Raw genomic sequence first — 56,729 nt, 5'->3', positions numbered from 1 at the left:
CAAGCATTTCCTCGACGAGTTGGCGGCCGAGTGGCTGGCCAGCCGCCCGGTGCAGACCTTCGCCTACCAGAACCGCATCGTCCACGACCTGCCGGTGGTGTTCGACTCGGCCCTCAAGCAAACCATCTGCAACCTGCTGGACAATGCGCTGGAGGCCTCGCCGCAATGGCTGAGCCTGGAGGCGACGCGCGACGGCGACACCCTCAACGTGCTGGTCAGCGACGCCGGCCCCGGCTTCGCGCCCGGCATGCTGGCCCAGCTGGGCAAGCCCTACCAGTCGACCAAGGGGCGGCCCGGCGGCGGCCTCGGCCTGTTCCTGGTGGTCAACGTGGCGCGCACCCTGGGCGGTTCGGTGACGGCGCGCAACCGCGCCGAGGGCGGCGCCGCCGTGCAGCTGAGTCTGCCGCTGGCCGCCATCGCCCTGCCGCCGCAGGAGGAGCGCGTCGATGAGTGAGCTGTACGAGAACGCCGAACCGCGCATGCTGTTGCTGGTCGAGGACGACGAGGCCTTCGCCCGCACGCTGGGCCGCTCGTTCGAGCGGCGCGGCTACCGCGTGCTGCTGGCGGCCAACGTCGACGAGGCCAGCGCCATGCTGGTCGACCACGCGCCGGGCTACGCCGTGGTCGACCTGAAGCTGAAGGGCACCTCGTCCGGCCTGGCCTGCGTGCAGATGTTGCACCAGCACGACGCGGCGATGCTGATCGTGGTGCTGACCGGCTTCGCCAGCATCAACACGGCGGTCGAGGCGATCAAGCTGGGCGCCTGCCAATACCTGGCCAAGCCGTCCAACACCGACGACATCGAAGCCGCCTTCGGCCACGTCGCCGGCGCCGTCGAGCTGGAGATGACCAACCGCTCGACCTCGATCAAGACGCTGGAGTGGGAGCGCATCCACGCCGTGCTGGCCGAGACCGACTTCAACATCTCGGAGGCGGCGCGCCGGCTCGGCCTGCACCGCCGCACCTTGGCGCGCAAGCTGGAGAAGCAGCGCGTCAAGTAGCGGCCGGCGGACCCGGCCTGGCCGTCGTTGCCGACCGGCTCATCGCTCCCGATTCGATAGTGATTGCGGCGCTGTTGCGCCGTTTTTTGTTATGGGAAGATTATTCTTCGCTGGTGACATTCGGTGAGAATCTGCATGGAAAACTGAAGCACAATACGACTCATAGAGTTTTCATTACTGCAATTGTTTGGCGATGCTGTTTTGTCAGTCCGTTACCAGGCCAGCCCCCATGCACCCTGTTTCGCTGTCATCCTTCAGTCTTCCCATCTTGCCGCGCGGCCAACGCCCGCGCCTAGTCGCGCCTGCGTTGCTCCACCTGTCGCTCCTGCTTCTCCCCCTGTCCCTGGTCGGCTGCGGCGTGCTGTCGCCCGGCGCCCCCAAGCTCAAGCTGGGCGAGGTGCGCGTGCTGGCCGCGCCAGACGCCAACCGCAACAGCGCGGTGGTGTTCGAGCTGGCCCTGGTGTCCGACCCGGCGCTCGAGCAGCGCCTGATGAACCCGGCCGAAAAATGGTTCGGCGCCGGCGCCGACCTGGCCGCCAGCTATCCGCAAACCCTGCGCGTCTACCACTGCGAGGTGACGCCCGGCCAGGAGCTGGGCCTGCCGTCGCGCTTGTTCGAGGGCCAGCGCGCCTACGCCGTGTTCGTCTTCGCCGACCTGGCCGACGGCGAGCGGCGCGGCCGCATCGAGGGCTGGGGCGAGGGCGGTGCGATCAGCTTCGCCCGCACCGGCTGGAGCCTGACGCCGCGCGACAAGAAGACGCCGGCGCCGCAGCCGCCGCCGCCCATGCGCTGCGACAGCTGAGCGGCTGCGCCGGACGGCGCCGGCCGCAACGAGCAGCACACCGCAACGTCACCCAGGCTTACTTCGGCAGGACGGGAATCCATGAAATTGAGCACCAACGAGGCTGTGTCGATTCCGATTGACGCCATCAAATGGCACGACGGGCTGCTGCTGGCGCCGGTGCATTTCGAGAAGCTGGCGCAGCGCCACGAGGAGCTGGTGGCCTACCACGTGCGCGCCGCCGCGCCCTACGCCTGGGGCGTGCGCAGCCTCAAGTTCAAACGCGACCGCATCGCCGAGGGCGCGCTGTCGGTGCTCGAGCTGGAGGCGATCATGCCGGACGGCCGCCTGGTCAGCTACCGCGGCAAGCCGGCCGAGGGCGGACGCGGCGCGGCGGCCGGCGGCCAGACCGCGCTGACCCTGAACGTCGGCGCCGAGCAGTTGCGCGCGCTGCGCGAGGGCGGCGTGGCGCGCCACGTGGTCTGCGTGGTGCTGGGCGCCGCCGTCGACCAGCCGGCGCCCGGCAGCGGGCGCGACGAACCGGCCGCGCAGTTCGTCGCGCCCTTCGTCCAGCTGGCCCTGGAGAGCGAGCTGCGGCCGGGCCAGGAGATCTATCTGCCGCTGGCCCACCTGGTCAGCGAGAGCCAACAACTGAAGGTGGCGCCGTTCATCCCGCCGCTGCTCGACATCGCGGTGGCGGCGCCGGACGGCCACGCCTCGCTGCGCGCCCGCGCCGAGGCGCTGCGCGAGCGCCTGGCCGGCACCGAGAGCCGGCTGGTGGCCATGGTGCGCGAGGCGGCCGGCCAGAGCGACGAGCGCGTCGAGCGGCGCGAGCGGCTGCGCAACGTCAGCAGCGCGCTGGCGCAGCTGCGCGCCCTGCTGGGGCTGGGCGTGGTGGCGCCGGCCCAGCTGTATCTGACGCTGGGCGGCATGCTCGGCCCGCTGGGCATGCTGCGCGAACTGGAGGAGCTCGACGAGGCGGGCGAGTTGAACCAGGCCTCGCAGGAATTGGCCGACTACCGCCACGACGATCCCGAGAGCACCTTCGTCGAGCTGCTGCGGCAGATCGGCGGCCTGCTCGACCTGCTGGCGCAGCGCTACAGCACGCTGTTGTTCGAGCACGACGGCGTATCCTTCCGCCGTCCGCTGGGCGTGGCCGAGTTGGAGGGCTGGCCCAGCACGCCGCTGAGCGGCGGCGAGGCCAGCGCGCCGGTGTTGCTGCTGCGCCTGCGCGGCCTGAGCGGCGCCCAGGCGCAGCGCTGGCTGGCCTCGGCGGTGATCGCCTCGGCCCAGCCGCTGCGCGGCGTGCGCGAGCGGCGCGGCCTGGGCACGCGGCGCTACCGCGTCGCCGACGACGGCCTGCTGCACGCGCTGGTGGAGGAGGGCGGCATCGTGCCGCCGCCGCAGGCCAGCATCGAGGCGCAGGGGCTGCGCTCGTCCAACAGCTGCCTGCTGGCCTTGCAGATCGATCCCGAGCTGGTGCAGGCCGGCCAGGCGCTGGTGTTGCAGGGGCCGGTCGAGTCGGGGCCGAGCGAGATCATGCTGCTGGTGGCGCGCGAGGATGGCGCCGCCACCGCCGCTTCCCATTCGGGCCGGACGTGATGGCTGCCGACAGCCCGATGCCGCCCAGCGACAGCCTGCTCAGCGAGCAGCTGCTGGCCTTCCACACCGAGCTGGTGGCGCTGCGCCGGCAGTTGTCGGAGCAGCTCGAACCGGGCGATCAGGGCCTGGCGCTGGCCAAGCTGAGCGAGCTTCTGCGCGGCCAGCTGGACTGGCAGAGCGCGCAGGCGCTCGGCCAGGGCGGCCGCTTCGTCCACGAGTACGAACTGGAGGCGCGCTATTTGAAGGTGGCGCTGGCCGACGAGATGCTGATCGGCCTGACCGACTGGCCGCTGCGCGACGAGTGGGTCGCCTGTCCGCTCGAGCAGCAGCTGTTCGGCACGCGCAGCGCCGGCGAGCGCGTCTTCGACCGCATCGAGCGCTTGCTGCGCGAGGCCCAGCCGGCGCGGCGCGACATGGCGCAGCAGTACCTGCTGGCCCTGTCGATGGGCTTCCAGGGCCGCTACCGGGGCGGCGGCCGGCCGCAGGAGGTGCTGCAAAAGTGGCGCCTCGACCTGTACCGCTTCATCGCCGGCGGCCCGCCGGACGAGGCCATGCTGCCCGGCCGCGAGGAGGACTTCCACGACCTGGGCCGGCGCCTGATGCCGCAGGCCTACGCCCACACCGCCAGCGACGCGCCCTTGCAGCGCCTGCCCAGTCCGCGCCGCTGGATGATCGTGTTCGTGCTGCTGGCGTTGGCGCTGCTGCTGGCCTCGCAGTGGATCTGGCATGCCGGCACGGCGCCGCTGAGCGAGCATTTCGAGCGCTCGACGGCGCTGCGGAGCGCGCCATGACGCCGGCCGCCGCCAGGGACGGCAGCGCGCTGCTGGTGGCCGGCGTGCTGCTGGTGCTGCTGCTGGCGCTGTGCCTGGGGCTGTTCTTTTACGTGCTGCGGACGGCGCGCCGGCGCGCCGCCGCCGCGCCCGCCGACACCGCTGCCGGCGCGGCGGCCGGCGCGGCCGCAACGGCCGCAATGGCCGCCCCGGCGGCCGCGGCCGACACGCTGGCGGCGCGGCTCGACCAGGCGCTCGACGCCGCCTTCGCCTCGGCGCGCGAATGGGTCAGCAGCGGCCGCTCGAACGAGGAGGTGCCGCTGGTCTGGCTGGCCGGCGAAGCCGGCTCCGGCAAGTCCTCGTTGCTGCGCATGGCCGACGGCGGCGACGACGCCGGCCAGGGCGTGCTCAGCTGGCACCGCCTGCCGCAGGGCTGGGTGCTGGAGACCGACGCCAGCTTCCTGGGCCTGGACGACAGGGCCGGCGCGCCCGGCTGGCGCGCGCTGGCCGAGAAGCTGCGGCGCAACCGGCCGCGCCGGCCGCTCGACGCCGTGCTGCTGACCCTGCCGGCCGACTCCCTGCTGGGCCAGGACGCCTGGCCGTTGGCCGAGGTGGAGCGGCGCGCCGCGCTGGTGCAGCAAAGCCTGGCCGAGATGCAAAGCCTGCTCGGCCTGCGCCTGCCGGTTTACCTGCTGATCACCCGCGCCGACGCGCTGACCGGCTTCGGCGCCTTCGCCGAGTCGCTGCCGCCGGGCCTGCGCCAGGCCATGCTGGGCTGGTCCAACCCGCAGCAGCTGGAGGCCGCCTTCAGCCCCGACTGGGGCCGCGACGCCTTCGTCGCGCTGCGCCGGCAGGTCTGCGCGCTGCAGGCCGAGCTGCTGGCGGCGGGCCGGCCGCCGGCCGACAGCGACAGCTTCTTCCAACTGCCCGGCCAGGTCGACCGGCTGGGCGCGCCGGTCGGCGCCTACCTGGCGCGGCTGATGGGCGTCTCGGCGCACGGCGAGGCGCCGCTGCTGCGCGGCGTCTACCTGTGCGGCGACCCGGCCGCCGCGCCCGGCCGCGCCGAGCCGCTGTTCATCCGCGACCTGCTGGCCTTCAAGGTCTTCCCCGAACGCGCGCTGGCGCGGCCGCTGCGCGGCCAGCACCTGTCGCGCGACAAGCGGGTGCGCCGCTGGGTCGCCGCCAGCGCCGCCCTGGCCCTGCTGTGGGGCGGCGCGCTGCTGTGGGCGGCGCTCGACCTGCGCGGCCGCGCCGACGCGCTGCTGGCCACGCTGGGCCGCATCGAGCACGAGCAGCGCATCCGCAGCGACGGCGTGGCCAAGTACGGCGCGCTGCCGTTCACCTGGTACCAGTCGGCGGCGCAGGGCCTGATGGACTCGATGCTGGGCCACGACGACAGCCTGGTCTACCTGGCCATCCCGGCCTCCTGGCACTGGCCCGGCCGGCAGGGGCTGGACCAGCGCATCGACCAGCGCTTCACCGAGGGCTTGGAAAACATCGTGCTGCGCACGCTGGCCAAGGGGCTGAACCTGCAGGCGGTGGCGCTGAGCGGGGTCGGCCACGACGCCGTCTCCACCGAGCTGACCGGCACGCCGTCCTGCGAGCTGGCGCCGTTGGCGTCCGGCGGCGCCGCCACCGTGCTGCTCAGCGACAGCCCGTCCTTCGCCGCGCTGCACCGCCTCGTCGACGGCACGGTGACGTTCGAGCAGTGGCAGGCCCGCTTCGACCGCCTGCAGAACAAGGACGAGGGCACCATCGAGGACCTGGGCAAACTTGGCGCCTACACCAAGGCCTACACGCTGCGGCCGGAGCAGCGTCCCGAGCACCACCGCTACCTGCGCGAGGCGCTGCGCGGCGCCGGCATGGAGCAGAAGCTGGCGCCGCGCGGCGCCTACGAGGCCAGCATGGTGTGCGCCTTCCGCCTCAACAGCGAGCGCTTCCTGGCGCAGACGCTGGACGAGCACCGCGCGTTGCAGCTGGCCGTGGCGGTCGACCAGGAGCTGCGCAGCGGCATCGGCCAGGCCGACGGCCACCGCTTCGACCAGCTGCAACGCCAACTGCACGAGCTGGGCCGCTGGCTGGGCGCGCCCGGCACGCGCTGGCTGTCCGGCCAGGAGGGCGACTTCGGCAAACCCTACGCCGCGCTGCTCGAGCAGGTCGGCAAGTCGGCCATGCTGGGGCCGCAGGCGGCGCACGCGCTGCGCGAGGAGACGCAGAAGCGGGTGCTGGCGCTCCAGCAGCGCCTGCTGGCGGCCGGCGGCGACAGTCCGGTGCTGCAGCGCGGCAGCGACGGCGGCAAGTTGGTGCTGGTGCCCGAGGTGGCGCACATGGAGGCCGGCCTGGGCGCGCTGCTCAAGCAACCCTTCATGCAGCTGTCGCCCGGCGCGGTGGCGGGCGCGGCGGCCGAGGGCGCGGCCGGCGACGGCGGCGCGGGCCTGGTGACCTGGGACATGAACGTGCTCAACCGCACCCTGCTGATGGTCGGCGAGCAGCGCGCCTACATGGGCCGGGTGCTGGCCAGCTTCCCCTTCCAGTTCCAGGCCGAGCTGCAAAGCGTGGCCGACCAGCGCCTGGCCGCCAACCTGCTGGCCGGCGTGGCGCTGGCGCGTTCGCGCACCAGCGACCCGCAGGAGGCTTGGCAGCGCCTGGGCCAGTCGCAAAAACTGCTCACCGCGCTGCTCGACGCGGTGCGCAGCCAGGGCAGCCCGGCGCAATACCGCGGCATGGCCGACAAGCTGGCGCAGCAGGCCGCCGCCGGCCTGCGCTGGCTGCAGGGCGACTTCCAGGCCGGCGCGCCGTACCGGCCGCGCGAGGGCGGCTTCAACTGGTGGCAGGGCAGCCCGAACCCGGCCGCCCAGGGCTTCGCCGGCGGCCAGGCCGCCGCGCTGGAGGAGTACTTCATCAACCAGCACGCCCAGCTGGAGAACAGCGTCAAGCTGGCGCAACCGCTGCTGCGCCTGCTCGAATCGGCCGACGCCGGCGCCGCCGAGGCGGCCGCCACCGCCAGCGGCCACGGCGGCATCGCCGACTACTGGCGCGGCCTGGCGGCCGAACTGGCGCGCTTCCAGTCGAAGCATCCGAACTCGCGCATCACCCAGCTCGACAACTACATCCGTGGCGAGCTGGCCGAGACCGACCTGCAGAACTGCAGCGGCCGCAGCGGCGCGGTGTTCGCCAGCGGCGCCAACGACTTCTTCGCGCTGCGCGGGCGCATGCTGGCCAGCCAGATGGCGGTGCGCTGCCAGGAGCTGGTGCGCGGCGGCGCCATCACCGCCTACCAGAGCCTGAGCGCGGCGTTCCGCCAGAACCTGGCCGGCCGCTTCCCCTTCGCCGACGTCGGCCACGAGGGCGAGACGGCCGACATCGACGACGTCGCCACCTTCTTGCGCAGCGTCGACCGCTACGCCGCCGCCGCCGCGCGCCAGCCGCCCGACGCGCGGGCGCGCGACTTCGTCGGCGCCGCCGAGCGGGCGCGCACCCTGCTGGCGCCGCTGCTGGCGCCGGCCGACGGCGGCGACGCCCCCGGCTACGAGCTGAGCGTGCGCTTCCGTGTCAACGAGCGCGGCGAAAGCGACGGCAACAACCAGCTGCGCGGCGAGTTGGAGGGCAACCGCATCGTCGACTGGACGCTGCAGAGCGGCGAGCGCAGCGTGGCCTGGCACAGCGGCACGGCCGGCGCGGCGCAAACGCTGCCCTGGCGTCTGGGCATGCCGTTGGTGCTGACCCTGCGCTGGGCCGAGAACACGCCGACCTTGCCCTACCGCGACGGCCGCGACCTGCGCATGAACGTGCAGGGGCGCGACGTGGTGTACCGCTTCAACGAGCCGTGGTCGCTGCTGCGCCTGCTGGCGGGCTATCGCGTGGCGCCGCCGGCCGGCACCGCGCCGCGCTACGAGACGCTGCGCTTCGAGATCCCGACCGCGCCGCAGGCGGCCGGCGCCACCGTGGCGGCGGCGCGGGCGCGCGTCTTCATGCGCCTGGCGCTGAGCCCGGCGGGCAAGAAGGAGACCCTGGCGTATTCCCAGTTGCCGGTCGACGCGCCGGCGTCCGACAACCCTGAACAGGTTCGCAGTGTGCAGATTCGCGAGGCCATGATGAACACTCTCCCCACCGGCGGTGCGCGATGAGCGCCGCCCTGATGCCCGACGGCCTGGCCGCGCTGCTGCTGCCCATTTCGCCGCAGGCGCCCTGCGGCGTGCCCAAGCCCGGCGACGGCATCTTCCAAAAGATCGCCGAGGCGGCCCGCGAGGACGACGCCAACCTGCCGCAGGGCATCTGGGAGCAGCCGCACAAGCGGGCCGACTGGAGCCTGGTCGAGCAGCTGTGCGCCGACACGCTGGCGCACAACGTCAAGGACCTGCGCATCGTCGCCTGGCTGGCCGAGGCCTGGCTGCGCCAGCGCGGCCTGGAGGGCCTGGTCGACGGCGCCCGCCTGCTGCAGGCGACGCTGGAGCAGTACTGGGACGGCCTGTACCCGCTGGCGGAGGACGGCGACCTCGACGCCCGGCTGGCCGCGCTCGAATGGTTCGACCGCCACATGGCGCAGGCGCTGGGCGGCGTGCAGATCGCCGCCGGCGCCTCGCCGGCCGGGCGCCTGTTCACGTTGGCCGAGTGGGCGCTGGTGCTGCGCCACGAACGCCAGGGCGCCCAGGCGGCCGGCGCGCGGCGCGGCGCCACGCCGGCGCCGGGCGACGGCAAGGAGTTGACCCGGCAGCACTTCAACACGGCGGTGGCGATGACGCCGGCGCACTTCTACCAGGTGCTGCAACAGCAGCTGCTGGCCACGGCGGCGGCCTTGGAGGCGCTGACCCAGGCGCTGGCGGCGCGGCTGGACCAGCAGGCGCCACGGCTGGCCGCCATCGAGGGCCGCCTGGCGGAGTGCTGCCAAGCCTTGCAGGAGCTGGCCGGCCTGTCCTGGGAGACGGCGCCGGAGCCGGACGAGGACGACGCCGCCTGGCCCGGCGAGGACGGCGGCCAGGGCATGGAGCGCAGGTTGGCGCACGAGGCCGACCGGCGCCAGGCGCGCGGCCGCGCCAACGCCGGCGCGCCGCGCAGCCGCGACGAGGCCTACCAGCGGCTGGAGGAAGCGGCCGACTATCTGCTGCGCACCGAGCCGCACAGTCCGGTGCCCTACCTGGTCAAGCGCGCGGTGGGCTGGGGCGGCATGCCGCTGGCCGAGCTGTTGCAGGAGCTGATGGACAACGAGAGCGATTTGAAGCAGATCTACCGGCTGCTGGGCACCCATGGTCGCTAGAGCGCCGAGCATATTCGCGCCGGCGGCGGCGCTGCTGCAACGCCGCGAGGCGACCGCGGCGCCGACACAAGGGCAGGGGCCGGGCGGTGGTGGTGCCGGCGCCGCCGCCGCCCGGCCGGCGCGGCCGCTGCAGCAGCGCCTGTATCCGAACCTGCGGCCGGTCGGGCTGGACCCGGGCGCGCGGGAGCAGGCTTTTTCGCTGCACGAGTGGTATGGCAGCTACGGCATGCGCGGCGGCGGCGGCCGCGGCCTGTATGTGCCCAACGCGCGCTACGTGTTCGTGCGCACGCAGGGCGGCGAGACCTTGCTGCATCCGCGCCTGCGCCATCCGGCCTTGGCGCAGGGCGAGCCGGTGCGCTATGCCGGCGAGGCGTATTTCGAGAGCGGCGCGCTGCGTTGGTGGAGCAACGCCTCGGGCCACTACCGGCCCGACCCGCAGCACGCGCCGCAGGCCGGCTTGCCGATGGCGCTGTTCCGCAGCTGGGACGACGTGGTGCGGCGCGGCGCCCGGCCGGCGCCGGCGCGGGGCAAGTGAGGGCGGCGCCGCCGGCGGCCGTTTGTGGTTGGTGCTGTTGTCGTACTGGTTTGGTTTGCGTACCTGTTGTGCCTTCGTATCCGGCGCCGGCGCCTGTTCCGACGCTCCTGTCCACCTGTCTAAAAGGAGTTTGCGATGTCTAGCGAAAGCAGTCAAAAGTGGTTAGAACGGAACCGCCCGCCGCGCGTGCAGATCTGCTACGAGGTCGAGACCGGCGGCGCGCTGAAGAAGCGCGAATTGCCGCTGGTGGTCGGCATATTGGCCAACCTGGAGGGGCGCGACGACAGCCTGGTGCGCAAGCTGGCCGATCAGCGCTTCATCGAAATCGACCGCGACAACTTCGACGGCGTGATGGAGAAGGTGCAGCCGGAGCTGGTCTTTGGCGAGTTCAAGACCCGCCCCGGCATCGCCACCGGCAAGATCGCCTTCACCAAACTCGACCACTTCGAGCCCGGTTACCTGGTCGAGCACGTCGACGGCCTCAAGGAGCTGTACGGCCAACGCCAGCGCCTGCGCGACCTGATGGCCAAGATCGACGGCAACCGCGACCTGCACGACGCCCTGACCTCCGAACTGGACAAGACGTCCGGCCAGTTCGGCGGCTGGGTCGAGGCGGCCAAGCCGGGCGACAAGGATGCCGCGGGCGGCGCGACAGATCCCGCCGGCCTGACGCCGGAGGCGCTGGCCGCGCTGGCGCCGGAGGCCCTGAAGGCCGCCAGCGACGAGCAGCTCAAGGCGCTCAGCACGGAGCAGAAGGCCGCCCTGACCGAGGCGCAGAAGGCCGCCTTGAGCGATGAACAACGGACGCTGCTCGGCTAGGCCGGCAGCCCCCACCGCACATACAGGACGCCGTGGCGTCCGCGAGGAGAATTGAGATGGCAGACGAAGTGGTAGACAACAAGACCGGCACCATCAGCGCGGCCAGCAAGGCCGTGCTGGACAAGATCATCAAGGACAGCAAGATGGTGCTGGACCCGAACAACAGCGAGGCGATGGACGCCGCCGCCCACATGCTGCGCGAATTCGCCCAGCAGGCGGCGGCCAACAAGATCAAGGCCGACGAGAAGAAGGGCATCCTGAAGGCGCTGGGCGACGCCGTCGCCAGGCTCGACGAGGAGCTCACCCGCGGCCTCAACGAGTTGATGCACGCGCCCGAGTTCCAACGGCTGGAGAGCACCTGGCGCGGCCTGCACGGCCTGGTCAAGAACAGCGAGACGGGCGAGCGGCTCAAGCTGCGCCTGCTCAACACCAACAAGGGCGACCTGTTCGACGACCTGACCAAGGCGGTCGACGTCGACCAGAGCCAGTTGTTCAAGAAGATCTACGAGGAGGAGTACGGCACCTACGGCGGCGCGCCCTACAGCATGCTGGTGGCCGACCTGAGCATCGGCCGCAACCCGTCCGACATGATCCTGGTGAAGGAGCTGGCGCGGGTGGCGGCGATGGCCCACGCGCCGCTGATCGCGGCGGCCGACCCGGCGCTGTTCGACCTGGCCAGCTTCACCGACCTGGGCAAGCCGCGCGACCTGTCGAAGACCTTCGAGGCGGTCGACGCGGCCGAATGGCGCGCCTTCCGCAACAGCGAGGACTCGCGCTACGTCGCGCTGACCCTGCCGCGCTACCTGCTGCGCCTGCCCTATGGCGAAAAAACCCGCAAGGTGACCCAGTTCACCTTCGAGGAGTTCGGCGCCTTCAACTGGCGCGTCGACGACGACGGCGAGGCGGTGGCGCCGAGCGACCCGGACCAGACCAAGCGGCACGACGCCTACCTGTGGGGCAATTCGGCCTACCTGCTGGCGCAGCGCGTCACCGCCGCCTTCGCCCGCTACGGCTGGTCGGCGGCGATCCGCGGCGTCGAGGGCGGCGGCGCGGTGGAGGACCTGCCGGTGCACACCTTCAACACCGGCGAGGGCGACCTGGTGATGAAATGTCCGACCGAGGTGACCATCACCGACCGCCGCGAGAAGGAGCTCAACGACCTGGGCTTCATCGCCGTGGTGCACAAGAAGAACGAGAACGTCGCCGCCTTCTTCGGCGGCCAGACCGTCAACAAGCCGATCAGCTACAACCTGGCGCTGGCCAACGCCAACGCCGCGTTGTCGTCCAAGCTGCCGTGCATGCTGGCCGCCTCGCGCTTCGCCCACTACATCAAGGTGATCATGCGCGACAAGATCGGCAGCTTCGCCTCGCGCGACAACGTCGAGACCTTCCTCAACAACTGGATCGCCGACTACGTGCTGGTCAACGACAACGCCTCGCAGTCGCTGAAGGCGCAGTTCCCGCTGCGCGAGGCGCGCATCGACGTCACCGAGGACCCGGCCAAGCCCGGCGTGTACAAGGCGACGGTGTTCCTGCGGCCGCACTTCCAGCTCGAGGAGCTGACCGCCTCGATCCGCATGGTGGCCTCGCTGCCGGCGCCGGTGGGCGGCTAGCGCGGTCGTCGATTGACCAGGCCGGGCGCGGCGCCGCCGCGTCCGACATTCAAACTTGGGGAGAACTGACGTGGATGTGATTATTTTGGAAATGCCGGGCGTCGATGGCGAATGCCTGTTGAAAGACTATGTGAGCAAGATCGAGTGCCTGTCCTTCAGTCACGCGGTGGCGATGCAGATGACCAGCGACGTCAGCAACAAGGAGCGCACCTCGGGCAAGCCGAACGTGCAGGACTTCACGCTGTCGAAGTACATGGACAAGTCCTCGCCGGTGCTCAACCAGGCCTGCTGCGAGGGCCGCAAGATCGGCGACTGCAAGGTCACCATCGGCCGCAACGAGAGCGGGCTGGTGATGCCGATGATGGTCTACACGCTGAAGGACGCGATGATCTCCAGCGTCAGCGCGGCCTCGTCCGGCGGCGACAAGCCGGCCGAGACCTTGACCCTGAACTTCACCGCCATCCAGTGGGACTACACGGCGCAAAAGCCCGACTCGACGAAAGAGGGCAACGCCGGCGGCAAGTGGGACATGAAGACCAACAACGCGGGCTAGCGCATGGCCCACCTGGACCTGATGCACGGCGCCCGCGCGCCGCTGTTCGAACGCTTCGGCGGCAGCGCCGCCGAGGCGGGCTTCCTGCCGTGGCGCGCGGCGCGCCGCGACGGCCAGGAGCTGGCGCTGTCGGCGCTGGAGCGCTCCATCGGCGCCGAGCTGGCGCGCCTGCTCAACACCCGCTGCGCCGCCTCGCTGGCGCAGCTGGCCGGGCGCCAGCGCACGGTGCTCGACTACGGCCTGCCCGACTATTCGGCCTACTACACCGGCAGCCTGGACGACCGGCGCAAGCTGACCGCGCTGGTGCAGTCCACCGTGCAGGCCTTCGAGCCGCGCCTGCGCGAGGTGGAGGTGGAGCTGGCGCTGCCGGGCCACAGCCGGCACGCGCTCGACGTGGCGATCCGCGCCAAGGTGCTGCTGGAGGGCCGGCTCGAACCGGTCGCCTTCCAGGTGGCGGCGCTGGCCGAGGGCGGGGGGGCGCCATGAGCGGCGGCGGCCGGGGCGGCGACGAACTGCTCGACTACTACCAGCGCGAGCTGGACTACCTGCGCCACGCCGGCGCCGAATTCGCGCGGCGCCATCCGCACGCGGCGGCGCGGCTGGAGCTGGGCGGCCACGAGTCGCCCGACCCGCACGTCGAACGCCTGCTGGAGGGCTTCGCCTTCCTCAGCGGACGGGTGCGGCGCGAGCTCGACAGCGAGTTCCCCGAGATCGCCAACGCCCTGCTCGAGGCCCTGCTGCCCAACGTGACGGCGCCGCTGCCGTCGATGACCATCGTCCAGCTGGCGCCGGACCACAAGCAGGGCCTGGCCGCCGCCGGCCGCCTGATCGAGGCCGGCACGCCGCTGCACGCGGCGGCGCGGCGCGCCCAGGGCGGCGGCGAGGAGGTCAGCTGCCAGTTCCGCACCTGCTATCCGCTGACGGTGTGGCCGCTGCAGGTGGAGTACGCCGGGCTGGAGGCGCCGCACCTGCACCGCGGCCTGGCCGACCGGCCCGGGGTGGCCAGCGTGCTGCGCCTGCGCTTGCGCTGCGGCGCCGGCACCAGCTTCGGCGCGGGCGAGGGCGCCATCGCGCCGGAGCGCCTGCGCTTCCATTTGCACGGCGACTGGGACCGCGCCGGTCCCTTGTACGAGCTGCTGTTGTGCCAGGTGGCCGAGCTGCTGATGGTGGCGCCGGACGGCGACTGCGCCGACGGCCTGGCCGCCGGCGCGCCCCTGGCCTGGCGCGAGGTCGGCTTCGACGCCGCCGACGCCGTGCTGCCGGCCGCCGGCCAGGCCCACCCGGCCTACCGCCTGCTGCAGGAGTTCTTCGCCTTCCCGCGCAAGTTCCTGTTCTTCGAGGCGGACGGGATGGCGGCGCGGCTGAAGGCGCTCAGCGCCAGCATCGCGCCGCTGGCCTGCACCAGCGTCGACCTGCTGTTTCTGTTGGAGGGCCTGGCGCCGTCCGGTCTGCGCGTGGCGGCAGGCGACTTCCTGCTCGGCTGCACGCCGGCCATCAACCTGTTCCCGCGCACCAGCGAGACGCTGCGGCTGGACCGGCGCAGCGTCGAATACCGCCTCAGCCCGGACGCGCGGCGCGAGACCAGCACCGAGATCCACACCATCCTGGCCGTCGAGGCCAGCTACGCCGACGGCCAGCCGGCCATGGCGCTGGCGCCGTACTACGGCTTCGGCCAGGCCCGCCCCGACGAGCTCGCCGTGGCGGGGGCGGCCGGCGTGGCCGCCAACACCGCGCTGTGGATGGCGCGCCGCGTGCCGGCCGGCGCGCCCGGCATGGGCGGCACCGACATCCAGCTGTCCTTCGCCGAGCTGGACCACCGGCCCGGCCTGCCCGCCGCGCCGCTGGTGGCGGCGCGCACGCTGTGCACCAACCGCGACCTGGCGGCGCAGATCCGCCCCGATCCGCCCGGCGGCGCCACCTTCCTCGCCGCGCCGGCGGCCGGCGTGCTGCCGGTGCGCTGCCTGTACCAGCCGAGCCGGCAGCAAAGCCCGCCGCTCGACGGCGGCCAGCTGTGGCGCCTGGTCTCGCTGCTCAACCTGAACCAGCTGACCCTGGAGCGGCTGTCGGTCGAGCCGGAGGCGGCCAGCCTGGCCACCCTGCGCCAACTGCTCGAGCTGTGCGCCAGCGTCGGCGCGCCCGGCGGCGCGCGGCATATCCGCGCGCTCAAGCGGGTGCAGTGCCGGCCGGCGGTGCGGCCGGTGCGCGGCGGGCCGGCGCCGGGCTTCCGCCGTGGCTTCGAGATCGTCCTCGATCTGGCCGACGGCAACCACGGCGACGGCACGCCGCTGATGCTGGCGGCGGTGCTGCAACGCTTCTTCTGCCTGTACACCCCGATCAACTCCTTCGCCTGCGTCACCGCCATGCACGGCGAACAGAAAGTCAAAGAATGGCCCCCCGCGACCGCCGCCTGCTGAGCGGCCCGGCGGCGCAGCTGCTGCGCCAGCCGGCCGACTTCGACTTCTTCCAAGCGGTGCACCTGCTGGAGGAGGCGCGCCCGGAGACGGTGGCGCTGGGCAGCGGCAGCGAGCCGCTGCGCGAGGCGGTGGCCTTCCGCTCCAGCATCGGCTTCGAGTTCCCGGTGGCCGACCTGGTGCGCGCGCACGGCCCGGACGCCTACGAGCGCACCGTGCTGGAGGTGGCCTTCATGGGCCTGGCCGGCGCCGACGGCCCGCTGCCGGCGCCCTACACGGAGCTGGTGCAGCAGTGCGCCCGCGCCGACGGCGGCGTGGCCGGCATCGACGCGCCGCCGCGCTACGGCCCGAACGACGATGCCCGCGACTTCCTCGACATCTTCAACCACCGCCTGTTGTCGTTCTTCTACCGGGCGCGCAAGAAGCACCGGCTGGCGCTGGGCGCCTCCGGCGAGGCGCCGCTCGAGCGCATGCTGTTCCGCCTGATCGGCTTCGGCGAGGGACTGAACCGGCCGTGGCTGCGCCGGCCCGGCCTGGCGCCGCTGGCGGCAGGCGCCTCGGCGAGCGTCATCACGGGCGCGGCGGCATCGCTCTCAAGCGGCGCGGCAGGCGGCTCGGCAGGCGCCATGGAAAACGGCTCGGCAAGTGGCACGGAAAACAGCATGGAAAGCGGCCCGGCGGCCAACGCCGCCGCCAACCCCGCTGCCAACGCCGCTGCCAAGGCCGCCGCCAACGCCGCCGCCAACGCCGAGCCGGTGTCGAGCCGGATTCTGCTGCGCTACGCCGGCCTGCTGGCCTGCCAAAGCCGCTCGATGGCCGGTCTGCTGGCCATGCTGTCGGACGCCTTCGCCGTGCCGGTCGAGGGCAGCGAGCACCGTGGCCGCTGGCTCGCCATCGAACCTCGCTTCCAGAGCGCCCTCGGGCCGCACCACGGCCGCAACCGCGCGCTGGGCATGGACACGGTGCTCGGCGCCCGCGCCTGGGAGCCGGACGGCGCCATCGGCCTGGCCCTCGGCCCGATGCCGCTGGACCGCTTCCGCTCCTTCCTGCCGGGCGGCGCGGCGCACGACGTGCTGACCTTCCTGGTGCGCTTCTACCTGCGCCAAGACCTCGACGTCGAGATCACGCTGGTGCTGGCGGCCAGCGACGCCGAGCTCGACCGCGCCGCGAAACTGAACAGCGGCCAGCTGGGCTGGACCACCTGGCTGCGCGAGCGCCGGGCCGCAGCGCCGGTGTCGCCGCCGCTGCACCGCGCCAGCTTCGCGCTGCCGCGCTGGGCCGCCGAGCGGGGCGCGCCGTGAGCGCCGAAGGCCTGGCCCTCGGCTTCAGCGGTCCCGGCGGCACGCTGAATCTGCAAAGCCTGCACGGCGAGGAGGCCATGGGCGAGCTGTTCGTCTACCACCTGGAGCTGTCCTCGGCCGACGCGGCGATCGACTTCTCCAGCGTGGTCGGCCAGAACGCCACCGCCAGCGTGACGTTGGCCGACGGCGCGCTGCGCTACTTCAGCGGCGTGGTCACCCGTTTCGTGCAGGCCGGCGGCACGCCCGGCGGCGCCAGCTACCGCGCCGAGCTGCGGCCCTGGCTGTGGTGGCTGACGCTGGAGTTCGACGCCCGCATCTTCCAGCAGCAGAGCGCCGTGGAGATCATCCTGGCGCTGTTCGGCGAACTCGGTTTCACCGACTACCGCGACGGCACCACCGGCAGCCACAGCAAGCGCGACTACTGCGTGCAGTACAACGAAAGCGCCTTCGACTTCGTCTCGCGGCTGATGGAGGAGGAGGGCATCTACTACTACTTCGAGCACGCCGCCGGCAGCCACACGCTGGTGCTGCTCGACGGCGGCCAGGAGTACCCGGCCTGCGCCGGCCTGGACAGCGTGCGCTACCAGGACACCGGCATCAGCCGCGACGCCTTCGACCTGGTGTTCCGCTGCGAGGCCGAGCAGCGCGCCGTGCCGGCCAAGTTCGCCAGCGGCGACTTCAACTTCGAAACGCCGGCCGCCTCGGTCAGCGCCGACGCCGAGGGCAAGGGCGGCCGCATGCGCGTCTACGACTACCCCGGCGGTTACACCGTGGCGGCCGACGGCGCGGCGCTGGCCAAGCTGCGCATGCAGGCGCTGGCGCAGGGCCGCCAGGCGATCCGTGGCGACAGCAGCTGCCGCGCCTTCACCGCCGGCCACGCCTTCACGCTGGCCGGCCACTACCGCGCCGACCTGAACACCGACTACGTGCTGCAGCGCGTGCTGCACAACCTGAACCACGACAGCTACAGCAACAGCTTCGACGCCTTCCCGAAGACCCTGCCGTTCCGCTCGCCGCTGCGCACGCCGCGCGCGCGCATCCTCGGCACGCAGACCGCCACCGTGGTCGGCAAGGCCGGCGAGGAGATCTGGACCGACAGCTACGGCCGCATCAAGGTGCAGTTCCACTGGGACCAGCGCGGCAAGAAGGACGAGAACAGCTCCTGCTGGATCCGCGTGGCGCAGAGCTGGGCCGGCAAGGGCTGGGGCAGCTTCTTCCTGCCGCGCATGGGCCAGGAGGTGATCGTCAGCTTCCTCGACGGCGACCCGGACCGGCCGCTGGTCACCGGCGCCGTCTACAACGCCGAGCAGACCGTGCCCGAGCCGCTGCCGGCCAACCAGACGCGCAGCACCATGCGCAGCCGCTCCAGCAAGGACGGCTCGGCCGGCAACGAGCTGCGCTTCGAGGACAAGCTCGACGCCGAGGAGTTGTTCCTGCACGCGCAGAAGGACATGAACACGGTGGTCGAGAACGACCGCAGCACCCGCGTGGTGGAGGGCAAGGACAGCCTGGCGGTGGAGAAGGGCGAGCGCAGCGTCAACGTCAAGGGCGACGAGAACCACGTCAACCAGGCCAACTACACGCACAAGGTGACCGGCAACTACGAGTTGAAGGTCGACGGCAATTTGACCATCACGGTTGCCGGGAACATCAGCATCAAGGCCGACGGCAGCTTCAGCTGCGAGGCCGGCACTTCGCTCAGCAACAAGGCCGGCAGCACCTTCGCCAACGAGGCCGGCAGCGGCTTCACCAACAAGGCCGGGACCAGCTTCGCCAACGAGGCCGGCACCAGCTTCGCCAACAAGGCCGGCACCTCGCTGGAGAACAAGGCCGGCACGACGATGCTCAACGAGGCCGGCGTGTCGCTGACCAACAAGGGCTCCGCCTCGCAGACGGTGGACGGCGGCGGCATGCTGACCTTGAAGGGAGGGATCGTCAAGATCAACTGACATGAGCACCGCGCCACCGCCATCGAGCCCGGCCGGCATCGCGCCGTTCGCTCCCGCCCCCGTCTCCGGTCCGCTCAACGGCCAGGTGGACAGCCACACGCCGCAGGGCGCGCTGAGCTGCCGCGCCCATTTTGCCGGTGGCCTGCTGGACGGCGTGCTGCTGCTGTATGACGAGTCGCAGCGGCCCAGCCAGCGGGCGCTGTACCGGCGCGGCCTGCAGCACGGCAGGACGCAGTTGTTCGGCGACGGCCGCCTGCTGGCCGAGATCCAGTATTGCGACGGCCTGCGCGAGGGCCTGAGCTGCACCTACGACGAGGCCGAACAACTCAGCAGCAAGGTGCAGTATGTCGCCGGCCGCCAGCACGGCGCCGCCAGCTACTACTATCCCGACGGCGCCCTGGCGCGCAGCGCGCAGTTCGCCAACGGCCTGGCGCACGGCGAGCAGCGCGACTACAGCCCGGCCGGCCAGCTGCTGATGTCGACGCTGTTCGTCAACGGCAAGCGCCACGGCGCGCAGACGCGCTTCCACCTGAACGGCGCGCGCCAGGAGGTGGTCCATTTCAAGGACGGCAAGCCGGACGGCGAGCCGGTCCTCTACAACGAACAGGGCGAGCCTGTCGGCGCGGCGGCGGGCGGCGATGCGCCGCGCCGTTCGCTGCTGGCGCGCTTGATCGAAGGCTAGGAGCGGAAAAATGGAATATCGATTTTCATTCAACCAGCGCATGCTGGTCTGGCTGGGCGTGGCCCAGTTGCTGCTGTTGGCGCTGTGCTTCGCCATCGGACTGGTGCTGGGGCAATATCGCGGCCAGCAGGCAACGGCGCGGCCACACGCCTTGCCGGCGTCGGCCGCTACCTCGCCGGCGCCGGCGCCGCAGGCCCAGGCGTCGGGCAAGATCAAGGGCGCCGGCATCGCGCTCAACGAAGGAGAGTGACATGGCCAGTTCCAGTGGTATGTTGATTCAAGCGCATTTCGTCCACGGCATCGTGCCTGTGCCTGTGCCCGAGCCCGGTCGCGGCGGGCTGCCCGGCGCCGTGCAGCGCCGCGCCGACGCCAACATCATCCCGCTCGCCGCCGGCCAGTTGCAGCTGGCCGGCGCCGTCGGCCGCGCCCTGCCGGAATCGGTGCAGCGCAAGATGGAGGCCTTCTTCAAGGCCGACTTTTCCGACGTGCGCATCTACCAGGGGCCGCAGGCCCAGTCGATCGGTGCGCACGCCTTCACCATGGGGTCGAGCATCTACTTCGCGCCAGGCCAATATTCGCCGGACACGGCGCGCGGCCAGCAGCTGCTCGGCCACGAGCTGACCCACGTGCTGCAGCAGCGCGCCGGCCGGGTGCGCGCGCCGCAGGGCGGCGGCACGGTGGTGGTCAACGACCACGCGCTGGAGGCCGAGGCCGACCGCATGGGCAGCCGCGCGGCGGCGTTCCGGCCGGCCCACGTGCAGGCCAAGCTGGCGCCGCCCGGCCTGCCGCAGCGCGCCCAGCAGGCGGTGGCGCTGCAGGCGCGCCAGGCCGGGCATCGGCTGGTGGTCGGCGCCTATATGCACCAGGGCGCGGCCGGCGCCGGCGCGCCGCCCGACCTGGCGGGTCACGCCTTCGTCTCCTTGCAGGGGCCGGCCGGCGGCCGCCAGACATGGGGCTTCTCGCCCGAGAACTACAGCCGCTACGACCCGCGCAAGGATTTGGGCAAGCTGCGCGCCGGCGTGCCCGGCGTGGTGCACCGCGACGACCAGGCCTTTGCCAAGCCGGGCGTGAAGACGCGCAGCTACGCGCTCAGCCCGGCCCAGGCCAAGGCCGCGCTGGCCAAGATCGACGAGTACCGCACGCGCCACTACAGCTTCAGCGCGCAATCGCGCCAGTGCACCACCTTCGCCAGCGACGTGCTGCGCGCCGCCAACGTACCCGGCGCGCCGGCCGGCCGGCAGGCGCCGGGCGACTTCTACCGCAAGATCTGACGCCGCCATTTGCCCCAGCGCACCACCGGGGTCAGTGCCGACATTCGGACACAGACTCAGCCGTACTGGGCTAAGCGGCAGGGGCAATGGTTGAGGTCGTGTCTGAATGTCGGCACTGACCCCGGCTGCTGACCCCGGCTGCTGACCCCGGCTGGAGGCCACGATCTGACGCCGCTACTTGCGCTTGGCGAGTTCGGCGACGCGGCGCTGTAGTTCGCCGATCGGCGCCATGTCGGCGCTGAGCTTCGTTTGCACGGCGGCCAGCTGCTTGCCGAGCGCGGCCAGCGACTTGTTCAGGTTGTCGCTCATCTCCCTTTGCAGCGCGCTGTTCTGCACGGCGCGGGCGCCGCTTTGGTCGAGCGCGCGCTTGCCCTGCGCCAACAACTGGGCCTCGAAGTCGCCCAGTTGTTGGCGCAGCGCCGCCAGCGCCTCGGCGGACTGCTGCAAGGCCAGCTCCTGCCGCTGCGCCGCCGTCTCCAGCCCCTCTTGGCGCGGCGTGATCATCTCCAAACCCTGCCGCAGTTGTTCGCCGATACCGGCCAGCGCCGCGCTGTCGGCCAGCAGCTCGCGGAAGGACTGGGTGCCGCGCTCGACCTGCTCGGCCAGGCGGCGGGTGTGGTGCATGGTCTCCATCTGCTCGTTGCGCTGCTTGTCGTGCAGGTCCAGGTTGACGGCCACCATGTCGGACAAGGTGCGCAGCTGGAGATTGAACTGCTCGACGATGCGTTGGTTGAAGTCGGCGATGACGTCGCCGAGCGCGGCGGCCAACTTGTCTAGGCTTTGTTGGCGCAGCTGCTGGCCGAGGGCGATGAAGTCGGCGCGCAGCGCGTCGTCGGCGGCCAGTTGCGCCGCGTTGAAGTCGCTCTGACGGGCTGTGTGCTGCACGAATTGTTCGCTCAGCTGCGCGAATTGTTGGGCAAGTTGCGTATGCAGCGTGTGCAGGGCGGCAGCCTGTTGGGCCGACAGCGTCAGGCACTGGCGCTGGAAGCGCCACAGCGCCAGGCCAAGGCCGATCAGCACGATCACGGTCAGGACGGCGATAGCATCGGCCAAGCTCATTGTCGATCCTTCTGCAAGTCGGGGCGGCGGCTTACTGTCTGCGGCGCGGCGTTGCTGTGGCGGGTGCTGGGGGAGCTGTCCATTTTAAGGCGCTCTTGTCAATTTTGCCAGCCTTGCCGCCAGCTTGTGGGCGGCAATCGCACACGTCGCGCCCGCGCGCCGCGCCATGCGACGGCAAACCGCGCGGGAGCTTGCGGACCGGCGCCGGCACCAGCACCAGCGCCACTCTACATGTTAGCCCTGGCCCAGCGTGGCGAACATGGCCAGCACGGCGAGCGCCATGGCGCCGGTGGTCAGCCAGCCCAGCCACTTCAGCCGGCGGGTGATGACGAAGCGGCCCATGACGGCGACGCGCGCGCTCATCAACATCATCACGGCCATGATCGGCACCGAGATCACGCCGTTGACCACGGCGCTCCAGTACAGCGCCTTGATCGGGTCGATCGGCATGAAGCCGAGCGCCACGCCGGCCAGGGTGGAGAAGGCGATGATGGCGTAGAAGCGCTTGGCCACGTGCGGCTTGTGTTCCAGGCCCTTTTTCCAGTCGAAGGCGCCGGCCATGGCGTAGGCGGCCGAGCCGGCCAGCACCGGCACGGCCAGCAGGCCGGTGCCGATGATGCCGGCGGCGAACAGCAGGAAGGCGAACTCGCCGGCGATCGGGCGCAGCGCCATGGCGGCGTCGGCCGAGGTCTGGATGGTGTCGACGCCGTGGGCGTGCAAGGTCACGGCGGTGGTCAGGATGATGAAGAAGGCCACCAGGTTGGAGAAGCCCATGCCGAGCGCGGTGTCGATGCGGATGCGGCGGAAGCCGGCCCGCGCCTGCTCGGGCGCGACGATCAGCGGCAGCCGGCCGGGCGCGGCCTCGAGCTCCTCGACCTCCTGCGAGGCCTGCCAGAAGAACAGGTAGGGGCTGATGGTGGTGCCGAACACGGCCACCACGGTGGTGATGGTGGCGGCGTTCCACTCCAGCTTGGGCGCGAGGATGGCCAGGCCCACCTGCGGCCAGGAGATCTGCACGGCGAACACCACGCCGACATAGGCCAGCAGGCCGAGGGTCAGCCATTTGAGCAGGCGCACGTAGCGGCTGTAGGGCACGAACACCTGCAGCAGCAGCGAGACGAGGCCGAAGCCGGCGGCGTACAAATGGGCCGGGCCGCCGGCCAGCAGGGCCAGCGCGTCGCCCATGGCGGCGACGTCGGCGGCGATGTTGATGGTGTTGGCCACCAACAGCAGGCCGACGATGGCGTACAGCAGCGCGCGCGGGTAGTGCAGGCGGATGTTGCCCGCCAGTCCCTTGCCGGTGACGCGGCCGATGCGCGCGCTGATGATCTGGATGCCGACCATCAGCGGGTAGGTGAAGAACATGGTCCACAACAGGTTCAGGCCGAACTGGGCGCCGGCCTGCGAATAGGTGGCGATGCCGCTCGGGTCGTCGTCGGCGGCGCCGGTGATCAGGCCGGGGCCGAGTTTTTTCGCCCAGCTGCGCAGGGGGAGGGCGGCGACGAAGCCGGCGAAGGGGAAGAACGATTTTTGCATACAAATTCTCGCTACAAGGGATGGCCGAGGCGCATCCGGTCGTGATCAAGCGCCCGCCGGTGGGGGCGGGCACGACGTGTTTGACTTGTGGCGTAGTGATACTGACGAACGACGCTAGGCCTCGCATCCCGACAGCCCGCCGCGACGCCTTGGTGACAAGGCGTGCGTCCACATGGCGTAGGCGCACGGGAAAGCCGGCGCGCCAGGCACGTGGGGCGAAACTAGGACTGAGAAGCTTGCAGCATCGGCGGGGCGGAGGTGCTCCGGCCCGGGGGGACGCCATCATCCGCGTGGAGCAAGATGACGGCAGAAGAAGGGTTCTGCGTTTATCTTGTTCCGGCGGTGCCAGCTAGGCGCTGGCCACTACAATCACCTGAACAACTGCCCATGACGGGGCTCCATAAAATGAAAACACCGTGAATGTATGTGTTTGACCGCACAAAGTCAATCCGAAACGGCCGCATCCGCACGCAAATTGCGCGGCCGTTAACATACATGTGAAATACATGTTAAGATGTGTGCCTCCCCACATGAAAGGAAACACACCATGCTGTCGACCGAACACCGCGCCATCGTCACCGCCACCGTTCCCATCCTGGAGCAGGGCGGCGAGGCGCTGACCCGCCACTTCTACCTGAAACTGTTCGCCGACTTCCCCCAGGTGGCGCCGCTGTTCAACCAGGCCCACCAGCAGAACGGCGCCCAGCAGCGCGCGCTGGCCAACGGCATCCTGATGTACGCCAAGAACATCGACCGCCTGGAGGAACTCGGACCGCTGGCCTCGGCCATCGTCAACAAGCACGTCGCGCTGCAGATCCTGCCGGAGCACTATCCGATGGTCGGCGCCAGCCTGCTCAAGGCGATCCGCGAGGTGCTCGGCGCCGAGGTGGCGAGCGACGCGGTGATCGAGGCCTGGGGCGCCGCCTACGGCCAGCTGGCCGATCTGCTGATCGGCCAGGAGGCCGGCGTCTACGCGCGCCAGGAAGCGGCGGCCGGCGGCTGGCGCGGTGCGCGCCGCTTCGTGGTCGCCGAGAAGACCGAGGAGAGCAGCGAGATCACCTCCTTCGTGCTCAAGCCGGCCGACGGCGGCGCGGTGCTCGACTTCGCGCCCGGCCAGTACATCGGCCTGCGCGTGCTGGTCGACGGCGCCGAGATGCGCCGCCAGTATTCGCTGTCCGATGTCAGCAACGGCCGCGACTACCGCATCAGCGTCAAGCGCGAGGAGGGCGGCAAGGTCTCCAACCACCTGCACGCGCTGGCGTTGGGCGACACCGTCGAGCTGTTCCCGCCGTCGGGCGACTTCACGCTGCGCGACAGCGAGCGGCCGCTGGTGCTGATCAGCGGCGGCGTCGGCATCACACCGACCATCGCCATGCTGGGCGCGGCGCTGAAGACGGGCCGGCCGGTGCACTTCATCCACGCCGCCCGCCACGCCGGCGTGCACGCCTTCCGTGGCCAGATCGACCGCCTGGTGCAGCGCCACGCCCAGCTGACGCGCCACTACTGCTACGCCGAGGCCAGCGAGGGCGGCGTCCAGCCGGACGCGGTCGGCCTGCTCGGCCGCGAGCAACTGGCCGCCTGGCTGCCGGCCACGCGCGACGTCGACGCCTACTTCCTCGGCCCGCTGCCGTTCATGCGCGCCGTCAAGCGCCATCTGAAGGAGCTCGGCGTGCCCGAGGCGCAGACCTATTACGAGTTCTTCGGCCCGGCCAGCGCGCTCAACTGAGCCGTCGATCCGGCCATGTGAGCGGATCAATTTAGCCGACCCCGCGGCCCCGGCCGCTGTGCACGCCACCCCGGCGGCGCGGCGGCCGGGGCCGTTGGCATTGGCGGACGCTCGATCTCGCTCGATCAAATCGGCGCCGTCGCCCGGCACACTGGTCGGACCGGCGCCGGCGCGCTCATCCCATTGTTGCGGAGCGAGGGGTTTTCCTGGCCGCCGGCCCCATCAAGGTGCTCAGCAGCAGGGTGTGGAACTCGTCGACGCAGCGCTGCGCCAGCGCGTCCGGATCGGGCACGCGGGCCAGGTCGCTGACGATGCCGAAGTCGACCTGGCCGGCGTAGCTCAAAATGCTCACGCCCAGGCCGATGCCGCCCGACTGCGGCACCCAGAACAGCTGGCGGGCGATGCGCTGGCCGGCCAGGTAGCGCGCCTCCGGCGTGCCGTGCACATTGGTGACGACCAGGCTGGCGTTGGCCGCCAGCGCGCGCACCGTGCCCTCCTTGATCGCCTCCGGCGCCAATCCCAGCCCATACAGGATGCCCAGCGCGGCCGGCGCCTGGCGCGAGCCCTTCAAGCCGAGCATCGCCGCGCCCACCGCGCGCAGCCGCGCCACCGGATCGTCGATGCCGAGCGCCAGCGGCAGGAACACCAGGCCGAAGTGGTTGCCCAGCTCGGTCAGCGGGCCGGGCGGACGCAGGTTGACCGGCACCAGCGCGCGCACCTCGACGCCGGCCACCGCGTCGCCCTGCTGCAGCAGATAGCCGCGCAGCGCGCCGGCCACGCAGGCCACCAGCACGTCGTTGACCGAGCAGCCGTGCGCCGCCGCCACCGCCTTCACCTCGGCCAGCGCCAGCGGCGCGGCCCAGGCGACCCGCTTCATGCCGCCCAGCGGCCCCTTGAGGCGGGTCGGCGCGTCCTGCGTCATGGCGGCGATCGCCGCCAGCTGGCGCGCGTAGTCCAACCCCGCCGCCAGCTGGCCGCGTGCGCGCGCCGGGTTGCCGGCCCAGTCCAGGCCGGCGTCGAGCAGGGCGCCGGCCAGGCGCACGGCGTCGCCGGCGCTCTCGCCGGCCTGGCCGAGGATGCGTTCGAGGGCACTGTGCGGCCGCCTTCCGGCGTCGGCGTCGGGGTCGGCCGCCGGCAGCGCCGGGTGGGCCGGATCGAGGTCGGTCAGGCAGGCCATCACATGGCTGAGCGCGAAGCCGTCGCCGTAGCAGTGGTGGATGCGCAGCACCAGCGCGCAACAGCCGTCGGCGCCGTCGAGCAGATGGAACTGCCACATCGGCTTGTCCGGGTCGAGCGCGGTGCTGATCAAGTCGCTGGCCACGTCGGCCAGCTCGGCGCCGCCGCCCGGCGCCGGCAGGGCGACGCGGCGCACGTGCCAGTCCAGCGCGAAGGCGGCGTCGGTCTGCCAGCAGGGCACGCTGTCGATCTTGACGACGCGCTGGCGGAAGCGGTGGAAGCACAGCAGGCGCTCGGCGATGGTCTGCTTGAGCCGCGCCAGCGACAAGGGCGCGGCGAACATCATCACGCCGCAGATCATCATCAGGTTGCTGGGCCGGTCCATGCGCAGCCAGGCGCGGTCGACCAGCGACAGCGGCACAGGGGCCGAGGGGCTGGCGCTGTTGTCGTCGCTCGTCATGGGAACCTTTTGTGGGGGAGTGACCCACTATAGGCGGGTGCAATCCCCGCTACTTTGACATAGATCAAAACGCCCGTCAGCAATTCGAACCCAAAAAATGGCTCCCCGAGCGCCCTGCGCAACAGGGAAACGATTTATACCGTAATTTGATCTGGATCATTAAATATTCTCACCTACCGTCGCATAGTGGAGAACGAGACAAAACAATAACAATGGAGCGCGCCATGGAACAAACAAGGAAGCAAGCAAGGAAGCAAGCAAACGACAAGCTTTGGCTGGACAGCTACCCCGCCGGCATACCGTTCGAGGTCGATGTGCACCGCTTCGCCAACCTCATCGACATGCTGGACGCCGCCTGCGCCCGCTTCCCGCAGCATGTCGCCTTCAGCAACCAGGGCAGCAGCATCACCTACGCCGAGCTCGACACGTTGTCGCGCCGCTTCGCCGGCTACCTGCAGCACGACGTCGGCCTGCTCAAGGGCGAGCGGGTCGCCATCATGCTGCCCAACCTGCTGCAGTACCCGGTGGTGCTGTTCGGCGTGCTGCGCGCCGGCGGCGTGGTGGTCAACACCAATCCCTTGTACACCGAGCGCGAGCTGCTGTACCAGCTGAACGACTCCGGCGCCAGCTGCATCGTGGTGCTGGAGAACTTCGCCCACACGCTCGAGCAGGTGGTGCACAGCAGCGCGCTGCGCAGCGTGATCACCAGCCAGGTCGGCGACCTGCTGAACTTCCCGCGTGCCCAGTTGACCAACTTCGTGCTGCGCCACGTGCGCCACATGGTGCCCGACTGGCACATGGCCGAGGCGCGGCCGCTGCCCAAGGCGCTGCACGAGGGCGAGCACATCGCCCTGCGGCCGGTGGCGCTGGCGCCGGACGACCTGGCCTTCCTGCAGTACACCGGCGGCACCACCGGCACGCCCAAGGGCGCCATGCTGAGCCACGCCAACCTGGTGGCCAACGTGCTGCAAACCTCCGCCTGGATCGGCAACGTGATGCAGGACGGCGAGGAGACGGCGATCCTGCCGCTGCCGCTGTACCACGTCTTCGCGCTGATGGGCATGCTCACCTTCCTCCACCTGGGTGCCAACAGCGTGCTGGTGACCGACCCGCGCGACACGGCCGGCCTGGTCCACCTGCTGCGCTACACCAAGGCCAGCGCCATCATCGGCGTCAACACGCTGTTCAAGGCGCTGCTCAACGCGCCCGGCATCGCGCAGGCGGCGGCGCACCGCCTCAAGCTGACCATCGCCGGCGGCATGGCGGTGCAGCGCGTGGTGGCGGACAAGTGGCAGGACGTGTTCGGCGCGCCCATCGTCGAGGGCTACGGCTTGACCGAGTCCTCGCCGATCGCCACCGCCAACCGGCTCGACCTGGCCGAGTACACCGGCAGCATCGGCCTGCCGCTGCCGTCGACCGAGGTGGCCATCCTCGACGACGACGGCAGCGCGCTGGCGCAGGGCGAGGTCGGCGAGATCGCCGTGCGCGGCCCGCAGGTGATGCGCGGCTACTGGAAGCGTCCCGACGACAGCGCCGCCGTGCTGACCGCCGACGGCTGGCTGCGCACCGGCGACATCGGCGTGATGGACCCGCGCGGCTACGTCAAGCTGCTCGACCGCAAAAAGGACGTCATCATCGTCTCCGGCTTCAAGGTCTTCCCCAACGAGGTCGAGGACGTCGCCGTCGCCTGTCCCGGCGTGCTCGAGGCGGTGGCCGTCGGCGCCGCCGACGAGCGCTCCGGCGAGGTGGTCAAGCTGGTCGTGCTGCGCCAGGACGCCACGCTCGACGCCGACACCCTGCTGGCCCACTGCAAACGCAACCTGACCGGCTACAAGGTGCCGAAATACGTGGTGTTCCGCGAACAACCGCTGCCCAAGTCGGCGGTGGGCAAGATCCTGCGCCGCCTGGTGCAGGCCGAAATGAACGCGCCGACTGCGGCGCCAGCGCCGCAGTCGGTCGCTTAGGAGAATGCCATGGAAGCGAAGCAAACAAAGCCACAGAGTCCGGCGTTCCGCCACATCCTGCTGCCGGTGGATGGCTCGCCGGCCTCGGCGCGGGCGCTCAAACAGGGCGTCGAGCTGGCCGCCGGCATCGGCGCCCGCATCACCGGGCTGCACGTGCTGCCCGAGTTCCACGTCTTCGCCTACCAGCCGGACAAGCTGGAGGACGTGCGCCTGCGCTACGAGAGCGAGTGCGAGCAGCGCGCGCGGCGCTTCCTGGCCGAGGTCGAGCAGGCCGCCAGCGCCGCCGGCGTGCCCTGCGACACCGTGTACCTGAGCGGCGACCAGCCCTGGGAGTGCATCCTCAAACAAGCCGCCCAGCGCCAGTGCGACCTGATCGCGATGGCCTCGCACGGCTATCGCGGCGTCAAGGCGCTGCTGCTGGGCAGCGAATGCAGCAAGGTGCTGGCGCACAGCACGGTGCCGGTGTTGATCCTGCGCTAGCGCAATGTTCCTGCGGGCATTTTCCCGGAAATTTTGATCTGCATCAAACGAACCCGGTGACTTACCGGGTGGCGCACGTTACATTGAATGGCCAGAGTTGCTGGCGCTACCACGGAGATTGTTAATGTTATCAAACCATGTTGTTGCCTGGATCGACCACGCACAAGCCCACGTCATCCACTTCAATCCCGAAGCGGCCGAAACCGAAGTCATCAAGACCCATTCCAGCCACCCGCACAACAAATCCAACGCCAACACCGCCGAGAGTACCCACTACTTCAACGCCGTCGCCAGCGCCTTGGACGGTGCCCGCGAGATTCTGCTGGTCGGCCCAGGCTTGGAAAAGCAGGCTTTCATGAAGCACCTGGAGCAGCACCACCACGGCGTCGCCAAGTGCGTGATGGGTGTCGAGACGGTCGACCATCCGACCGACGGCCAGTTGCTCAAATACGCCCGCAAGTACTTCCTCAAAGTCGACCAGATGCTCTGATCGGCCACACAGGCACGCACATGCATAGCCAGCTCAGCCTGCCGTCGGACCGCAGCATGACCGCGCTGCGGTTGGAACAGCCCGGGCTGGGCCTGGCCTTGCGGCGGGTGGCGATCCCCCAGCCGGCCGCGCACGAGCTGCTGTTGCGGGTCAGCGTATGCGGCGTCTGCCGCACCGACCTGCATCTGGTCGACGGCGAGCTGCCGCTCCACCGCCTGCCGCTGATTCCGGGGCACGAGGTGGTCGGCCACGTGGTGCAGGCCGGACGCGAGACGTCCGGCTTCGCCGTCGGCGAGCGGGTCGGCGTCGCCTGGTTGGGCGGCAGCTGCGGCCATTGCGCCTATTGCGGCGACGCGCACGAGAACCTGTGCGACAACGCCAGCTTCACCGGCTACGACCGCGACGGCGGCTATGCCGAATACATGGTGGCCGATGCGCGCTACGTGTTCCGGCTGCCCGAGCGTTACGACGACGAACAGGCGGCGCCGTTGTTGTGCGCCGGCCTGATCGGCTACCGCGCCTACGCCATGGCGGGGCCGGGCAAGCGCCTCGGCCTGTACGGCTTCGGCGCGGCCGCCCATATCATCGCCCAGCTGGCGCGCCACCAGGGCCGCGAGGTGTACGCCTTCACCCGTCCGGGCGATGTGCGCTCGCAGAACTTCGCCCGCGAACTGGGCGCCGTCTGGGCCGGTGGCTCGGACGAGATGGCGCCGGACGATCTGGACGCCGCCATCATCTTCGCCGCCAACGGCGCGCTGCTGCCTAAGGCGCTGGGCGACGTGGCCAAGGGCGGCAGTGTGGTCTGCGCCGGCATCCACATGAGCGATATTCCCGCTTTTCCTTATGCCTTGTTGTGGGGCGAGCGCAGCGTGCGCTCGGTCGCCAACCTGACGCGCGCCGACGGCGAGGCCTTCTTCCGCATCGCCGCCGAGCTGCCGCTGCGCACCCGCACCACCGCGTTCGCCCTGCGCGACGCGCAGAAGGCGCTGGACGCGCTGCGCGCCGGCGACTTCGACGGCGCCGCCGTGCTGCGCTGCCGCGACTAGCGGCTTATGCGCTGGCCTGCGCGGCCCCCTTCGGCGCCACCGCGTTCAGGCGCCCGTACAAGCGCACCGCCGCGAACAGATTCCACCACAAGGCCAAACACGAGGCGCACAGCAGCGCCGCCGCCGGCCGCGCCAACAGCGCCGGCTGGTAGCAGGCGGCCAGCAGCAGCGCCAGCGCCAGCAGATGCAGGCCCAGTTGCCAGCGCGCGTGGCGCTCGGGGATGACGCGGTTGACGCCCGGCACCTGGCCGGCGGCCCGCGCCGGCGTCGCCTGCAGGTGGTACCAGACCAGGAAGGGCACGATCTTGTACAGCATGCCGTTGATCGACGACAGGCCGAAGCCGACGATCATCAACACGCCCAGCGCCAGCGGCCGCGCCGTCGGCGCGTAGGGCAGCAACCAGACCAGCAGCGCCGCCAGCAGGCTGGCCATGGCGCAGCGCCAGAAGATGGTGGTCGGTTCGGCGCGCGGCCGCTTGCGCCGCGCCAGCAGCCACACCGTGGTCAACGCGAACAGCGCGAACACGGCCGCCAGCAGCAGCGCGACAGTCTGCCGTGGCAGGCCGTCGCCCAGACCATACATCAGGCTCAAGGCCGCCAGCAGGGCGAAGGCCGCCGTGCCGAACCAACGTGTCAGCTGATGCGGATATGGCTCGGTGACCTGGAACATCGGAATCACCTGGAAGGCGACACCGGCCACCAGCACGCCGACCCAGCCCAGCAGCCCCCAGGCAACGTGCAGGTCGAGCAGGTCGAGCACGGAGAATTGGGCGAGCAGCGGCGGGGCGTCCGCCGGACCGGGGAAGAGGGCGGCGCTCCAAGCGGCGGCGGCTTGCGCCACGCCGGCCGCGCCGCGGGCGAAGCCGGCCGGCCAGGCGAAGGCGGCGGCCAGCAGGCCGCCCAGCGTGACGGTGACGGCCAGCGCGGCCAGCGCCAGGCGGATGCCGGTGACGGTGGCGCTGGCGCCGCCGCGCGCCTGTTGTTTGAGTTCGCCGGCGTGGCGCCACAGCCCCAGCGCGCAGGCCGACAGCAACATCAGCAGCGCCGGCAGCAGTGTCGCCATGGCCAGTTGGAACAGCGCTGGGCGTTGCAGCCAGAAGCCGGCCGCCAGCAGCAGGCTGCCGGCGCACAGGCCGACATGGGCCACCCCGGTGGTCAAGGCGGCGCGCGGCAGGGCCACGCCGGCCACCACCGGTAAAATTTGCAGCAGGGCGCCGACCATGGTCATGCTCAGGCAGCCCAGTGTCAGCAGATGGGTCAGGGCCAGCGTGGCCGGCGACCAGCGCGAGGCCAGTGCGTCGCCGCCCTGCCACAGCAGCAGTGCGGCGGCCAGGGCGGCGAACAGCGGCGCGCTGAGGAAGTAGCGCAGCGGCGCCGACAGCGGCGGATTACGGTCGAACGCCAGCACGCGTCGTACGGATGGCGTGGCAGGCGCGGAGCTCAAAGTGGTCGTTCCGCCTGTCCCGGAAGGGTGCCGCGCACCGGCTCCCAGATGCGCACTTCATAGCGGTAGTCGGCGCGCGCCGTGGTGCGGTGGGCGTAGCCGTTCTTCTCCAGGATGCCGTACAGCGGATGCGGCTCGCGGTCGATCAGCACGCACAGACGCTGGTTCGGGCCGAGGTGGTCGAGCGCGTCGAGCACGCGCACCATCGGCTCCGGTGGCGCCAAGCCGCCGACGTCGAGTATGGTTTCTTCCCACTCGCCGTTGTGGTTGTCGTCGTAGGGCGCGTTCATGATGCGACTCCTTCCAATTGCGTGTGCTCGGCCGGTGCGCCGTGGTGGCTGGACTTGGCCATCTCCGCCATCGCCGTCAGCACGGCGGCGGCCTGGGCCTGTTCCAGCAGCCGGTCGGCCATCGGGTAGAGGATGCCTTCCTCCTTCAGATTATGCTGGCGCATCAGCATGCGCAGGGTGTCGGCGTGGTCGAAGAAGTCGTCCTGCTCGAGCTGCGAAATGGCCACGTGCATGTCCTGCAGGATGGCGCGCATATGGCTGTGTTCGCTACGCATGACGGCGGTGGGGCCGTTGGCGCTGCCCATGGCCTGCTCCAGCGCCGGGAACATCACCTGCTCCTCCATCGCCAGGTGGCCTTCCAGCTGGCGGCGGAAAATGGCGAATTCGGCGCCGGCGCCGTCCCAGTCACCTTGGTTGACCAGCGCCTCCGCCTTGTCGTAGCGCGCGTCGCAGCTGTGGTGGTCCTGTTCCAGGTAATTGCCAATGGTGCTCATTCGATTTCCTTTTGCTTTCGCGTTGTTGTTGAGCCCATTGTCACACTCGGCCAAGGTCGGTTTCTTTGATACAAATCAAGGATTCGACCGATGCCCGCGCGTTACAGTTGTTCTACCCCAAATACGAAGGATCAGCTATGGCTGTCACGAATGTGTCACTGCCTCTGGTGTATGCCTGCTCGGGCTGCTCCAGCGCGCTGGTATGCCATTTGATGAGCGAGCTGCGGGAGTTGGCGGCTTAGGGGAATGCTGAACCCCAACGGCGAAGAGCCAGGGTCAGACCCAAGGGTCTGACCCTAGATTCTGTCCCGGGTCAATGCGGCCGGCGCAGCGTGAAGCGGGGGAACAGCGCCTCGACCTGGGCGACCACGTCCTGGCCGGGGTAGCCCGGCTGGGCGTGGGCCTTGAGCGCCGCGTCGTTGCAGCCCTGCGGGCGGAATTCCTGCAGCACGTAGTTGGTCACGCCCATGCCGGCCAGCGTGCCGGCCAGCGCGACGATGTCGCGCGGCCGCAGCAAGGTCGGATGGATGGTGGTGCGGCACTCGTAGTCGACGCCGCTGTCGACGATCAGGCGGGCGCAGGCCTGCGCCTGCTCGCCGCTGTCGGGCGCGCCGGTGATGCCGGCGTACTGCGCGAACGGCGCCTTGACGTCGAAGCCGACCCAGTCGATCAGCGGCAGCACCTCGGCCAGCCGTTCGGGGTAGATGCAGGCGGTGTGCAGCCCGACCTTGAAGCCGAGCGCGCGCGCCTGCCGCATGGCGCCGGCCAGCGCCGGGTCGATGGTCGGCTCGCCGCCGCTGAACACCACCGCGTCGATCAGGCCGACGCGGCGCTCCAACAGCGCCATCACGTGCTGCCACGGCATCGGGCTGTTGCTCGGGCGCGCCTGTAGATGGGGATTGTGGCAGTAGCCGCAGCGCCACGGGCAGCCCTGCACGAACACCACGGCCGACAACTGGCCGGGGTAGTCGGTGGCGCTGAACGGCGTGACGCCGCCCACCTTCAACTGGCGCGTCGCCGCTGCGGCGCCGCCGTCCATCCTCACCAGGCGCGCTTCCATCTTAGTGGCAGGTAGCCGCGCACGGCTCCTGGAAGTATTTACGCTCGTAGAACTCGCCTTTTTTGCCGGTGTTGAAGGACGAGACGGGACGGTGGTAGCCCATCACGCGGGTCCAAATTTCGCACGGTTGGCGCTCGCTGTCGTCCAGCATCACGGTTTGGTTGGCGGCGTGCAGGGTCAGGCTCAGATCGGTCATGGTGATTCCTAGGTCATTGTGGTTGGGGTGCGCAGCGTCGGTCAGGCGACGGCCAGCTGCTTTTTCGCGATCAGATCGGCATCGCATTTCGGGCAGAACTTGTGGCTGCCGTTCAAATAGCCGTGCTTCGGACAGATCGAGAAGGTCGGCGTGATCGTGATGTAGGGCAGGCCGAAGCGGCTCAGCGAGCGCTTGACCAGCGTGCGGCACGCGTCCGCGCTCGACAGCGCCTCGGTCATGTACAAGTGCAGCACGGTGCCGCCGGTGTACTTGCGCTGCAGCTCGTCCTGCTGTTCCAGCGCCTCGAACGGGTCGTCGGTGTAGCCGACCGGCAGCTGCGAGGAGTTGGTGTAGTAGGGCATGTCGTCGGTGCCGGCCTGCAGGATCGCCGGGAAGCGCTTGCGGTCCTCCTTGGCGAAACGGTAGGTGGTGCCTTCGGCCGGCGTGGCCTCCAGGTTGTACATATGGCCGGTCTCTTCCTGGAACTCGAGCATGCGGGCGCGCACGTGGTCGAGCAGGCGCAGGGCGAAGGCGCGGCCCCAGGTGCTGGTGATGTCGTGCTCGTCGCCGCTGAAGTTGCGCACCATCTCGTTGATGCCGTTCACACCCAGGGTGGAGAAGTGGTTGCGCAGCGTGCCCAGATAGCGTTTGGTGTAGGGGAACAGGCCGTTGTCCATATGCCGCTGGATCACCTTGCGCTTGATATCCAGGCTCTGTTTACCCAGCTCCATCAGGCGGTCCAGCGCGGCCAGCAGGCCGTCCTCGTCGCCCTGGTGCAGGTGGCCGAGGCGGGCGCAGTTGATCGTCACCACGCCGAGCGAGCCGGTTTGCTCGGCCGAGCCGAACAGGCCGTTGCCGCGCTTGAGCAGTTCGCGCAGGTCGAGCTGCAGGCGGCAGCACATCGAGCGGATCATGTTCGGCTTGAGCTCCGAGTTGATGAAGTTCTGGAAGTAGGGCAGGCCGTAGCGCGCCGTCATCTCGAACAGCAGCTCGGCGTTCGGGCTGTGCCAGGCGAAGTCCTCGGTGATGTTGTAGGTCGGGATGGGGAAGGTGAAGGCGCGGCCCTTGGCGTCGCCGGTCATCATGATCTCGATATAGGCGCGGTTGATCATGTCCATCTCGTCTTGCAGCTCGCCGTAGCAGAAGTCCATCTCCTGGCCGGCGATCAGCGGCACCTGCTCGCGCAGATCCTCGGGGCAGACCCAGTCGAAGGTCAGGTTGGTGAACGGTGTCTGGGTGCCCCAGCGCGACGGCACGTTGAGGTTGTAGATCAGCTCCTGGATGTACTGCTTGACGTCGGCGTAGCTCAGGCTGTCCTTGCGCACGTAAGGCGCCATGTAGGTGTCGAAGGAGCTGAAGGCCTGCGCGCCGGCCCACTCGTTTTGCAGCGTGCCGAGGAAGTTGACGATCTGGCCGATGGCGCTCGACATGTGCTTCGGTGGGCCCGATTCGACCTTGCCCGGCACGCCGTTCAAGCCCTCGTTGAGCAGGGTGCGCAGCGACCAGCCGGCGCAGTAGCCGGCCAACATGTCGAGGTCGTGGATGTGCAGGTCGGCCTCGCGGTGGGCCTGGCCCACTTCCGGTGGATAGACGTGGTTGAGCCAGTAGTTGGCGATCACCTTGCCCGACACGTTGAGGATCAGGCCGCCCAGCGAGTAGCCCTGGTTGGCGTTGGCGTTGACGCGCCAGTCCTGCTGGTTGAGGTATTCGTTGATCGAGGACTCGACGTCGATCAGCGACTTGCGGTCTTGCCGCAGCGCCTGGTGCTGCGAACGGTAGATGACGTAGGCGCGCAGGGTTTTGCGGTAGCCGGCGTCGTACAGCACGTTCTCGACGATGTCCTGCAATACCTCGACGGTGAGCATGCTGTGATGGTCGACGGCGCTGCGTCGCAGCACCACCGTTTGCGCCAGGTTGCCGGCCGTGTGGGCGTCGTATTCGCCGCTGGCCTCGCCGGCGCGCTGCAGCGCCGAGACGATCTTGGCGATGTCGAACGCCTGCGTGCTGCCGTCGCGTTTGATGATGTTGCTATGGAAATTAACTGCTGCCACGATCACTCCTCGTCACTAGATGTAGTTGATACGAGTAGGTTAATCACTAGCTATGGTATGGTCAACCAAAGTCGCGGCAATTTCGCGGGTTCTTGATTCAAGTTAATTCCGTGGCCGTCCGGCCCGTTTTTAAGGTTCTTCGAGAGCGCGCGGGGCCGCCCCCCCACAAGCGAAGGGGTCAGACCCCGTATGGGGTCTGACCCCGTGGCGTCGCGGGTTGCGGGGTGATTGCCGCCGCTATCAGACCGGCTTCAGCGCCGCCAGCAGTTGTTTGACGAAGGCCGGATCGGGCGTCACGTCGAGCTTGCTGCTGGACGCCAGCACGCTGCCGGCGCCGTCGAGCAGGGTGATGCGGGTGGTGTGGTTGATCTCGCCGCCGCCCAGCACGCGGTACTTGATGTTGAGCGCCGAGGCCAGCATGCGGGTCTGGCTCTCGTCCTTGGCCACGGCGATGCGGAACTGGCGCGGGTCGAGCTTGTGGGTGGTCATCAGCTGGCTCAGCGAGCCGGGCGTGTCGTGGAAGGGATCGAGGCTGACCATCAGCACGGTGAGCTTCTTGCCGCTGGCGCCGAGCGCCGTCACGGTCTGCTTGAGGTTCTCGATGACGATCGGGCAGGCGGTGTTGCAGTCGCCGTAGAACATGGTGACCAGCAGCGGCTTGCCGGCCAGGTCGGCCAGGGTGAAGCGCTGGTTCTGCGTGTCCACCAGCGCGGTGTTGAGGCGGTACAGGGAATCGCCGGGCAGGGCGGCGGCGTGCAAGCCGCTCAGCGGGGCGACGGCCGCCGCCAGCGCGGCGCATTGCAGGAAGGTGCGGCGTTTCATGGTGTGCTTTCTTTGATTGTGGGGACGGCGTCGCGGGCGCAGCGGAAGCCCAGGTTGGCGCCGTCCTGGTTGCTCTCCATCGCGGCCAGCAGGGCCAGGCGCATCAGCACCGCGTAGTTGCGCCGGTCGGCCAGGGTGACGGCGGCGCCGCCGCAGTAGTCGAGCTGCTTCTGCTCGCCCTTGGCGCGGCTGTCGGCGTTGACGAACAGGCCGTTGTAGTCCTCCACCCACTCCCACACCAGGCCGTGCATGTCCTGCATGCCGTAGTAGTTGGGCGTGCCCTGGCCGATGGCGCCGGGCGGCGTGTTGCCGGGACGGGAGTACCAGTTGAGGATGCGTGCCAGCCAGGCCGGATCGTCGCGTGCGTCGGCGCGGCTGTCGTCGGCGGCGCCGGCGAATTCCCACTCGTGCCAGCGCGGCAGGCGCGCCTGCTCGCTGGCGCAATAGGCCTGGGCGGCGTACCAGCTGACGTTGACGACGGGAGCGTTGTCGGCCAGCGGCGCCGGATCGTCGGCGCCGCTCCAGCCGCGTAAATAGGTGGAGCCGGCGAACAGCGCGGCCACGTCGCCGCGGCGCCACTCGGGATGTTGTTGGATAAAGGCGCGGAACTCGGCGTTGCTGACCGGCCGCGTGCGCAGTTGGAACGGCGCCACCAGCGCCGGCGAGTCGACGCCGTCGCCGGGCAGCACGCTGCGCAGCAGGCCGCCGCGCACCGGGCGGTAGTCGCCGCCCATGCCGGCGCGGGCGGCCAGCACCGCCGGCGCCGCGCTTGGCTGATTGACTGGAGTGATCGGAGCGCCGTCCGCGCAGAGGGCACTGGCGGCGCTGCCGGCATACAGCAGGCCGACCAGGGCCGCCCGCGCCGCCAGTGTGGCGCGGCGAGGCAGGCCCGGGCGCATTACTTCACCTTGCGCATATCGCGCACTTGGGCCGGCGTCAGCACAGGTTTGCCCTTGTTGAAGTCGGTGCTGACATAGTTGATGACAGCGGCGACATCCTCATCGCTCAGATCCTGCGGCGGCATCACGCCGTTGTAGTGCTCACCGTTGACCACCAGCTCGCCGCTGCGGCCGTTGATGACGATGTGGCCCATCTCGTAAGGGCGCTCCTGGAAGAAGTCCGAGTTGGCCAGCGGCGGGAAGACCCCGGCGACGCCCTTGCCGTCGGACTGGTGGCAGGCGGCGCAATTGGCCTCGTAGACTTCCTTGCCGCGCACCTTCTGCGCCGGCGTGACGGCCACGGCCGGCTTGGCGGCTGGCTTGGCGGCCGGCTTGGCGCCTGGCAGCGGGGTCTTGACGCCCTTGCCGTAGATGGCGAAGTTGTCCGGGCCGCTGACCGACAGCAGGCCGATGGCGCCCTTGTTGAAGGCGCGCGTCAGCGAGTGGTCGACGATGGTCAGGTTGCCCGGCACGCGCGGGGTGAACTCGACGATGGTCGAACCGCCGGCCGGCACCATGGTGGTCTGCACGTTTTCCTGGAAGTGCTTGCCGCCCTCGGTGTAGACCTTGTCGAAGATCGCGCCGATGATGTGGAAGCTGGAGGTGGTGTTCGGGCCGCCGACGCCGAAGTACATGCGGACCGACTCGTTGGTCTTGGCGGTCAGCGAGCCGGCGCCGGTCAGCGCGCCGTCGGCGCCGTTGAACAGCACGTAGGTCGGCTTCTCGTCGATGGCCTTTTGCATGTCGAAGGCTTGCAGGCCGGGCGCGCGGTAGCCGCCGGTGGTGTAGAAGTCGCCCTGCATCACGTAGTATTCCTTGTCGACCGGGGTCATGCCCTCCTTGGGCTCGACCAGGATCATGCCATACATGCCGTTGGCGACGTGCATGCCGACCGGCGCGGTGGCGCAGTGGTAGACGTACAGGCCGGGTGCCAGCGCCTTGAAGGTGAAGCTGGCTTCGTTGCCCGGGGCGATCAGGGTCTGGCCGGCGCCGCCGCCTGGGCCGGTTACGGCGTGCAGGTCGATATTGTGCGGCAGTTTGTTGTCAGGCAGGTTCAGCAGGTGAAGTTCGACGGTGTCGCCCTCGCGCACGCGGATCATCTTGCCCGGCACGGTGCCGCCGAAGGTCCAGAAGGTGTAACGGGTGCCCGGCGCGATCTCGCGCTCGATTTCCTCGACCGTCAGGTTGACCACCACGTGGGCGGCGGTCTTGCGGGTGATGCGCGGCGGCAGCGATGGCGGCGCCACCAGCTCCTGCACCACAATGGGCAGGCCGTCGGCCGCCAGCTTGGCGACAGGGGCGCTGCCGACTGGGGACATGCAGAGGGCGGCGGTTACGCCGGCGAGCCAGGAGGCGGCAAGTTTGTGGGTCTTCTTCATGTGGTTCACCTTGTTTTTTTATGGGGTCATGACATCGCTCAAAATCTCGATGTCGTAGCCATGCTAAGCGTAGGGGAGAACACTTTCCTTGATGTAAGTTGTGATTTTGGATAACTAAGACGGGTAGTCTTGCTCAAATGTAGCGGGCTTGATCTGAGTCTAGATGGCCCGGCCCAGGGTTGCTTGGTTTTCCATGTAGCTTGTGGCGGAATATTGCTGAACAATGTATAGTTATAATCATTGTTCAACAATAAGGCCCGACATGACGACCGCCGACACCTCCCGCGCCGACCCGGCGCCGCCCGGCCGCCGCGCGCGCAAACTGCAACAGTCCAAGGAGCACTTGCTGCGTTGCGCCTGGGCATTGTTCGAGGAGCTGGGCTACGAGGCGGTGACGATGGAGGCCATCGCCCATGCCGCCGATGTCGCGCGCGGCACCCTGTACAAGCATTTTCCGGCCAAGGAAGCCCTTATCCAGCAACGTTTCCAAGACGACTTGCAGTTGCGCCGCGCCGACGCGCGCGCGGTGGCGCCGGGCCTGCCTGGTATCGCCGCGCGCTTCCTCCATGTGTTCGAGATAGAGGCTGCCTACGCCGAAAGCATGCGCGCCTATGTCGCTCCCTACCTCTACTACCGCTTGGGCCGCCAGCAGCTTAGCCAAAATTCGCCCGAGCGCGACGATTTTGAATGCCTGATCGTCGACCTGATACGCCAAGGCCAGCGCGAAGGCGAGGTCGGCGCCGACGCCAGCGCCGAGCGGATGGCCGAATACCTGGTGTTCCTGCGCCTGGCCGTGCTGACGCGCTGGCTGGCCACGCCCGCCGCGCCGCTCGCGCCGCACTACGCGGAAATGATCCAACTGTTTCTACACGGCGCCGCCACGCGGGCGGCGCCGGCCGTCCCTCCACCCATAAGCAAAGGAATTCAATGATGATCCGATTCAAGACCTTGGCGCAGCTCTCCAGCGCCCTCTGCGCCGTGCTCTTTTGTGCTTGGATGTTCGCACCCGCCACCTTGCTGCATACGTGGGACGTAGCATATGCCGACTCGGCCGGAATCGTGGCGCGCCGCAATGCCGCGCTCTTCGCGGCGCTGGCGCTGACGCTTTACCTGGTGCGGGAGGCGCCGGCCGGGGTGGCCCGGGCCAGCGTGTGTGCCGGCTTCGCGCTGGGCAGCGCGATTCTGGCGGCGCTGGGCGTGTTTGAATTCGCCAGCGGCCACGCCGGCGCCGGAATCGGCAGCGCCGTCGTGGTCGAGATCGCGATGGCGGCGCTGTTCGCCCTGCGCTGGCGCGACGACCATGCCCAGCTGCGCCCGTCGCTGGCGCGGCCCTGACATGCCGGGCGCAAGCTAGCGCTACTTGAAACTAGGCGATCGACGAGGGGCGTTCGGTGATCAATCCGCCGGTGCGGCCGGCGGCACTTTCCCATTCCTCCTGCGTGTGCAAGGTGTTCAAATAGGACGTCAGATGGCGATAGTCGCAAATCGCGTTGGGAGTATTATGATCATACTTCCGATTCCAGCAGATATGGCTTGCATGTAGGCGGTCCTTGGCGTAGTCGACCAGCTTGGTGATGTCCTGCGGGGTATTGGCGTTGCTCATATAGTTGCCGCCGTCGAAGTGGATCACGCTCGGCACATAAGGCGAGGCGGCCTTGATGATGTCGTAGGATTGGTAGCGTCCAGCCAATGCCCTGTCGCTCATCACCAAGTCGACGCCGCCCATCCCCACGCCGGCCTGGATGAACATGCGGGCTGCGCGCGAGAACTTCTGGTCTGCGACGTAATTGAATCCCATGATAAACATGGTCTTTTTGAACGCTTTGTTGATCTGGTGCGCGATGTTGATCTGGCCCTCGACGTAATTGGTGCGCTCCTTGGGGAAATCGTGGGCGAAGGTTTCGCCCGGCGAAGTTTCATCCATGCGGAAGGCTTCGAACAGTTCGTGGTCGTCGAACTTTGCGGCCAGTGCCTTCCCCAGCGCTATCAAGCGCTCCTGGATCTTGGGATGGAAGTACCTTGCCTTGAAGCCCCGTGGTGTACTCCCGCTAAAGTTGTGCGGATACACTCCGCCATATTTTCCGCCGTCAGCATAGCCTTCGGCGAGGATGTAGTCGGGGAAGGAATCTTTCGCCTGCCGGTTGTAGCTGTCGGACAAGAGATAGACGATCAGGTGTTTCTTCACGTTGACACCGTTCTTGTTGACGTATTCGCCCAACGCCTCCAGCCAATCCTCGATTTTTTTATACTGGTATTCCCCCTCGTTCGGCTCCAGTTCGCGCCAATAGCAGGGCAGTTCGATGCCGCGCCATGCCGCAGTGGTTTCCAACAGACCATTTGAGCCATTTCGGACGTCTTGGTTGAAGCTGTCCTGCTCGGTGATGAACCTGAAGGGCTCCCAATTGGGGTAGACGGTGCAGTAGTGTCCCGGGTTGAATTTGACTTGGCTTTTCTCCACGGCAGCGAATTGCTTCGACGGTTCGACGATGCAGCTGAAGCGGCTCAGCTTGAAGCTGGCGGTGGTGTCTCTCGTATTGGTGTTGTCGTTTGCGGCCTGGAGATACAAGGTGATATTGCTGACCAACCCAGATTTGGCTGGCGGGGTCAGGAACACGGCGGTAAAGCCCTCGGGCAAACGGCTGTCGTCGGCGGAGTATCGGCAACTGACGAAGCTGTACTCGGGCATGTCCTGGCCGAGGAAGCATTTGACCACCGGTCCGATCGCCGCCAAGCGGTCGGTCGTAGGGAGTGCTTCGTTGCGCGTCACAACGCAACGGATGGAGAACTTGTCTTGCGGCCCAATATGGTTGGCCATGGCGCTCGTCATCGTGTAGCCATAGGCGAGTCCGCCGATGGCTTGCCAGGCCGGATAGTTCACAGTCACCGCCGCCTCGTTGGCGCCGTCGCCCAGCGGGGCGATGCTGGTCACGGTGGTTTTCGCGTCGCGCTCGGCGAAGCCGACAAAACCGGCGATGCCCAAAGTTGCCTCTGCCACGGCGCCGTGGCCGTCGCCTTTTTCGAAGCTGACCTTCGGCGCGACGCTGTACACGCCGGAGTTTTCCACGATGAGCGACACCACCTTGCCATCCTTGACTTCGGCCACGCCCACGGCGCCACTGCCGATGCCGTCGGTGAAGACGAGCTCGAAATTCTTGGTGTAGCCGACACCGGGGTCGGCCATGTTGAAGCCGGTGATTCCTGTTTCGGTGAACAGGCTGTTGTGTACGATGTTGCAGGACCGCGGATCGCCTTGGATGTCGTCGAGCGGATCGTGCGCCAGGGAGAAGTCGTTTGGCAGTTCTTGCCGCCACACTTCGGCGATCGCCTTGCCCATGTAATAGGCGCCGACGTTGATCGGTGTGGCCCCGTCTTTGCTGTAGCCCTTGCACCATGCGCTCGGATCGCCCGGCGCGCCGGCGCCCGCCACCGATCCGCAGACCCTGCTGGCGACGTCGATGATGTGCACCCCTGAGTAGGCCGTACCCTGCGCCAGTATCCACTGGTTCAGCTTGATGATATCCGCCCGGACGGCTAGCTTCTCCTTGTCGAGCGGGGTTTGCGTCAGCCACCAGACGCGCTTGTTGTTGCTGACGGCCAGTTGAATCGCCGCCGTCCATGCCTCTTGCAATCTAGCCAGGGATGTGCCGCCGACAAGGTCGTTCTGGCCCCCCATGCAAATGATGTCGCTCACGCCCATGTCGATGCAAGCCTGGACCTGCTTCAGGAAATCGCCGGATACGGTCGCTCCTGGCGTCGCGAAGATGGAATTGACCGGCTTGTCGGGCTTGTCGCGATCGATGGTGTCGTCGAAGACGATACGCAGCCGCTGGCCGGACAGCGCCAGGGCCCAGGTGAGGTAGCCGTTCGCCTGGTAGGCGACGGTCAATTTGCTGGGCGACACGTAATAGAATTTCGACGTGACTTGATCGCCGACGATGCCCAGCGTGGGCCGAGCATCGGCGGGTAGGCCCCCTTGGCTGGCTGCGCTTGCGCCGGCGAAACTATTCGCGTAAGCGTGCGACATGAATGCCGCCTCGCCCAGTGTGGAGACGACGGACGCGGCGCCTATCGATTTGAGAAAATTGCGACGTGATTTGAAATGCATGCTTGCCTTTATCGAGTGATTTTCATGTTAAGTGACTTAATAATAACATTTCAAATCAATATATATTGCTAATTTATCACTCTGCCAGTGCCTTTGTTTTTGCGAGTCAGCTGGATCCATATGCAGGCCCTCATGCTGAAACACGGCTTCGTTGCGGTCGATTTGCCGGCGCAGGCGGACAGAGCGGAGAGAACCATGGGACGAGTGCAGAGAAATGCGTGGAGGCAATTCCATTCTAATGTAACATTGCCAATGTTGGTGTCACGCTCAATGCCGCAGCTTTCCGTTGCAAACACTTGGAACAAACGAGGCGGACCGGGGAGGGCGATCCTTCACTAGCCGCCGCCACCCCGCAAGCATGTTCACTGAATGAGTCCCCCACGATGAAACTCGCAGCCGTCTTTTTTGCAACGATTTGCATGACCTCCGGCGTCTTTGCGCAGGACGCGGAAATGGCCGCCGCAACGGTGCCGCTGCAAAACTACATCCGCGCCCACGAGACCGGCAACGCCGACTTCGTGCGCAAGGCCTTCGCCAGCGATGCGAGAGTCTCCGGCTACATGGGCGGCAAGCTGATTTCCTGGAGCGTGGAGCAATATGCCGGCCGCTTCAACGGCAAGGCGGCGAACGACGAGGCGCAACGCAAGCGCAGCTTTGAAATCGTCGACCTGACGCAGGACGCCGCCGTCGGCAAGGTGGTGCTGGACTATCCGAGCATCAAGTTTGTCGATTACATGACGCTGCTGAAGATCGACGGCGAATGGAAGATCGTCAACAAGTCCTTCAACGCGCAAGTCAAGCCGGCGCCACAGAAGTAATACCTCGGGGACGTTGTCCAGGCCGCCCCGCAACGCGGTTCTCCGCTTCATCAGGTGTATGCTTGCTGAGGCGGCGATTAGGACTCGTTTGATCTACGTCCGTCGCCGGCGACTTCGGCGTGTAGCAAGCACTGCTAGACTGTTTCAAAACAGCGGTCGTGCTCATCCATGCCATTCATTCGAGAATTTGAGGAAGGAATAGTTCAGCCAATTGAACGGCTGTTGGAGGGACATTACCTAACTCAGCAATTCTTTCAAGGGCATCTCTATCTGGCAATTGCTGTGGATGTGCCTTTTCCTGGGATGGACATTGAGCGTCCCAATGGACGCATGACAACGCTGGATGCCAAAGCGTTGGGGCGCCTCTGCATGATTCCAGACCAGTACGTGGTTTCCAATTTACGAAGGCACGAAAGAGGCCCTATTCCGGCTGGCATCGCGATTCAATCCATAGGGCCATTTTTACCCGAACAGGATGTCCGTCAACGCGATCCGGCTTGGTGGCCGAATCGAGGATGGCCATGCGACATGTGTTTCGATTTGACGGCCGGCAGTCGGTCCTGGCGTGTTTTGCTAGAATATCTATTCGCTACATTGGCAGGAGATGCCAAATGAATGATGCAAAGAACCCCCCTCAGGGGCCGCCGGAGTGGTACAAGGTGGCGGCGCTTGCCCGGCGCAAGAAGGTTGCCGCCGGGCTGAGTCTAGCGGAGATAGCTGCCAATCAAGTGCCTGGGCCGTGGCGTGTCTCCCTCAACGGACCTGGCGTCGCCTTCAGCCAGATCGTTGCAACGTTTGGCCGAAGCAAGATCGATATTCCAGAGACCCGGCGCAATGGCCCGACGCGACAAGCGGCGCCAGCCGAGCAGCCTGCGCCAGCGACGAAACCCATGGCCTCCCCGCAGCCCGTTCGCGGCCGCAGAAAACCCAAGATTGCATGAGGATGGGAAGCGGCCACCAGTTCTCGCCCGGCGGCTGCGGTGCGGCTCGGGCCGGCGACGCGGCGCGCCGTCTTAGAACGGCAGCGCCTGCTTGCTGACGGCGACGGCGACGATGTAGCCGAAGCAGGCGAGGGCGGCGGTGAAGGCGCCGGCGCGCACGGCGCGGGTCTTGCCGCGCTTGAGGGCCACCGTGCCCAGCACGATGTAGAGCAGCAGGGCGAGCACCTTGGCGCTCAGCCAGCCCTGCGCCAACGGGTACTGGCCGCTGAGCACGGCCAGGGTGACGGCGCTGGCCAGCAGCGCCGTGTCGATGATATGCGGGGCCACGCGCACCCAGCGTTGTTGCAGCCGGGCCGGCTGGAACAGCATCCAGCATCCCCGCAACAGGAACAGGCCGCCGCTGAGGGCGGCGCAGCTCATGTGCAGGTACTTCAGCGCGTAGTAATCCATAAAAAGCTTAGTCCAGCGATTCGGTGACCAGGAAGTCGATGATGATCTCGCCGGGTTGGCGCGACAAATAGGCGATCTTCACCTTGGAGCCGAAGAAATTGTTGATCTGCTGGAGCAGCGGGATCGGGTCGTGGTCGTTGCAGAACCGCATGACTTCTCCAGGGTTGAGGGAATCGAGCGCGCCAAAGATGGCGGCGTGGCGGAAGCGCTTGGCGACACCGCGCGCGTCGAATGGATAGATGCCTTCGGGACCGGTGGGACGCGAGCAATCGTGTGACATTTTATAAACTCCTGGCAATTTAGTCAAAGCGGGGAGGCGGCCGATCGGCGCGCCTCCCCGGGGTGGTGCTGCTTACTTCAGTTCAGACCTTAGGCGCGGTTGCTGCCGGCCACGGTTTGCGTGGCGCTGGCTTTCTTGCCGCCGGTCATCAGGCGCCAGGCGAACAGCGCCAGGAACACCGTGCCGATGGAGAACACCACGTCGCCGGGGACGCGCATCCAGACCAGCGTTTCCATCACTTTCGAGTGGATCAGCTCAGGCGAACGGGCGAACCACATGCCGGTGGTGACGCTGGCATAGGCCTGGTAGATACCGGCCGGGACCAGCGAGATGAACACCATCATGCCCAGGCCGATGTTGATCATCCAGAACATCGGTGCCAACAGGCGGTCGGACCAGGCGGCGCGGTCGCTCAGGCCACGCAGGCAGAACAACAGCAGGCCGATGCCGAGCATGCCGTAGACACCGAACAGGGCGGCGTGGCCGTGGGCGGCGGTCAGGTTCAGACCTTGCATGTAGTACAGGGCGATCGGCGTGTTGATCGCGAAGCCGAGCAGGCCGGCGCCGATGGTGTTCCAGAAGCCGACGGCGATGAAGCACAGGATCGACCATTTGTAGGTGGCGACCCACGGTGCCACTTTCGAACGCTGGTAGTTGCGATAGGCTTCGATGCCGATCAGCGACAGCGGCACCACTTCCAGGGCCGAGAACATGGCGCCGATGGCGATCACGAAGGTCGGCGTGCCGGTGAAGTACAGGTGGTGCAGGGTGCCGAGGATGCCGCCGAACAGGAAGACGATGGTCTCGAGCACGATGGCGCTGTTGGCGGTGGCGGCACGGATCAGGCCCAGACGGGTGAACAGCAGGGCGATGACGGCGGTGGCGAAGACCTCGAAGAAGCCCTCGACCCACAGGTGGACCAACCACCAGCGCCAGTATTCGATCATCGAGTAGTGGGTTTGACGGCCCCAGGTCAGCGAGGTGGCGTAGAAGCCGCCGATGCACAGCGCGGCGAGGAACACCATGACGATCAGGCCACGGCTTTCCGATGGGGTTTTCAGCGCGGGCCAGAGGGCGCGGCCGAGCAGGGTGACCCAGAACAGCAGGCCGACGAACAGCAGGATCTGCCAAATGCGGCCCATGCTGGTGAACTCCAGGCCCTGGTTACCGATCCAGAAGGCGAAGGCGGTACCCTTGTGTTGCAGCGAGCCGATCCAGCCGAAGGCGGTCGAGCCGACCACGATGAACAGCAGCGCGTAGAACAGCAGGTTGACGCCCAGCTTTTGGAACTTCGGCTCGTGGCCGGAGATGGCGGGGGCGATGTACAGGCCGGTGGCCAGCCAGGCGGTGGCGATCCACAGCACGGCGAACTGGGTGTGGATGGTGCGGCTGACGACGAACGGCAGGATCTCGGCCAGCGGGTAGCCGAAGAAGCTTTGACCCTCGACGGCGTAGTGGGCGGTGATCACGCCCATGCCGACCTGGGCCAGGATCAGGCCGATGACGACGAAGAAGTATTTCTTGGTGGCCAGCATGGACGGCGTTGGCTTCAGGTTGAACAGCGGGTCGGCCTTGGGCGCGACCGGGTCGGCCTCTTCCTTGGCGGTCGAGTGCAGCATCACCATGCCGGCGATGGCGCCGATCATCAGGATGATACTGGCGATCGACCAGATGCCGGCGCCGGCGCTGGGACGGTTGTCGACCAGCGGTTCGTGCGGCCAGTTGCTGGTGTAGCTCAGGTCGACCTCGTTGGGACGGTCGGTGGCGGCGGCCCAGGCGGACCAGAAGACGAAGGCCGGCAGGGCTTGCAGGTCGTCCTGGTCGGTCAGCGAGTTGCTGTTCATGGCGTACTGGCTGCGCAGGGCGTCGAGTTCGCGGGCGTCGCCGAACAAGCCCATATAGTGCTTGGCGACTTGGCGCACGGCTTCGGCGCGGTCGGCCGACAGCGTGATGGTGGCGCTGTTGGCGTCGTAGCTGTTGCGCCGCATCTCTTCCTTCAGGCGGGCGTTCAGCGCGCCTTTCTTGGACACGTCGAGCTGCTCGAAAGGAGCGCCAAATTCACGCTGGGCCCAGATCTCGCGCAGGGCGACGGCTTCGCGGTGCAGCCAGTCGGCCGACCAGTCCGGCGCCACGTAGCTGCCGTGGCCCCAGACGCTGCCGAGCTGCTGACCGCCGGCCGACAGCCAGGCTTCTTGGCCGCGGGTGACCTGGCCTTCGGAGAACAGCACCTTACCTTCGATGCTGACCACTTGTTTGGGAATCGGCGGCGCGGTCAGATAGATCTCCGCACCCACCCAGCCGAGAACGGCGAAGGAGAATACGCAGATAACCGCGAGCCAGGTCCAGAGTTTGCGCGTAGCGTGCATGGCTTGGTTCCTCTTTGTTGTAGTTGAAAAACTTTGCGAACCGGCACTAACCGGATCGTCTGGCGTCGATTCTAGGCAAGTTTTTTAAAGATGTATATTCAATGCCTGTTTTTCTTGATCCAGGTTATGAACATACATTTGAAATGCATCAATAATACGGTCTGGCCAGTATGGTGCTGGCCACCCCCTATTTTTTGAACGGATGCAAGCATGAGGCTGACCGCATACACCGACTACACCTTGCGCGCCCTGATCTTCCTGGCCGGCAACCGCGAGCGCCTGGTCAAGATCCAGGACATCGCCGACCAGCACGGCATTTCCAAGAACCACCTGACCAAGGTGATCTACCAGCTGGGCCTGAGCGGCCTGATCCAGACGGTGCGCGGCCGCAACGGCGGCCTGCGCCTGGCGCGCGAACCCGAGGCCATCAATATAGGCGCCGTGGTGCGCGGCACCGAGACCGACTTCTTCATGGCCGCCTGCTTCGACGCCGGCCGCGAGGCCTGCCCCTACGCCGAGTGTTGCGGCCTGAAGGGCCTGCTGGGCCGCGCCACCGCCGCCTACCTGGCGGTGCTCGACGCGGCCAGCCTGGCCGACCTGCTGGCGCCGCCGCAACTGGCCTCCGGCGAGCTCACCCAGCAGCCGTGGCAGCGCATGCTGCCCGGGACTAGTCACTTTGGCGGAGGACGCTAGGCAAATTGCCTTGTTGAATTATCCCTCCGGCCAATAGTGTCTTTGAGCACCACCGCGTACCCTGACGTCATCGGATTGTGTCTGTCGGGAGAAGGAAAGTGGCAACTACTGTAAAAAGCAACAACAAGGCGGTTCAGGTGCTGGTGAGCAGCACCTTTGCCTTCACGATCTGTTTCGCCATCTGGATGATGTTCGCCGTGCTCGGCATCCCCATCAAGAAGCAACTCGGTCTCAACGAGACCGAATTCGGCCTGTTGGCCGCCATGCCTGTGCTCAGCGGCTCGCTGGTGCGGGTGCCGCTGGGCATCTGGTGCGACAAGTTCGGCGGCCGCATCGTGTTCTTCCTGCTGATGCTGGCCACCGTGGTGCCGATCTACCTGATCGGCCTGGCGACGGCCTACTGGCAGTTCCTGGTGCTGGGCCTGTTCGTCGGCCTGGCCGGCGGCTCCTTCTCGGTCGGCACGCCCTACGTGGCGCGCTGGTTCCCCAAGGAGCGCCGTGGTCTGGCGATGGGCATCTTCGGCGCCGGTAACTCCGGTTCCGCGCTGACCAAGTTCGTCGCGCCGGCCATCATCGCCGCCTGGGGTTGGCAGAGCCTGCCCACCGTCTACGCCGTCGCCATGCTGGTGACCGCGTTGGCGTTCTGGGCCTTCTCGGCCAGCGACCCGTCGCACCTGGTGTCGGGCACGGTGACCTTCGCCGAACAGATGAAGGTGCTGAAGGACCGCCGCGTCTGGCGCTACTGCCAGTACTACTCGGTGGTGTTCGGCGGCTACGTCGGCCTGGCGCTGTGGATGACCAAATACTACGTCGCCGAATACGGCTTCGACCTGCGCCTGGCGGCCCTGCTGGCGGCCTGCTTTTCGCTGCCGGGCGGCGTGCTGCGCGCCATGGGCGGCTGGATCTCGGACCGCTACGGCGCCTACAAGGTGACCTGGTGGGTGATGTGGGTGTGCTGGGTCTGCTTCTTCCTGCTGTCGTATCCGCAGACCAGCATGATCATCAAGACCGTCAAGGGCGACATGGTGATGAACCTGGGCCTGACGCCGTGGATGTTCACCGTGCTGCTGTTCGTGGTCGGCACCGCCATGGCGATCGGCAAGGCCTCGGTGTTCAAGTTCATCGGCGACGAGTTCACCGACAACATCGGCGCCGTCTCCGGCGTGGTCGGCCTGGCCGGCGGCCTGGGTGGCTTCATCCTGCCGATCATGTTCGGCGCCCTGGTCGATTTGACCGGTGTACGGTCGAGCGCCTTCATGCTGTTGTACGGCACGGTCTGTGTTTCGCTGATCTGGATGCATTACTCCTTCCCTCCGGCCGAAAAGGCGCCGGCGGCCACCGCTGTAGCAGCCTGACAGGCCGCGTAGATGTAAAAGCCTCGCCGAACCCCGGCAAGGCGGGGTCAGACCCCGTACGGGGTCTGACCCCCAACGGCGCCGGCACCGGTTGCCGGGAACGGGTTTCGTGGGGGGCGGCTGTACCGCAGTCGACGAGCAAACACTATTTAGCGCACATCGCGCAAGACGAATCAGGAGATTGAAATGAGCAAATATTTGATCAACACGTGGGAGCCAGAGGCACCCGCATTCTGGAAGAGCGAAGGGCGCGGCACCGCCAACCGCAACCTGTGGCTGTCCATCCCCGCGCTGGCGCTGGCCTTCGCCGTGTGGATGGTGTGGAGCGTGGTGGTGGTCAACCTGCCGACCATCGGCTTCAAGTACAGCACCAACCAGCTGTTCTGGCTGACCGCCTTGCCCGGCCTGTCCGGCGCCACGCTGCGCATCTTCTACTCCTTCATGGTGCCGATCTTCGGCGGCCGCAAGTGGACCACCATCTCCACCGCCTCGCTGCTGATCCCGGCGATCGGCATCGGCATGGCGGTGCAGGACACCAGCACCGGCTACCCGACCATGTTGATTCTGGCGCTGCTGTGCGGCTTCGGCGGCGGCAACTTCGCCTCGTCGATGGCCAACATCAGCTTCTTCTTCCCCAAGGCGCAGAAGGGCTACGCGCTGGGCATGAACGCCGGCCTGGGCAACCTGGGCGTGTCGGCCGTGCAGTTCATCGTGCCGCTGGTGATCACCGCCGGCGTGTTCGGCAGCCTGGGCGGCGAAGCACAGACCGTCACCAAGCTGGGCCATCAAAGCAGCATGTGGTTGCAGAACGCCGGCTTCATCTGGGTGCCCTTCATCACCGTCAGCGCCGTCCTGGCCTGGTTCGGCATGAACGACCTGGCCTCGGCCAAGGCCTCCTTCGCCGAACAGGCGGTGATCTTCAAGCGCAAGCATAACTGGCTGATGTGCTGGCTCTACACCGGCACCTTCGGCTCCTTCATCGGCTACTCGGCCGGCTTCCCGCTGCTGATCAAGACCCAGTTCCCCGACGTCAACCCGCTGCAATACGCCTTCCTCGGCCCATTGGTCGGCGCCCTGGCCCGCGTTGTCGGCGGCATCATCGCCGACAAGCTGGGCGGCGCCAAGGTCACCGTCTGGACCTTCGTCGTCATGTGCCTGGCCGTCTACGGCGTGGTGCAGTTCTTGCCGCACGGCGGCGTGGCCGGCAACTTCACCGGTTTCTTCTGGATGTTCATGCTGCTGTTCGCCGGCACCGGCGTCGGCAACGCCTCGACCTTCCGCATGATCCCGGTGATCTTCCTGACCGAGCGCCAACGCGCCGCCGCCGGCAAGCCGAAGGCCGTGCAGGAGCAGGCCATCGTCGACGCCAACAAAGAGGGCGCCGCCGTGCTGGGCTTCACCTCGGCCGTGGCCGCCTATGGCGCCTTCTTCATTCCGAAGAGCTACGGCACCTCGATCGCCCTGACCGGCGGTCCGGACGCGGCGCTGTGGGGCTTCGTCGGCTTCTACATCAGCTGCATCGCCATCACCTGGTGGTGCTACGCCCGTAAAAACGCGGCCATGCCTTGCTGATCGGAGAAACAGTATGAACAAGCCTGCCAGCGTGATCAAGATCACGCCATCCGTCGAGTTCGACGCCGCCCTGGTGCGGAAGCTGAACCAGATGGGACCGCGCTACACCTCCTACCCGACGGCCGACCGATTCGCCGGCGACTTCGGCGCGGAGCAGTACCAGCACGCGGTCGGGCAGGTGCGCGCGGCCGGCCAGTTGGCCGACCTGTCGCTGTACATCCACATCCCGTTCTGCGAGTCGCTGTGCTACTACTGCGCCTGCAACAAGATCATCACCCAGGACCACGGCAAGGCGGTGGAGTACCTGGACTACCTGCGCCGCGAGATCGCCATGCAGGGCCAGCTGTTCGCCGGCATGAACCGGGTCGAGCAGCTGCACTTCGGCGGCGGCACGCCGACCTATTTGAGCGACGAGCAGATGGACGGCCTGCTGGCCGACCTGCGCGAGTGGTTCGACTTCGCCTCGGACGAGGAGGGCGAGTTCTCCATCGAGGTGGACCCGCGCACCGTTTCGCCGGCGCGCATCGCCCGCCTGCGCGCGCAGGGCTTCAACCGCATCAGCCTGGGCATCCAGGACTTCGACCCGGTGGTGCAACAGGCGGTCAACCGCGTGCAGCCCTACGAACAAACCATGGAGGTGCTGCTGGCGGCGCGCGCCAGCGGCTTCCGCTCGATCAGCGTCGACTTGATCTACGGCCTGCCCAAGCAGACCCTGGCCAGCATCGCGCCGACCATGGACAAGGTGATCGCCGCGCGGCCCGACCGCATCGCCCTGTACAACTACGCCCACCTGCCGCACCTGTTTAAGGCGCAGCGCCTGATCGTCGCCGAGGACCTGCCCGACGCCGAGACCAAGCTGCAGATGCTCGGCCTGTGCATCGCCCGGCTGACCGAGGCCGGCTACGTCTACATCGGCATGGACCACTTCGCGCTGCCCGAGGACGACCTGGCGCGCAGCCAGCGCGAGGGCGAGCTGCACCGCAACTTCCAGGGCTATTCGACCCACGCGGACGCGCCCATGGTGGCGCTGGGCGTGTCGGCCATCAGCGCCGTCGGGCGCAGCTACAGCCAGAACGAGAAGGTGCTGAGCCACTACTACGAACGGCTCGACAAGGGCGAACTGCCGGTGGCGCGCGGCATCGCCCTGAGCGACGACGACCTGTTGCGCCGCAGCGTCATCGGCCAGCTGATGTGCGACTTCGAGCTGGACCTAGGCGCGCTGGCGCTGCCCGGCGGCGTGCCCGCCGACGTCTACTTCGCCGCCGAGCTGGAACGCCTGCTGCCGCTGGCCGAGCAGGGTTTGCTCAGCATAGATGGCCTGCGTTTGACCGTGAGCATGCGCGGCCGCCTGTTGATCCGTAATATCTGCATGGTGTTCGACCATTATCTGCACGCGCCGCGACCGGAAGGTCCGAGCCCGACGCGCTACTCCAAGACCATCTGAGAGCCACTATGGACAAGACCAAAATCAAGGTGCAGACCTTCCTCTCGCGCGTGCCGCTGTTCAACTCGATGCGCCCGGAGGAGCTCGACCGTATCGCCCTCGGCACCACCGAGGTGCGGGTCGAGCGCGGCCAGGCCATTTTCCAGCGCGGCGATCCCTGCGTCGGCTTCCACGTGGTGCTGTACGGCCAGGTCAAACTGTCGTTCATCTCGGCCCAGGGCGCCGAGAAGGTGATCGAGCTGATCGGCCCCGGCCACAGCTTCGGCGAGGCGCTGATGTTCATGGGCAGCCCCTACATCGTCTCGGCCCAGGCCATGACGGACACGCTGCTGCTGCACGTGTCCAAGCCGGCCATCTTCCGCGAGATCGAGGCCGACTGCGGCTTCGCCTGCAAGATGCTGGCCGGCCTGAGCCAGCGCATGCACAGCCTGATGTGCGACATGGAGTCGTACTCGCTGCGCTCGGGCACCCAGCGCGTGGTCGGCTACCTGCTCAAGGACCGCGCCGAGGACTGCGTCGACGAGATCACCCTGCCGGTGGCCAAGTCGGTGCTGGCCTCGCGGTTGAACCTGACGCCCGAGCACTTCTCGCGCATCATGGCCGACTTGAGCAACCAGCAGCTGATCGCCTTCAAGGGCCGCCGCGTCACCATCCTCGACGCCGACAAACTGCGCCTGTGCGCCGGTTGAGCGGGCGAGGGCGCCAACGTTAATCCGGGCCGGCCACTGTGCCGGCCTCTTTTTGGAGTACCCTATGTTCAAGCAGTTGACCACCCGCATGCGGCTATTGTTCGCCACCGGCCTGTTGGCCGTGCTGCTGGTGGCCTTCGGCGCCGTCGGCCTGATCGTGCTGGCCGGCGGTGTGGAGGTCGGCGCCGGCGTGCGCATCGCCTGCCTGGCCGCCGTCGCCGTCGGCGTGCTGCTGTCGATCGCCGCCGGCCTGCTGCTGCAGCGGACCATCGTGCGGCCGCTCGAGCAGGCTTTGCGCCAGGCCGGCGGCGCGCGCGGCGAACGCGCCGACGCCGAGGCGCGCCGCCTGCGCGCCTCGCTCGACGACATGAACCACAGCCTGGCGCGCATCGGCCATTTGGTCGGCGCCATCAACGAGATCGACATACCGGCCGCCACACCAGGCGGCTACGCGGCGCCGGAAGCCGGCGCCACCGTGCTGGCGATGGACACGGCGCGGGCGCGCCGGCGCAGCCGGGCGCAGGCCGCCGCCGGCTGCGCCGACGCCGACGCCGATGTTGCCGACGCGACGGCGCGCATGCCGCGCCGCCACGACGCCGACGCCGCCAGGCGCGACACCTAACGCCGAGTGACTAGCGAGGAACCATCATGGAAGACATCGAAAAATTCGTCCACGGCTTCAGCCGTTTTCAACAACAGTATTTCAGCGAATCGCAGACGCTGTACGACAATCTGCGCGCCGGCCAACGCCCCGGAACCCTGCTGATCGGCTGCTGCGACTCGCGCGTCGACCCCATGCTGCTGATGGGCGGCGACCCGGGCGACTTGTTCGTCGTGCGCAACATCGCCAACCTAGTGCCGGAGTGCACGCCGACCGCCTCGGCCGGCGTCAGCTCGGCCATCGAGTTCGCCGTCTGCAGTCTGGAGGTGGAGCGGATCATCGTGCTGGGCCACGCCCGCTGCGGCGGCATCCGCGCGCTGATGGCGCCGCGCCAGCCGGTCGCCGAGACCGACTTCGTCGGCCAGTGGATGCGCATCGCCGAACCGGTGGCGGCGCGCGTGCGGCGCGACCTGGCGCACCGCAGCTCGGAGCAGCAGCACAAGGCCTGCGAGCTGGCCAGCATCCTGCTGTCGCTCGACAACCTGCTGACCTACCCGTGGATCAAGCGCCGCGTCGAGCAGGGCCTGCTCAAGCTGCACGGCTGGTACTTCGACATCGAGAGCGGCGCGCTGATGGCCTATTCGGCGCGCCAGCAGCAGTTCCTGCCGCTGGTCTGCCCGATCCGCACGGACAAGGAAAAGGCCGCCGCCGTCAGCGGCATTTGAGGCCGGTCCCTCGAGACCGGTGCCGCCTCAGGGCTTCCAGGCCTTGTTCCACTGGATCAGGGCGTCGTACAGATCCAACTTGATCTTGCCGAGCATCTCGTTCTTGTAGTTCGCCTTGTCGAAACCCAGGGCGTGCTGCTCGGTGAAGTTGAATCGAAATTCTCTCTTCGACACTTGTGGATTGAGAATTGGATTCTCGTTCCAGTACTGAATGGTTTGCACAAACAGTTCGAGCATGCCTTTGTGACCGACGAAACGCTCATGGAGCAAGAAAGTGTTGGCCGAATTCTTGGCGGCGGTGTTTTTCTTGTCGAACTGCAGTGTGAGTTCGAAATTGGATTTTCCAGTACCCCGCTGCTGCAAGTAGGAGTCGATATCCCAAGAAAATTTGATTTCCTCTGTGTCGGAAAGCGGGTGCAAGTGTTTCTTTGTATAGAAGTCCTTGGTGGTTTTTAATGAGCTGTTGCAGGAGTAGCAAGACGGTACAAGGTTATACAACGATAGCGCCAAGTAAGGATACTTTCCCTTCGGATAGTAGTGGTCGAGCGTTGGTCGGAAGGCACCGCCTTTGCCTTTTGGCTTCTGTACCGTGAACGAAAATGATTGCTGGCAGTACGGGCAGATGCTGTACCTCGCCTTCGCGCAGAGCTTGTAGGCGTTCCAAGTGGCTGAATTCTTTGCGCTGAACGTGGCATAGTCGAACACCAGCTTGGCGTCCGTCAGAAAGGCCGCCTTTTCGGAATTGCTCAGACTTTGCTGGGTGACAGTGGCAGAGGCGATGATCAATTCCAGGGCGGCTGGCCTACCAAGCGCGAACTGGGTCGAGTTGGCTTCCAAAAAACTTCCGAAATCGGCGCTAGTTAGGTGTTTGTATTTTCTGGCATCCTTTTCCAAAAAATGCGCAATGATATTGTTCACATAGGTCTTGTGCTCCGACTCGGCATCGTTCCACACGTCGGCGATATTGATGAGCATGGCTAGCCCCTACTTATTTGCATATTGCGGATGTACTTTATAACGAAAGGATCGTCGATCATGTCGATGTGGTACTGCGCCACGCTCTCCCCGGACTGCAAGCGCCTGAGCACGCTTTCAATGTGCTGCATGGCAAAGGTGCCCATCGTTCCTGCCTCACCGGTCTTATTGATAATTGTGGAGAGCGGGGCACCTATAGTGGATCCCGAATTTGAGACGATGGTTTAAGCCATATCGTTATACATAAATCAGCCAAGCCCGTCGCGCAGTGCACGTAAGGTTTCGGCTGCCGCATGAACTTGTTCCAAGCCCCGCCACAGTGTCTTGGCACCGGGTTCACCGTCACTTTTACGGCCCAAGAACCCACCGACTTGGGCAATGAGGCGCACGATTTCGTTCAACGTTGGCGGCGTGGCCGGCATTTTCTTTTTAGTCAGCAAATGGGCGCCGCGAATTTCGTCGGGATCGAAGAACAGCGCGGCATCGAGATCCGGGCACGTTCTGCCCATGCGCATCAAATACGTGACACGCCAAGCCACCACCATGAACAAGGCCAGGGCCC

The 56,729-nt window shown here is 67.8% G+C and carries 52 protein-coding genes (1 of these 52 running past the window's edge); 34 read left to right on the top strand and 18 right to left on the bottom strand.

Annotated elements, in window-relative coordinates; all coding sequences use genetic code 11:
• The 18 genes from BM252_RS26810 to BM252_RS31490 form a co-directional block, all read left to right on the top strand.
• Window positions 1-454, top strand: the end of a protein-coding gene (locus tag BM252_RS26810) for an ATP-binding protein (protein WP_245774469.1). It extends 884 nt beyond the left edge of the window; 454 of the gene's 1,338 nt are visible here — the last part of the coding sequence; its start codon lies off the left edge, out of view; it ends in the stop codon at window positions 452-454.
• A complete protein-coding gene (locus BM252_RS26805; protein WP_093390725.1) occupies window positions 447-1,001 on the top strand; it encodes a response regulator transcription factor in 555 nt (184 codons plus the stop codon). Before BM252_RS26810 ends, BM252_RS26805 begins: the two co-directional genes overlap by 8 nt.
• A gap of 307 nt (window positions 1,002-1,308) precedes the next feature.
• Window positions 1,309-1,803 (top strand): hypothetical protein, encoded by a 495-nt coding sequence (locus BM252_RS26800; protein WP_093390724.1) that lies wholly within the window; start codon window positions 1,309-1,311, stop codon window positions 1,801-1,803.
• Window positions 1,804-1,884: 81 nt separating this feature from the next.
• Window positions 1,885-3,384, top strand: coding sequence for a type VI secretion system baseplate subunit TssK (tssK, locus tag BM252_RS26795; protein WP_093390723.1), 1,500 nt, complete (start codon window positions 1,885-1,887; stop codon window positions 3,382-3,384).
• A complete protein-coding gene (locus BM252_RS26790) occupies window positions 3,384-4,175 on the top strand; it encodes a DotU family type IV/VI secretion system protein (RefSeq protein WP_093390722.1) in 792 nt (263 codons plus the stop codon). Before tssK ends, BM252_RS26790 begins: the two co-directional genes overlap by 1 nt.
• Window positions 4,172-8,281 carry a type VI secretion system protein gene (locus BM252_RS26785; protein ID WP_093390721.1) on the top strand — a complete coding sequence of 1,370 codons (4,110 nt, stop codon included), beginning with the start codon at window positions 4,172-4,174 and terminating at the stop codon, window positions 8,279-8,281. The genes BM252_RS26790 and BM252_RS26785 overlap by 4 nt, the downstream gene beginning before the upstream one ends.
• Entirely contained in the window at window positions 8,278-9,408 is a 1,131-nt protein-coding gene (gene tssA, locus BM252_RS26780; RefSeq protein WP_093390720.1) for a type VI secretion system protein TssA, read from the top strand. Before BM252_RS26785 ends, tssA begins: the two co-directional genes overlap by 4 nt.
• On the top strand, window positions 9,398-9,943 hold the full coding sequence (locus BM252_RS26775) for a hypothetical protein (protein ID WP_093390719.1): 546 nt from the start codon (window positions 9,398-9,400) through the stop codon (window positions 9,941-9,943). The genes tssA and BM252_RS26775 overlap by 11 nt, the downstream gene beginning before the upstream one ends.
• A gap of 135 nt (window positions 9,944-10,078) precedes the next feature.
• A complete protein-coding gene (tssB, locus tag BM252_RS26770; protein WP_093390718.1) occupies window positions 10,079-10,762 on the top strand; it encodes a type VI secretion system contractile sheath small subunit in 684 nt (227 codons plus the stop codon).
• A gap of 56 nt (window positions 10,763-10,818) precedes the next feature.
• Window positions 10,819-12,375, top strand: a complete 1,557-nt coding sequence (gene tssC, locus BM252_RS26765; RefSeq protein WP_093390717.1) for a type VI secretion system contractile sheath large subunit — start codon at window positions 10,819-10,821, stop codon at window positions 12,373-12,375.
• A gap of 70 nt (window positions 12,376-12,445) precedes the next feature.
• Window positions 12,446-12,928: an Hcp family type VI secretion system effector gene (locus BM252_RS26760; protein ID WP_093390716.1), complete on the top strand. Its 483-nt coding sequence runs from the start codon at window positions 12,446-12,448 to the stop codon at window positions 12,926-12,928.
• Between the two features lie 3 nt (window positions 12,929-12,931).
• The gene (tssE, locus tag BM252_RS26755) at window positions 12,932-13,414 is read left to right on the top strand and encodes a type VI secretion system baseplate subunit TssE (protein ID WP_093390715.1); all 483 of its coding nucleotides are present in this window, start codon (window positions 12,932-12,934) and stop codon (window positions 13,412-13,414) included.
• Window positions 13,411-15,342: a type VI secretion system baseplate subunit TssF gene (gene tssF, locus BM252_RS26750; protein ID WP_093390714.1), complete on the top strand. Its 1,932-nt coding sequence runs from the start codon at window positions 13,411-13,413 to the stop codon at window positions 15,340-15,342. Before tssE ends, tssF begins: the two co-directional genes overlap by 4 nt.
• Window positions 15,315-16,640: a type VI secretion system baseplate subunit TssG gene (locus BM252_RS26745; protein WP_093390713.1), complete on the top strand. Its 1,326-nt coding sequence runs from the start codon at window positions 15,315-15,317 to the stop codon at window positions 16,638-16,640. Before tssF ends, BM252_RS26745 begins: the two co-directional genes overlap by 28 nt.
• Complete coding sequence (locus tag BM252_RS26740; RefSeq protein WP_093390712.1) at window positions 16,637-18,589, top strand: type VI secretion system Vgr family protein; 1,953 nt, start codon at window positions 16,637-16,639, stop codon at window positions 18,587-18,589. Before BM252_RS26745 ends, BM252_RS26740 begins: the two co-directional genes overlap by 4 nt.
• A 1-nt stretch (window position 18,590) precedes the next feature.
• Entirely contained in the window at window positions 18,591-19,271 is a 681-nt protein-coding gene (locus tag BM252_RS26735; protein WP_093390711.1) for a toxin-antitoxin system YwqK family antitoxin, read from the top strand.
• A 10-nt stretch (window positions 19,272-19,281) separates the two neighbouring features.
• Complete coding sequence (locus tag BM252_RS26730) at window positions 19,282-19,521, top strand: hypothetical protein (protein ID WP_139236767.1); 240 nt, start codon at window positions 19,282-19,284, stop codon at window positions 19,519-19,521.
• A gap of 1 nt (window position 19,522) precedes the next feature.
• Entirely contained in the window at window positions 19,523-20,542 is a 1,020-nt protein-coding gene (locus tag BM252_RS31490; RefSeq protein WP_217429973.1) for an eCIS core domain-containing protein, read from the top strand.
• Between the two features lie 174 nt (window positions 20,543-20,716).
• On the opposite strand, the gene BM252_RS26720 is transcribed toward BM252_RS31490, so the two are convergent.
• Entirely contained in the window at window positions 20,717-21,601 is an 885-nt protein-coding gene (locus BM252_RS26720; protein ID WP_093390709.1) for a hypothetical protein, read from the bottom strand.
• 234 nt (window positions 21,602-21,835) lie between these two features.
• The gene (locus BM252_RS26715; protein ID WP_093390708.1) at window positions 21,836-23,137 is read right to left on the bottom strand and encodes an NRAMP family divalent metal transporter; all 1,302 of its coding nucleotides are present in this window, start codon (window positions 23,135-23,137) and stop codon (window positions 21,836-21,838) included.
• Between the two features lie 547 nt (window positions 23,138-23,684).
• Here BM252_RS26715 and hmpA point away from each other — a divergent pair.
• Window positions 23,685-24,863 (top strand): NO-inducible flavohemoprotein, encoded by a 1,179-nt coding sequence (gene hmpA, locus BM252_RS26710; RefSeq protein WP_093390707.1) that lies wholly within the window; start codon window positions 23,685-23,687, stop codon window positions 24,861-24,863.
• 175 nt (window positions 24,864-25,038) lie between these two features.
• Here hmpA and BM252_RS26705 read toward each other — a convergent pair whose 3' ends face one another.
• Window positions 25,039-26,499: a WS/DGAT/MGAT family O-acyltransferase gene (locus BM252_RS26705; RefSeq protein WP_093390706.1), complete on the bottom strand. Its 1,461-nt coding sequence runs from the start codon at window positions 26,497-26,499 to the stop codon at window positions 25,039-25,041.
• Between the two features lie 224 nt (window positions 26,500-26,723).
• Between BM252_RS26705 and BM252_RS26700 the strand changes: the two genes are divergently transcribed.
• The 4 genes from BM252_RS26700 (at window position 26,724) to BM252_RS26685 (ending at window position 30,479) form a co-directional block, all read left to right on the top strand.
• The gene (locus tag BM252_RS26700; RefSeq protein ID WP_093390739.1) at window positions 26,724-28,463 is read left to right on the top strand and encodes an AMP-binding protein; all 1,740 of its coding nucleotides are present in this window, start codon (window positions 26,724-26,726) and stop codon (window positions 28,461-28,463) included.
• A 9-nt stretch (window positions 28,464-28,472) separates the two neighbouring features.
• Complete coding sequence (locus BM252_RS26695; RefSeq protein WP_093390705.1) at window positions 28,473-28,943, top strand: universal stress protein; 471 nt, start codon at window positions 28,473-28,475, stop codon at window positions 28,941-28,943.
• 124 nt (window positions 28,944-29,067) lie between these two features.
• Window positions 29,068-29,433 carry a translational machinery protein gene (locus tag BM252_RS26690; protein WP_093390704.1) on the top strand — a complete coding sequence of 122 codons (366 nt, stop codon included), beginning with the start codon at window positions 29,068-29,070 and terminating at the stop codon, window positions 29,431-29,433.
• 56 nt (window positions 29,434-29,489) lie between these two features.
• On the top strand, window positions 29,490-30,479 hold the full coding sequence (locus tag BM252_RS26685; RefSeq protein ID WP_093390738.1) for a zinc-dependent alcohol dehydrogenase family protein: 990 nt from the start codon (window positions 29,490-29,492) through the stop codon (window positions 30,477-30,479).
• A gap of 4 nt (window positions 30,480-30,483) precedes the next feature.
• Here the strand turns inward: BM252_RS26685 and BM252_RS26680 are convergent, their stop codons facing one another.
• The 9 genes from BM252_RS26680 to nirK form a co-directional block, all read right to left on the bottom strand.
• Window positions 30,484-31,923: a permease gene (locus BM252_RS26680; RefSeq protein ID WP_093390703.1), complete on the bottom strand. Its 1,440-nt coding sequence runs from the start codon at window positions 31,921-31,923 to the stop codon at window positions 30,484-30,486.
• The gene (locus BM252_RS26675; protein ID WP_093390702.1) at window positions 31,920-32,213 is read right to left on the bottom strand and encodes a DUF2249 domain-containing protein; all 294 of its coding nucleotides are present in this window, start codon (window positions 32,211-32,213) and stop codon (window positions 31,920-31,922) included. Before BM252_RS26675 ends, BM252_RS26680 begins: the two co-directional genes overlap by 4 nt.
• Window positions 32,210-32,707 carry a hemerythrin domain-containing protein gene (locus BM252_RS26670; protein ID WP_093390701.1) on the bottom strand — a complete coding sequence of 166 codons (498 nt, stop codon included), beginning with the start codon at window positions 32,705-32,707 and terminating at the stop codon, window positions 32,210-32,212. The genes BM252_RS26675 and BM252_RS26670 overlap by 4 nt, the downstream gene beginning before the upstream one ends.
• A 313-nt stretch (window positions 32,708-33,020) precedes the next feature.
• Window positions 33,021-33,767 (bottom strand): anaerobic ribonucleoside-triphosphate reductase activating protein, encoded by a 747-nt coding sequence (locus tag BM252_RS26665; protein WP_245774468.1) that lies wholly within the window; start codon window positions 33,765-33,767, stop codon window positions 33,021-33,023.
• Window position 33,768: 1 nt separating this feature from the next.
• The gene (gene nrdD / locus BM252_RS32065; protein ID WP_093390700.1) at window positions 33,769-33,963 is read right to left on the bottom strand and encodes an anaerobic ribonucleoside-triphosphate reductase; all 195 of its coding nucleotides are present in this window, start codon (window positions 33,961-33,963) and stop codon (window positions 33,769-33,771) included.
• A 41-nt stretch (window positions 33,964-34,004) separates the two neighbouring features.
• On the bottom strand, window positions 34,005-36,014 hold the full coding sequence (locus BM252_RS26655; RefSeq protein ID WP_425442375.1) for a ribonucleoside triphosphate reductase: 2,010 nt from the start codon (window positions 36,012-36,014) through the stop codon (window positions 34,005-34,007).
• Between the two features lie 240 nt (window positions 36,015-36,254).
• Window positions 36,255-36,836: an SCO family protein gene (locus tag BM252_RS26650; protein WP_093390698.1), complete on the bottom strand. Its 582-nt coding sequence runs from the start codon at window positions 36,834-36,836 to the stop codon at window positions 36,255-36,257.
• Window positions 36,833-37,735: a formylglycine-generating enzyme family protein gene (locus BM252_RS26645; RefSeq protein ID WP_245774467.1), complete on the bottom strand. Its 903-nt coding sequence runs from the start codon at window positions 37,733-37,735 to the stop codon at window positions 36,833-36,835. The genes BM252_RS26650 and BM252_RS26645 overlap by 4 nt, the downstream gene beginning before the upstream one ends.
• The gene (nirK, locus tag BM252_RS26640) at window positions 37,735-39,153 is read right to left on the bottom strand and encodes a copper-containing nitrite reductase (RefSeq protein ID WP_093390697.1); all 1,419 of its coding nucleotides are present in this window, start codon (window positions 39,151-39,153) and stop codon (window positions 37,735-37,737) included. The genes BM252_RS26645 and nirK overlap by 1 nt, the downstream gene beginning before the upstream one ends.
• 262 nt (window positions 39,154-39,415) lie before the next feature.
• Between nirK and BM252_RS26635 the strand changes: the two genes are divergently transcribed.
• Together BM252_RS26635 and BM252_RS26630 are read left to right on the top strand one after the other, a co-directional pair.
• Window positions 39,416-40,084: a TetR/AcrR family transcriptional regulator gene (locus tag BM252_RS26635; RefSeq protein WP_174900696.1), complete on the top strand. Its 669-nt coding sequence runs from the start codon at window positions 39,416-39,418 to the stop codon at window positions 40,082-40,084.
• Window positions 40,081-40,488, top strand: coding sequence for a hypothetical protein (locus BM252_RS26630; protein ID WP_139236766.1), 408 nt, complete (start codon window positions 40,081-40,083; stop codon window positions 40,486-40,488). The genes BM252_RS26635 and BM252_RS26630 overlap by 4 nt, the downstream gene beginning before the upstream one ends.
• A 31-nt stretch (window positions 40,489-40,519) precedes the next feature.
• On the opposite strand, the gene BM252_RS26625 is transcribed toward BM252_RS26630, so the two are convergent.
• Window positions 40,520-43,258, bottom strand: coding sequence for an SGNH/GDSL hydrolase family protein (locus BM252_RS26625; protein ID WP_139236765.1), 2,739 nt, complete (start codon window positions 43,256-43,258; stop codon window positions 40,520-40,522).
• A 452-nt stretch (window positions 43,259-43,710) separates the two neighbouring features.
• On the opposite strand from BM252_RS26625, the gene BM252_RS26620 reads away from it, so the two are divergent.
• Both BM252_RS26620 and BM252_RS30565 read left to right on the top strand, forming a co-directional pair.
• Window positions 43,711-44,076 (top strand): nuclear transport factor 2 family protein, encoded by a 366-nt coding sequence (locus BM252_RS26620; RefSeq protein WP_245774466.1) that lies wholly within the window; start codon window positions 43,711-43,713, stop codon window positions 44,074-44,076.
• A gap of 168 nt (window positions 44,077-44,244) precedes the next feature.
• Window positions 44,245-44,691: a hypothetical protein gene (locus tag BM252_RS30565; protein WP_139236764.1), complete on the top strand. Its 447-nt coding sequence runs from the start codon at window positions 44,245-44,247 to the stop codon at window positions 44,689-44,691.
• A gap of 398 nt (window positions 44,692-45,089) precedes the next feature.
• On the opposite strand, the gene BM252_RS26615 is transcribed toward BM252_RS30565, so the two are convergent.
• From BM252_RS26615 to BM252_RS26605, 3 genes are all read right to left on the bottom strand, one after another.
• A complete protein-coding gene (locus BM252_RS26615; protein ID WP_093390692.1) occupies window positions 45,090-45,467 on the bottom strand; it encodes a SirB2 family protein in 378 nt (125 codons plus the stop codon).
• Window positions 45,468-45,474: 7 nt separating this feature from the next.
• Window positions 45,475-45,747 (bottom strand): DUF2249 domain-containing protein, encoded by a 273-nt coding sequence (locus BM252_RS26610; protein WP_093390691.1) that lies wholly within the window; start codon window positions 45,745-45,747, stop codon window positions 45,475-45,477.
• 89 nt (window positions 45,748-45,836) lie between these two features.
• The gene (locus BM252_RS26605) at window positions 45,837-48,113 is read right to left on the bottom strand and encodes a nitric-oxide reductase large subunit (protein ID WP_093390690.1); all 2,277 of its coding nucleotides are present in this window, start codon (window positions 48,111-48,113) and stop codon (window positions 45,837-45,839) included.
• Between the two features lie 210 nt (window positions 48,114-48,323).
• Between BM252_RS26605 and BM252_RS26600 the strand changes: the two genes are divergently transcribed.
• From BM252_RS26600 to BM252_RS26570, 7 genes are all read left to right on the top strand, one after another.
• Window positions 48,324-48,806: an RrF2 family transcriptional regulator gene (locus BM252_RS26600; protein ID WP_093390689.1), complete on the top strand. Its 483-nt coding sequence runs from the start codon at window positions 48,324-48,326 to the stop codon at window positions 48,804-48,806.
• Between the two features lie 185 nt (window positions 48,807-48,991).
• The gene (locus tag BM252_RS26595) at window positions 48,992-50,161 is read left to right on the top strand and encodes an MFS transporter (RefSeq protein WP_245774470.1); all 1,170 of its coding nucleotides are present in this window, start codon (window positions 48,992-48,994) and stop codon (window positions 50,159-50,161) included.
• A 186-nt stretch (window positions 50,162-50,347) separates the two neighbouring features.
• Entirely contained in the window at window positions 50,348-51,733 is a 1,386-nt protein-coding gene (locus BM252_RS26590; protein WP_093390687.1) for a NarK family nitrate/nitrite MFS transporter, read from the top strand.
• A 13-nt stretch (window positions 51,734-51,746) separates the two neighbouring features.
• Entirely contained in the window at window positions 51,747-53,177 is a 1,431-nt protein-coding gene (gene hemN, locus BM252_RS26585) for an oxygen-independent coproporphyrinogen III oxidase (RefSeq protein ID WP_093390686.1), read from the top strand.
• 8 nt (window positions 53,178-53,185) lie between these two features.
• Window positions 53,186-53,866 (top strand): Crp/Fnr family transcriptional regulator, encoded by a 681-nt coding sequence (locus BM252_RS26580; protein WP_093390685.1) that lies wholly within the window; start codon window positions 53,186-53,188, stop codon window positions 53,864-53,866.
• A gap of 64 nt (window positions 53,867-53,930) precedes the next feature.
• Complete coding sequence (locus tag BM252_RS26575; RefSeq protein WP_093390684.1) at window positions 53,931-54,488, top strand: hypothetical protein; 558 nt, start codon at window positions 53,931-53,933, stop codon at window positions 54,486-54,488.
• Between the two features lie 26 nt (window positions 54,489-54,514).
• Window positions 54,515-55,192 (top strand): carbonic anhydrase, encoded by a 678-nt coding sequence (locus BM252_RS26570; RefSeq protein ID WP_093390683.1) that lies wholly within the window; start codon window positions 54,515-54,517, stop codon window positions 55,190-55,192.
• A 27-nt stretch (window positions 55,193-55,219) separates the two neighbouring features.
• On the opposite strand, the gene BM252_RS26565 is transcribed toward BM252_RS26570, so the two are convergent.
• Window positions 55,220-56,167: an HNH endonuclease gene (locus tag BM252_RS26565; RefSeq protein ID WP_093390682.1), complete on the bottom strand. Its 948-nt coding sequence runs from the start codon at window positions 56,165-56,167 to the stop codon at window positions 55,220-55,222.
• A gap of 248 nt (window positions 56,168-56,415) precedes the next feature.
• Window positions 56,416-56,729: IS4 family transposase (locus BM252_RS26560; protein ID WP_281249397.1), on the bottom strand; the 314-nt coding region annotated here is incomplete at its 5' end.

The organism is Rugamonas rubra (assembly GCF_900114705.1).
Classification (GTDB): domain Bacteria; phylum Pseudomonadota; class Gammaproteobacteria; order Burkholderiales; family Burkholderiaceae_D; genus Rugamonas; species Rugamonas rubra.
This window is presented reverse-complemented; position numbering and strand designations above follow the sequence as displayed.

Bases quoted from the DNA above. Each gene is read 5' to 3' on its own strand.
- tssA (WP_093390720.1), top strand. From the start codon at position 8,278: ATGAGCGCCGCCCTGATGCCCGACGGCCTGGCCGCGCTGCTGCTGCCC.
- BM252_RS26600 (WP_093390689.1), top strand. From the start codon at position 48,324: ATGAGGCTGACCGCATACACCGACTACACCTTGCGCGCCCTGATCTTC.
- BM252_RS26715 (WP_093390708.1), bottom strand. From the start codon at position 23,137: ATGCAAAAATCGTTCTTCCCCTTCGCCGGCTTCGTCGCCGCCCTCCCC.
- BM252_RS26730 (WP_139236767.1), top strand. From the start codon at position 19,282: ATGGAATATCGATTTTCATTCAACCAGCGCATGCTGGTCTGGCTGGGC.
- BM252_RS31490 (WP_217429973.1), top strand. From the start codon at position 19,523: ATGGCCAGTTCCAGTGGTATGTTGATTCAAGCGCATTTCGTCCACGGC.
- BM252_RS26630 (WP_139236766.1), top strand. From the start codon at position 40,081: ATGATGATCCGATTCAAGACCTTGGCGCAGCTCTCCAGCGCCCTCTGC.
- BM252_RS26775 (WP_093390719.1), top strand. From the start codon at position 9,398: ATGGTCGCTAGAGCGCCGAGCATATTCGCGCCGGCGGCGGCGCTGCTG.
- BM252_RS26735 (WP_093390711.1), top strand. From the start codon at position 18,591: ATGAGCACCGCGCCACCGCCATCGAGCCCGGCCGGCATCGCGCCGTTC.
- BM252_RS26645 (WP_245774467.1), bottom strand. From the start codon at position 37,735: ATGCGCCCGGGCCTGCCTCGCCGCGCCACACTGGCGGCGCGGGCGGCC.
- BM252_RS26685 (WP_093390738.1), top strand. From the start codon at position 29,490: ATGACCGCGCTGCGGTTGGAACAGCCCGGGCTGGGCCTGGCCTTGCGG.
- BM252_RS26670 (WP_093390701.1), bottom strand. From the start codon at position 32,707: ATGAGCACCATTGGCAATTACCTGGAACAGGACCACCACAGCTGCGAC.
- BM252_RS26745 (WP_093390713.1), top strand. From the start codon at position 15,315: ATGGCCCCCCGCGACCGCCGCCTGCTGAGCGGCCCGGCGGCGCAGCTG.
- BM252_RS26595 (WP_245774470.1), top strand. From the start codon at position 48,992: ATGATGTTCGCCGTGCTCGGCATCCCCATCAAGAAGCAACTCGGTCTC.
- BM252_RS26635 (WP_174900696.1), top strand. From the start codon at position 39,416: ATGACGACCGCCGACACCTCCCGCGCCGACCCGGCGCCGCCCGGCCGC.
- BM252_RS26720 (WP_093390709.1), bottom strand. From the start codon at position 21,601: ATGAGCTTGGCCGATGCTATCGCCGTCCTGACCGTGATCGTGCTGATC.
- BM252_RS26705 (WP_093390706.1), bottom strand. From the start codon at position 26,499: ATGACGAGCGACGACAACAGCGCCAGCCCCTCGGCCCCTGTGCCGCTG.
- BM252_RS26690 (WP_093390704.1), top strand. From the start codon at position 29,068: ATGTTATCAAACCATGTTGTTGCCTGGATCGACCACGCACAAGCCCAC.
- BM252_RS26615 (WP_093390692.1), bottom strand. From the start codon at position 45,467: ATGGATTACTACGCGCTGAAGTACCTGCACATGAGCTGCGCCGCCCTC.
- tssC (WP_093390717.1), top strand. From the start codon at position 10,819: ATGGCAGACGAAGTGGTAGACAACAAGACCGGCACCATCAGCGCGGCC.
- BM252_RS26665 (WP_245774468.1), bottom strand. From the start codon at position 33,767: ATGGAAGCGCGCCTGGTGAGGATGGACGGCGGCGCCGCAGCGGCGACG.
- hemN (WP_093390686.1), top strand. From the start codon at position 51,747: ATGAACAAGCCTGCCAGCGTGATCAAGATCACGCCATCCGTCGAGTTC.
- BM252_RS26805 (WP_093390725.1), top strand. From the start codon at position 447: ATGAGTGAGCTGTACGAGAACGCCGAACCGCGCATGCTGTTGCTGGTC.
- tssF (WP_093390714.1), top strand. From the start codon at position 13,411: ATGAGCGGCGGCGGCCGGGGCGGCGACGAACTGCTCGACTACTACCAG.
- BM252_RS26700 (WP_093390739.1), top strand. From the start codon at position 26,724: ATGGAACAAACAAGGAAGCAAGCAAGGAAGCAAGCAAACGACAAGCTT.
- BM252_RS26605 (WP_093390690.1), bottom strand. From the start codon at position 48,113: ATGCACGCTACGCGCAAACTCTGGACCTGGCTCGCGGTTATCTGCGTA.
- BM252_RS26575 (WP_093390684.1), top strand. From the start codon at position 53,931: ATGTTCAAGCAGTTGACCACCCGCATGCGGCTATTGTTCGCCACCGGC.
- BM252_RS26580 (WP_093390685.1), top strand. From the start codon at position 53,186: ATGGACAAGACCAAAATCAAGGTGCAGACCTTCCTCTCGCGCGTGCCG.
- tssE (WP_093390715.1), top strand. From the start codon at position 12,932: ATGGCCCACCTGGACCTGATGCACGGCGCCCGCGCGCCGCTGTTCGAA.
- nirK (WP_093390697.1), bottom strand. From the start codon at position 39,153: ATGAAGAAGACCCACAAACTTGCCGCCTCCTGGCTCGCCGGCGTAACC.
- BM252_RS30565 (WP_139236764.1), top strand. From the start codon at position 44,245: ATGCCATTCATTCGAGAATTTGAGGAAGGAATAGTTCAGCCAATTGAA.
- BM252_RS26610 (WP_093390691.1), bottom strand. From the start codon at position 45,747: ATGTCACACGATTGCTCGCGTCCCACCGGTCCCGAAGGCATCTATCCA.
- tssK (WP_093390723.1), top strand. From the start codon at position 1,885: ATGAAATTGAGCACCAACGAGGCTGTGTCGATTCCGATTGACGCCATC.
- BM252_RS26695 (WP_093390705.1), top strand. From the start codon at position 28,473: ATGGAAGCGAAGCAAACAAAGCCACAGAGTCCGGCGTTCCGCCACATC.
- BM252_RS26785 (WP_093390721.1), top strand. From the start codon at position 4,172: ATGACGCCGGCCGCCGCCAGGGACGGCAGCGCGCTGCTGGTGGCCGGC.
- BM252_RS26650 (WP_093390698.1), bottom strand. From the start codon at position 36,836: ATGAAACGCCGCACCTTCCTGCAATGCGCCGCGCTGGCGGCGGCCGTC.
- BM252_RS26675 (WP_093390702.1), bottom strand. From the start codon at position 32,213: ATGAACGCGCCCTACGACGACAACCACAACGGCGAGTGGGAAGAAACC.
- BM252_RS26625 (WP_139236765.1), bottom strand. From the start codon at position 43,258: ATGCATTTCAAATCACGTCGCAATTTTCTCAAATCGATAGGCGCCGCG.
- BM252_RS26570 (WP_093390683.1), top strand. From the start codon at position 54,515: ATGGAAGACATCGAAAAATTCGTCCACGGCTTCAGCCGTTTTCAACAA.
- BM252_RS26590 (WP_093390687.1), top strand. From the start codon at position 50,348: ATGAGCAAATATTTGATCAACACGTGGGAGCCAGAGGCACCCGCATTC.
- nrdD (WP_093390700.1), bottom strand. From the start codon at position 33,963: ATGACCGATCTGAGCCTGACCCTGCACGCCGCCAACCAAACCGTGATG.
- hmpA (WP_093390707.1), top strand. From the start codon at position 23,685: ATGCTGTCGACCGAACACCGCGCCATCGTCACCGCCACCGTTCCCATC.
- tssB (WP_093390718.1), top strand. From the start codon at position 10,079: ATGTCTAGCGAAAGCAGTCAAAAGTGGTTAGAACGGAACCGCCCGCCG.
- BM252_RS26620 (WP_245774466.1), top strand. From the start codon at position 43,711: ATGGCCGCCGCAACGGTGCCGCTGCAAAACTACATCCGCGCCCACGAG.
- BM252_RS26790 (WP_093390722.1), top strand. From the start codon at position 3,384: ATGGCTGCCGACAGCCCGATGCCGCCCAGCGACAGCCTGCTCAGCGAG.
- BM252_RS26565 (WP_093390682.1), bottom strand. From the start codon at position 56,167: ATGCTCATCAATATCGCCGACGTGTGGAACGATGCCGAGTCGGAGCAC.